At 61.6% G+C, this 57,671-nt stretch carries 46 protein-coding genes and 1 tRNA gene (1 of these 47 running past the window's edge); 29 read left to right on the forward strand and 18 right to left on the reverse strand.

The window, feature by feature from the left end:
- Positions 1-799: 799 nt before the first annotated feature.
- A complete protein-coding gene (locus WH87_RS14455) occupies positions 800-1,582 on the reverse strand; it encodes a DUF3108 domain-containing protein (RefSeq protein WP_046140857.1) in 783 nt (260 codons plus the stop codon).
- 239 nt (positions 1,583-1,821) lie between these two features.
- Between WH87_RS14455 and rpmB the strand changes: the two genes are divergently transcribed.
- Positions 1,822-2,109, forward strand: coding sequence for a 50S ribosomal protein L28 (gene rpmB, locus WH87_RS14460; protein ID WP_046140856.1), 288 nt, complete (start codon positions 1,822-1,824; stop codon positions 2,107-2,109).
- 133 nt (positions 2,110-2,242) lie between these two features.
- Entirely contained in the window at positions 2,243-2,929 is a 687-nt protein-coding gene (locus WH87_RS14465) for a queuosine precursor transporter (protein ID WP_046140855.1), read from the forward strand.
- Between the two features lie 3 nt (positions 2,930-2,932).
- On the opposite strand, the gene WH87_RS14470 is transcribed toward WH87_RS14465, so the two are convergent.
- The 4 genes from WH87_RS14470 to WH87_RS14485 all read right to left on the reverse strand — a co-directional run bounded on the left by WH87_RS14470 (position 2,933) and on the right by WH87_RS14485 (position 7,503).
- Positions 2,933-3,928 carry an esterase-like activity of phytase family protein gene (locus tag WH87_RS14470; RefSeq protein WP_046140854.1) on the reverse strand — a complete coding sequence of 332 codons (996 nt, stop codon included), beginning with the start codon at positions 3,926-3,928 and terminating at the stop codon, positions 2,933-2,935.
- Positions 3,928-5,814: a cobaltochelatase subunit CobT gene (cobT, locus tag WH87_RS14475; protein ID WP_046140853.1), complete on the reverse strand. Its 1,887-nt coding sequence runs from the start codon at positions 5,812-5,814 to the stop codon at positions 3,928-3,930. Before cobT ends, WH87_RS14470 begins: the two co-directional genes overlap by 1 nt.
- A gap of 150 nt (positions 5,815-5,964) precedes the next feature.
- The gene (gene cobS, locus WH87_RS14480) at positions 5,965-6,948 is read right to left on the reverse strand and encodes a cobaltochelatase subunit CobS (protein ID WP_046140852.1); all 984 of its coding nucleotides are present in this window, start codon (positions 6,946-6,948) and stop codon (positions 5,965-5,967) included.
- Positions 6,949-7,047: 99 nt separating this feature from the next.
- Positions 7,048-7,503: a J domain-containing protein gene (locus WH87_RS14485; RefSeq protein WP_052726675.1), complete on the reverse strand. Its 456-nt coding sequence runs from the start codon at positions 7,501-7,503 to the stop codon at positions 7,048-7,050.
- A gap of 218 nt (positions 7,504-7,721) precedes the next feature.
- Between WH87_RS14485 and WH87_RS14490 the strand changes: the two genes are divergently transcribed.
- Positions 7,722-7,997, forward strand: coding sequence for a BolA family protein (locus WH87_RS14490; RefSeq protein ID WP_046140850.1), 276 nt, complete (start codon positions 7,722-7,724; stop codon positions 7,995-7,997).
- A 67-nt stretch (positions 7,998-8,064) separates the two neighbouring features.
- Here WH87_RS14490 and aroB read toward each other — a convergent pair whose 3' ends face one another.
- Together aroB and WH87_RS14500 are read right to left on the reverse strand one after the other, a co-directional pair.
- Entirely contained in the window at positions 8,065-9,180 is a 1,116-nt protein-coding gene (gene aroB / locus WH87_RS14495) for a 3-dehydroquinate synthase (RefSeq protein WP_046140849.1), read from the reverse strand.
- Between the two features lie 4 nt (positions 9,181-9,184).
- The gene (locus tag WH87_RS14500; RefSeq protein ID WP_046140848.1) at positions 9,185-9,769 is read right to left on the reverse strand and encodes a shikimate kinase; all 585 of its coding nucleotides are present in this window, start codon (positions 9,767-9,769) and stop codon (positions 9,185-9,187) included.
- Between the two features lie 155 nt (positions 9,770-9,924).
- Here WH87_RS14500 and WH87_RS14505 point away from each other — a divergent pair, with 155 nt between their 5' ends.
- The 5 genes from WH87_RS14505 (at position 9,925) to WH87_RS14525 (ending at position 14,103) form a co-directional block, all read left to right on the forward strand.
- On the forward strand, positions 9,925-10,131 hold the full coding sequence (locus WH87_RS14505) for a hypothetical protein (RefSeq protein ID WP_046140847.1): 207 nt from the start codon (positions 9,925-9,927) through the stop codon (positions 10,129-10,131).
- Positions 10,128-11,030 carry a site-specific tyrosine recombinase XerD gene (gene xerD, locus WH87_RS14510; RefSeq protein WP_046140846.1) on the forward strand — a complete coding sequence of 301 codons (903 nt, stop codon included), beginning with the start codon at positions 10,128-10,130 and terminating at the stop codon, positions 11,028-11,030. The genes WH87_RS14505 and xerD overlap by 4 nt, the downstream gene beginning before the upstream one ends.
- 173 nt (positions 11,031-11,203) lie before the next feature.
- On the forward strand, positions 11,204-12,157 hold the full coding sequence (locus WH87_RS14515; protein WP_046140845.1) for an acetyl-CoA carboxylase carboxyltransferase subunit alpha: 954 nt from the start codon (positions 11,204-11,206) through the stop codon (positions 12,155-12,157).
- A gap of 222 nt (positions 12,158-12,379) precedes the next feature.
- Positions 12,380-13,402, forward strand: a complete 1,023-nt coding sequence (locus WH87_RS20350; RefSeq protein WP_197410820.1) for a L,D-transpeptidase family protein — start codon at positions 12,380-12,382, stop codon at positions 13,400-13,402.
- A gap of 53 nt (positions 13,403-13,455) precedes the next feature.
- On the forward strand, positions 13,456-14,103 hold the full coding sequence (locus WH87_RS14525; protein WP_046140844.1) for a hypothetical protein: 648 nt from the start codon (positions 13,456-13,458) through the stop codon (positions 14,101-14,103).
- Positions 14,104-14,434: 331 nt separating this feature from the next.
- On the opposite strand, the gene secA is transcribed toward WH87_RS14525, so the two are convergent.
- Positions 14,435-17,149 carry a preprotein translocase subunit SecA gene (secA, locus tag WH87_RS14530; protein ID WP_046140843.1) on the reverse strand — a complete coding sequence of 905 codons (2,715 nt, stop codon included), beginning with the start codon at positions 17,147-17,149 and terminating at the stop codon, positions 14,435-14,437.
- A 378-nt stretch (positions 17,150-17,527) separates the two neighbouring features.
- Between secA and WH87_RS14535 the strand changes: the two genes are divergently transcribed.
- The 4 genes from WH87_RS14535 to mutT all read left to right on the forward strand — a co-directional run bounded on the left by WH87_RS14535 (position 17,528) and on the right by mutT (position 21,004).
- Positions 17,528-18,463, forward strand: coding sequence for a peptidylprolyl isomerase (locus tag WH87_RS14535; protein WP_046140842.1), 936 nt, complete (start codon positions 17,528-17,530; stop codon positions 18,461-18,463).
- A gap of 153 nt (positions 18,464-18,616) precedes the next feature.
- Positions 18,617-19,849, forward strand: a complete 1,233-nt coding sequence (argJ, locus tag WH87_RS14540) for a bifunctional glutamate N-acetyltransferase/amino-acid acetyltransferase ArgJ (protein ID WP_046140841.1) — start codon at positions 18,617-18,619, stop codon at positions 19,847-19,849.
- 1 nt (position 19,850) lies between these two features.
- Entirely contained in the window at positions 19,851-20,600 is a 750-nt protein-coding gene (locus WH87_RS14545) for a GNAT family N-acetyltransferase (protein WP_046140840.1), read from the forward strand.
- A complete protein-coding gene (gene mutT / locus WH87_RS14550; RefSeq protein ID WP_046140839.1) occupies positions 20,597-21,004 on the forward strand; it encodes an 8-oxo-dGTP diphosphatase MutT in 408 nt (135 codons plus the stop codon). Before WH87_RS14545 ends, mutT begins: the two co-directional genes overlap by 4 nt.
- 241 nt (positions 21,005-21,245) lie before the next feature.
- On the opposite strand, the gene WH87_RS14555 is transcribed toward mutT, so the two are convergent.
- From WH87_RS14555 to WH87_RS14575, 5 genes are all read right to left on the reverse strand, one after another.
- Positions 21,246-22,670: a M48 family metalloprotease gene (locus WH87_RS14555; protein WP_245622437.1), complete on the reverse strand. Its 1,425-nt coding sequence runs from the start codon at positions 22,668-22,670 to the stop codon at positions 21,246-21,248.
- Between the two features lie 50 nt (positions 22,671-22,720).
- The gene (locus tag WH87_RS14560) at positions 22,721-23,530 is read right to left on the reverse strand and encodes a thermonuclease family protein (RefSeq protein WP_156458247.1); all 810 of its coding nucleotides are present in this window, start codon (positions 23,528-23,530) and stop codon (positions 22,721-22,723) included.
- A 148-nt stretch (positions 23,531-23,678) separates the two neighbouring features.
- Positions 23,679-24,590, reverse strand: coding sequence for an ABC transporter substrate-binding protein (locus WH87_RS14565; RefSeq protein ID WP_046140837.1), 912 nt, complete (start codon positions 24,588-24,590; stop codon positions 23,679-23,681).
- Positions 24,591-24,626: 36 nt separating this feature from the next.
- Entirely contained in the window at positions 24,627-25,487 is an 861-nt protein-coding gene (locus WH87_RS14570) for a helix-turn-helix domain-containing protein (protein WP_052726673.1), read from the reverse strand.
- A 98-nt stretch (positions 25,488-25,585) separates the two neighbouring features.
- Positions 25,586-26,593, reverse strand: coding sequence for a LacI family DNA-binding transcriptional regulator (locus WH87_RS14575; RefSeq protein WP_046140836.1), 1,008 nt, complete (start codon positions 26,591-26,593; stop codon positions 25,586-25,588).
- A gap of 219 nt (positions 26,594-26,812) precedes the next feature.
- Between WH87_RS14575 and WH87_RS14580 the strand changes: the two genes are divergently transcribed.
- The 8 genes from WH87_RS14580 (at position 26,813) to WH87_RS14615 (ending at position 42,356) form a co-directional block, all read left to right on the forward strand.
- Positions 26,813-28,135, forward strand: a complete 1,323-nt coding sequence (locus WH87_RS14580; RefSeq protein ID WP_046140835.1) for an alpha-L-fucosidase — start codon at positions 26,813-26,815, stop codon at positions 28,133-28,135.
- Positions 28,136-28,145: 10 nt separating this feature from the next.
- Positions 28,146-28,931 carry a DUF4037 domain-containing protein gene (locus tag WH87_RS14585; protein ID WP_046140834.1) on the forward strand — a complete coding sequence of 262 codons (786 nt, stop codon included), beginning with the start codon at positions 28,146-28,148 and terminating at the stop codon, positions 28,929-28,931.
- A 117-nt stretch (positions 28,932-29,048) separates the two neighbouring features.
- Positions 29,049-30,266, forward strand: a complete 1,218-nt coding sequence (locus WH87_RS14590) for an ABC transporter substrate-binding protein (protein WP_046140833.1) — start codon at positions 29,049-29,051, stop codon at positions 30,264-30,266.
- Positions 30,267-30,351: 85 nt separating this feature from the next.
- Complete coding sequence (locus WH87_RS14595) at positions 30,352-31,287, forward strand: carbohydrate ABC transporter permease (RefSeq protein ID WP_082092713.1); 936 nt, start codon at positions 30,352-30,354, stop codon at positions 31,285-31,287.
- Positions 31,277-32,137: a carbohydrate ABC transporter permease gene (locus WH87_RS14600; protein ID WP_046140832.1), complete on the forward strand. Its 861-nt coding sequence runs from the start codon at positions 31,277-31,279 to the stop codon at positions 32,135-32,137. Before WH87_RS14595 ends, WH87_RS14600 begins: the two co-directional genes overlap by 11 nt.
- Before the next feature lie 38 nt (positions 32,138-32,175).
- Positions 32,176-33,240 (forward strand): ABC transporter ATP-binding protein, encoded by a 1,065-nt coding sequence (locus tag WH87_RS14605; RefSeq protein ID WP_046140831.1) that lies wholly within the window; start codon positions 32,176-32,178, stop codon positions 33,238-33,240.
- A gap of 387 nt (positions 33,241-33,627) precedes the next feature.
- A complete protein-coding gene (locus WH87_RS14610) occupies positions 33,628-42,129 on the forward strand; it encodes a GH36-type glycosyl hydrolase domain-containing protein (protein ID WP_046140830.1) in 8,502 nt (2,833 codons plus the stop codon).
- 150 nt (positions 42,130-42,279) lie between these two features.
- A tRNA-Arg gene (locus tag WH87_RS14615) sits at positions 42,280-42,356 on the forward strand.
- Between the two features lie 66 nt (positions 42,357-42,422).
- On the opposite strand, the gene WH87_RS14620 is transcribed toward WH87_RS14615, so the two are convergent.
- Together WH87_RS14620 and WH87_RS14625 are read right to left on the reverse strand one after the other, a co-directional pair.
- A complete protein-coding gene (locus tag WH87_RS14620; RefSeq protein WP_046140887.1) occupies positions 42,423-45,521 on the reverse strand; it encodes an efflux RND transporter permease subunit in 3,099 nt (1,032 codons plus the stop codon).
- A gap of 35 nt (positions 45,522-45,556) precedes the next feature.
- Positions 45,557-46,870 (reverse strand): efflux RND transporter periplasmic adaptor subunit, encoded by a 1,314-nt coding sequence (locus tag WH87_RS14625; RefSeq protein ID WP_197410822.1) that lies wholly within the window; start codon positions 46,868-46,870, stop codon positions 45,557-45,559.
- 316 nt (positions 46,871-47,186) lie between these two features.
- Between WH87_RS14625 and WH87_RS14630 the strand changes: the two genes are divergently transcribed.
- Both WH87_RS14630 and WH87_RS14635 read left to right on the forward strand, forming a co-directional pair.
- Entirely contained in the window at positions 47,187-47,675 is a 489-nt protein-coding gene (locus WH87_RS14630; RefSeq protein ID WP_052726671.1) for a CAP domain-containing protein, read from the forward strand.
- Entirely contained in the window at positions 47,668-47,913 is a 246-nt protein-coding gene (locus WH87_RS14635) for a sulfurtransferase TusA family protein (protein ID WP_245622430.1), read from the forward strand. The genes WH87_RS14630 and WH87_RS14635 overlap by 8 nt, the downstream gene beginning before the upstream one ends.
- Here WH87_RS14635 and WH87_RS14640 read toward each other — a convergent pair.
- The gene (locus WH87_RS14640) at positions 47,910-49,058 is read right to left on the reverse strand and encodes a D-alanyl-D-alanine carboxypeptidase family protein (protein WP_052726670.1); all 1,149 of its coding nucleotides are present in this window, start codon (positions 49,056-49,058) and stop codon (positions 47,910-47,912) included. The two genes, WH87_RS14635 and WH87_RS14640, sit on opposite strands and share 4 nt — an antisense overlap.
- 186 nt (positions 49,059-49,244) lie before the next feature.
- Between WH87_RS14640 and WH87_RS14645 the strand changes: the two genes are divergently transcribed.
- On the forward strand, positions 49,245-49,817 hold the full coding sequence (locus WH87_RS14645) for a DJ-1/PfpI family protein (protein ID WP_046140828.1): 573 nt from the start codon (positions 49,245-49,247) through the stop codon (positions 49,815-49,817).
- Between the two features lie 88 nt (positions 49,818-49,905).
- Here the strand turns inward: WH87_RS14645 and WH87_RS14650 are convergent, their stop codons facing one another.
- Positions 49,906-52,362 (reverse strand): beta-glucosidase, encoded by a 2,457-nt coding sequence (locus WH87_RS14650; RefSeq protein ID WP_046140827.1) that lies wholly within the window; start codon positions 52,360-52,362, stop codon positions 49,906-49,908.
- A 191-nt stretch (positions 52,363-52,553) separates the two neighbouring features.
- On the opposite strand from WH87_RS14650, the gene WH87_RS14655 reads away from it, so the two are divergent.
- Positions 52,554-52,970 (forward strand): winged helix-turn-helix transcriptional regulator, encoded by a 417-nt coding sequence (locus WH87_RS14655; RefSeq protein WP_046140826.1) that lies wholly within the window; start codon positions 52,554-52,556, stop codon positions 52,968-52,970.
- 9 nt (positions 52,971-52,979) lie between these two features.
- Here the strand turns inward: WH87_RS14655 and gluQRS are convergent, their stop codons facing one another.
- Positions 52,980-53,837, reverse strand: coding sequence for a tRNA glutamyl-Q(34) synthetase GluQRS (gluQRS, locus tag WH87_RS14660; RefSeq protein ID WP_046140825.1), 858 nt, complete (start codon positions 53,835-53,837; stop codon positions 52,980-52,982).
- Between gluQRS and WH87_RS14665 the strand changes: the two genes are divergently transcribed.
- The 5 genes from WH87_RS14665 to WH87_RS14685 all read left to right on the forward strand — a co-directional run.
- The gene (locus WH87_RS14665; RefSeq protein ID WP_281175295.1) at positions 53,818-54,510 is read left to right on the forward strand and encodes a DNA-3-methyladenine glycosylase family protein; all 693 of its coding nucleotides are present in this window, start codon (positions 53,818-53,820) and stop codon (positions 54,508-54,510) included. The genes gluQRS and WH87_RS14665 overlap by 20 nt on opposite strands.
- A gap of 12 nt (positions 54,511-54,522) precedes the next feature.
- Positions 54,523-55,608, forward strand: coding sequence for a helix-turn-helix transcriptional regulator (locus WH87_RS14670; RefSeq protein ID WP_046140824.1), 1,086 nt, complete (start codon positions 54,523-54,525; stop codon positions 55,606-55,608).
- Positions 55,609-55,732: 124 nt separating this feature from the next.
- Positions 55,733-56,539: an outer membrane protein gene (locus WH87_RS14675; RefSeq protein ID WP_046140823.1), complete on the forward strand. Its 807-nt coding sequence runs from the start codon at positions 55,733-55,735 to the stop codon at positions 56,537-56,539.
- A gap of 107 nt (positions 56,540-56,646) precedes the next feature.
- Positions 56,647-57,309 carry an alpha/beta hydrolase gene (locus WH87_RS14680; RefSeq protein ID WP_052726669.1) on the forward strand — a complete coding sequence of 221 codons (663 nt, stop codon included), beginning with the start codon at positions 56,647-56,649 and terminating at the stop codon, positions 57,307-57,309.
- A 90-nt stretch (positions 57,310-57,399) separates the two neighbouring features.
- A protein-coding gene (locus WH87_RS14685) for an HNH endonuclease (protein WP_046140822.1) crosses the window boundary here: on the forward strand, positions 57,400-57,671 show its start. 286 nt of this gene lie beyond the right edge of the window; 272 of the gene's 558 nt are visible here — the first part of the coding sequence; the start codon lies at positions 57,400-57,402; its stop codon lies off the right edge, out of view.

Raw genomic sequence — 57,671 nt, forward strand, 5'->3', positions numbered from 1 at the left:
CTATCCCCCTTATCCTCCCCCACCCCACCATCCCGCATACTCCACCCATCCCCTCACCATGCGCGGTCATGACGAGTGATGAGTGTGGGGAATGTCGGGGAGCACGGGGTCGCCCAGGCTTGCGTACGGCTGCTGACCACCGGTCCGGGACTGTCGCATTGCTGCCAAGGCAGTCAATGCAACGGCCCAGCCTGAAAGGGTGACCGCTCGATGCGGGTACGAAAAAACCCGACACAGTGGCGAGGCCTTGGTTTCACCATTCCACTACCCAATCGAGACCCAGGTCTCGCCATTGTCGCATGTTCATCCCCGCCCGCTCGCCGGACGGTGCTTTTGCACGCCGTCCCATCCTGGGACACTTCACCCCATAGGGACCGGCGCGGCCTTACACCTGAACCAAACCGAGAACGAACAGAGGTCGAATCGGGCGAGTTGGGCAAATGCGGGTTTGTTCACCGCTACATCTGGTAGGTGCCGGACCCGTGCCAACCATTTGCCGCAACCCCACCGTGAACAGCGGGGAAAATGCTCCAAATCCGTTCAGCATCCCTACCAAACCTTTAATTTCGCAGAGAATCGGCCAAACCTTCCCGAGACATTAACGCGTCATTCCGGCGCTCGGGCCCCGCCTTCAGAGCTTGCTGCCCGCTCCACCGGCCTTTCCGCAGCGCAAATTGAGGATAAACCCGTTGACCGTCCCACAATGGGAAGAGGCGCTGTGTGCGGCTAAACCACGTCGAGCAAACAAAAACGCCCCCGGCGAGGGCCGGAGGCGTTTGATAAACCGATAAGACTGGCGTCAGTACTTCATGCCGGTCAGCACCATGGAGAGATCGCCCATATTGGTGGTCAGCATCACGCGGTATGGAATGAAATAGCCCGTCTCGCCCAGCGGCGCGTACCACAACAGGATGCGGCTGCTATCGGCCAGATAGTTGGTGATTTCGGACGTGGTGAAGTGGCCCGAAATCGGCGTGTATTTGACGCTGCACAGCACCACCGGACCCTGATAGCCGGTGCGCGGCGAGGTCGCCTTGTCCTCACCGGCAAAACTCATGGCGATATTGAAGCGCTCGACGCCGGTGAAGACGTTGACCTTGCGCTGGCACATCGACTTGTCGAACGAGCCGCCCTTGATGACGAAGGCGGAGAGGAAATCGCTCACCCCGCTCAGGTGGACGCGCTCAACCGGCACGCGATCGTAGTTGTCGAGGATCGGCGGCTCGACCTTGAACGAGGACACCGACTTGCCGGCGAACTCCACATCGACGCGGAATGACTCGCCATTGGCCTTGGTGCGGAGGTTGAATTTCTCGGACGACAGCCCCGTCGCCGTCGAGCCACCCGATGAGCTGGCGCTCGCCGTGCCGCTGGCCACCAGCGTACCGAGCCCCGCCACATTGGCGGACAAATCAAGATTATAGCGCGATCCCGTATCGGTGAGATCGACATTCATCGACGCGATATTGATACCGCCCAGCGTCAACACGTAGCGGGCATTGGCATCGACCTCTGCCGCCTGGACGGAAAAGCTCGCAAGAAAGGCGAGGGCGGCAATTGGCGCAATTCGGAACTGGTTCAACGTCTTCGTCTCACGGGAGGGCGCTACGGGCCGGACAAACGCCCGCTCCGAATCAGCTATTGGAATGAAAATGCCGTGCCCTTATGGCCCATGCAAGGCGCTCGCGGCCGTTTGAGGGCCAGTTTACCTTGACGCCGCCGCCCCTTTTCTCTAAAGACCGGCCAAGATTTCACAACAATCGAGGCCCGTCGCGGAGTTAGCCGCAACGCAGGACCTTTACACAAATAGGATATCTCTAAATGGCACGTCGCTGTGAATTGACTGGCAAGGGCGTAATGGTTGGCAACAACGTTTCGCACGCTCTCAACCGTACCCGTCGCCGGTTCCTCCCGAACCTGATCAACGTGACCCTGATCTCGGACGCTCTCAACCGCCCCGTCAAGCTGCGCATCAGTGCTGCAGCTCTGCGCACCGTTGAGCACCGCGGTGGTCTCGATGCCTTCCTGATCAAGCAGAGCGACACCGATCTGTCGCCGCTCGCACAGGGCATCAAGAAGGAAATCCGCGCCGCTCTCGCAGCTGCCTAAGCGGTCCGACGCCTGACGAATTTCAGCCGCGTGGAGTTCATCTCCACGCGGTTTTGTTTTGCGCTATACTGCGCAGATAAGCTCCCCGCCCCGGTCTTTTGCCGGATCAGCGGACACATAGAGGTGCATTCTGATGCTTGCTCGCTTGCTGGCGGCTATTGCTGCCATGGTCGTGGTCGTTGCCGCGTCCAATATTCTGGTTCTCTACCCGCTTGAGGCCCATCTAGGCACGGTCAATCTGGCCGACCTGTTGACCTGGGGCGCCTTCACCTTCCCCTTCGCCTTCCTCATCACCGACCTGACCAACCGCTACGATGGCCCGCGCAATGCGCGGCTGGTCGTGCTGGTGGGCTTTTTGGTGGGTCTGGCGGTGTCGTTCTATCTCAGCGCCAATCCGCTCCCCTGGAACGCTGGAGGCGATCCAGCCACCACCCAGCGCATCGCCATGGCCTCGGCCACGGCCTTTCTGGTCGGCCAGCTGCTCGATATCGCGGTGTTCTCGCGCCTCCGCGCCACCAAGGCCTGGTATCTGCCACCGCTGCTTGGTTCGCTCTTCGGCTCGATGATCGACACGGCAATTTTCTTCACTGTTGCCTTCTCGCCCGCGCTTGCCGGTATTGATGCCCTGTTTGGCCTTCAGGACGGCTCCCTGGGCTTCCCCGCTCCTTGGCTGGGCGTTGGGCCCGAAGTGCCGCTGTGGACCTCGCTGGCGTCTGGAGACTTCATGGTGAAATTCCTCGCCGCGCTGCTCCTGCTGGCGCCCTATCGGATATTGATGGGCAAGATCCGCCCCCTGCCGCCGCTCGGCGCACGGGCCTGACGCTCACTCCGGCAGCGCAAACTCCAACAGCAGGTTGCGCTGCCAATCCATGAAGTTGTCGTCCGAGCCGATCAGGATGCGCGTCTCGCCATCGGGCGCGGTGTGCACGGCCAGCGATTCCATATTGTCCACCTGCCCGCCCGATGCCGCCAGCAGCAATTCGCCCTGCAGAACACCCCCCGGCAGCACATCAGCCGCCCGCACCCGCCGCAGCGTCATCGAAAAGGTCAGGAACGACACACCCCGCTCCAGCACCAACAGGTCCCCGTTGGGCAGAAATGCGCAATCGGTCGGCACCAGCCCGCTTGAGCCGACATAGGACAAGGGCCCGGTATCGCCCTGCCCCAGCATCCAGCCCCGGTGGTTGCCCGCCTTATCCAGCGCATTTTCGGTGATCAGCACGGTCGATCCCGCAACCGGGGAGGCTGGCGGCGCGATGCACACCGATTCCAGCGATTCATTGGTGCGCAGAGCGCTGAGCCATTCCGGCAGCGGCACTTCCCGCGCAGGCCCCCCCGGCACTCCATTGATCAAGGCATAGTCCGAGACGCGCGTCAGATGCTCAAAGCTGACCCGGACCGCCACCGGCACGCCATCGCGGAACACGGTCTCGACCGATTCGGCGTCGCGGGCATATTGGCGGGGCAGCGGTTGACCCTTGGAGTTCTGCATCGGCTCGATGGTGACGCCGATGAAGCCCATTAGCGTGGACACATCGTCATAGGCCAACTGCCCCGAGACGAAATGGCCCCGATCGCTGACAAACACCATGCGCTGATTTGGGCCGGTTGGGGCGAGGCCAGACAGGCCCCCAAACGTATCGAGGGGGCTCGACATGGCAATGCCGCCCCGCCAGATCAACTTATCCACGCGCTGCCCGATCGCGCTATTCTTGAAGCTCGTGATCGGCACAGCGGTGACGCTGGCCTCAACGGCTTGGACCTTAATGGCCTGTCCCGCCAGCAGCGCCGCAAGTGCGACGACAACCAGCAGACGCATCAGCGGCCGCGCCGACGGGCTTGGGAGGGCAGTTCTTCGTCAAACAAAGCGGCCAATTCGTCGGTCAAAGCGCCGGCCAGTTCCTCGGCATCCAGCAGCGTCACGGCGCGACGGTAGTACCGCGTCACGTCATGGCCAATGCCGACGGCCACCAGCTGGATCGGCGAGCGGGTTTCGATCTCTTCAATCACCTGGCGGAGATGGGCTTCAAGATAATTGCCAGCGTTCACCGATTGCGTCGAATCATCGACCGGTGCGCCATCGGAGATCACCATCAGGATGCGGCGGCTCTCGGGACGACCCATCAGGCGCTTGCGCGCCCATTCGAGCGCCTCGCCGTCGATATTCTCCTTGAGCAGACCTTCGCGCATCATCAGGCCAAGGTTCCGGCGCGCATGGCGCCATGGCTCGTCGGCCGCCTTGTAGATGATGTGGCGCACGTCGTTGACGCGACCGGGATTGGCCGGGCGGCCGGCTTCGAGCCAAGCCTCACGCGACTTGCCGCCCTTCCAGGCGCGCGTGGTGAAGCCCAGGATCTCAACCTTGACGCCGCAACGCTCCAGCGTACGCGCCAGGATATCGCCGCAGATCGCCGCAATTGTGATCGGGCGACCGCGCATCGACCCGGAATTGTCGATCAGCAGGGTGACGATGGTGTCACGGAAATCGGTGTCGTTCTCGACCTTGAAAGACAAAGCCTGCATCGGATCGGTGACGACACGCGTCAGACGCGCCGTATCGAGCAGACCCTCTTCGAGATCGAACTGCCAGGAGCGATTCTGCTTGGCCATCAGGCGGCGCTGCAGCTTGTTGGCCAAGCGCGCCACGGCGCCGGCAAGGTTTTCCAGCTGCTTGTCGAGCAGGGCCCGGAGCTGGTCGAGCTCATCGGGTGGGCAAAGCTCGGCCGCCTTGACGATCTCGTCGAACTTGGTGGTGAACACCTTGTACTGGAACTGGTTGGACAGGCGCTCGCCGCCATCCTTGGCGGGCGGTGGCATGGGCGCGTCTTCGCCGGCCTCGGAGGCCGCGTCTTCGTCGCTGTCGGCCATGTCCGATTCGATGCCGTCGACATCGCCGGTTTCTTCCGACTCGCCAGCCTGCTCGTCCTGCTCGCTCTCGGCCTGCTCGTTCTCGCCTTCGCCCTGTTCAGGAGCCTTGTCAGAGCTGTCGCCGCCTTCGGGCTCCTGATCGTCGCCATCTTCTTCGTCGGAAGAATCAGGATCCTCGAGCTCGCTTTCCGGCACCAGGTTCAAATCGCGCAACAGCGCCTTGGCCGCCTTGGAAAAGGCGTCCTGGTTTTCATAAAGGTCGAGCAGTTCGTCGAGCGACTTGCCACCCTTGTCTTCGATTTCCTTGCGCCACAGATCAACCAGCGCGTGCCCCGAGGGCGGCACCGGCACACCGGCGAGCTTTTCGCGCAGCAACAGGCCCAGGGCTTCAGCGATAGGGGCATCGCCCTTGTCACTCACCTCGGCAAAATTGGCGCGGAACAGCCGATCTTCCAGCATCTCGCTGATATTGCCGACCATGCCGGGCATGCGCACGCAGCCCAACGCTTCGACACGGGCCTGCTCGAGCGCATCGAAGGCAGCGCGAGCGATGGGATCCATCGGGCTGCGCTTGCGGTGCGTTTCAGGATCATGGCTGGCCAGGCGCATGGCCATTGCGTCGCCCTGCCCGCGGGCAATGGCGATATCGCGGCGCGTCGGCAGGCGCGGCAGATTGGCCAGACGCGCCTTGTCGCTGGTCAGCAACGGGCGATCCGCCGTGAAGCTCACCTCAAGTTCGGCCTTGGCGCCAATGGCGCGCACCGTTGCACCCATGGCGGTTTTGAACGCCTGGGTCTGGTCTGGCTTATTGGCTTTGCTGCGCGGTGGTTGTGCCATGAAACTGCTCGTCGGTTGGGGGAATGGCCCCCTCACCCGCCGCTAAGCGGCGACCTCCCCCCCAAGGGAGAGGTGAGAAACGCCGAACCCCCTGCACCTCTCCCTTGGGGGAGAGGTCGGCCCAAAGGGCCGGATGAGGGAGCCGTTTACTTAGAGCGAGACAGCCAGATTGGCCGACGACTCGGGCAGATCTTCGCCGAAGACGCGCTGGTAGAACTCGGCAACCACAGGGCGCTCAAGTTCATCGCACTTGTTCAGGAACGTCAGCCGGAAGGCAAAGCCGACATCGCCACCGAAAATCTGCGCGTTTTCCGCCCAGGTGATCACAGCGCGCGGGCTCATCACGGTGCTGAGATCACCGTTGATGAAAGCCGAACGGGTGAGATCGGCCAGACGCACCATGTTGGAAACGAGCTTTTTGCCCTTCTCGGTCTCGCCATAGAACTTGTTCTTGGCCAGAACGATGCCGACTTCCTTATCGTGCGGCAGGTAGTTCAGCGTGGTGACCAGGCTCCAGCGGTCCATCTGACCCTGGTTGATCTGCTGAGTGCCGTGATAGAGGCCCGACGTATCGCCCAGGCCAATGGTATTGGTGGTCGAGAACAGACGGAATGCCGGATGCGGGACGATCACGCGGTTCTGGTCGAGCAGGGTCAGCCGACCCGCGACTTCGAGCACGCGCTGGATCACGAACATCACGTCCGGACGACCAGCGTCGTATTCGTCAAACACCAGCGCGACATTGTTCTGCACAGCCCATGGCAGGATGCCGTCACGGAATTCGGTGATCTGCTTGCCGTCCTTGAGCACGATCGCGTCCTTGCCGACGAGATCGATACGAGACACGTGGCTATCAAGGTTCACGCGAACCAGTGGCCAGTTGAGGCGTGCCGCAACCTGCTCGATATGGGTCGACTTGCCGGTGCCGTGATAGCCCTGCACCATGACACGGCGATTGAAGGCAAAACCGGCGAGGATCGCCAGCGTCGTGTTGCGATCGAACAGGTAATCCGGGTCGATCGGCGGCACGTGGCTATTGGCTTCCTTGTAGCCCATCACCTTCATGTCGGTATCGATGCCGAACAGCTCCCGAGCCGAATATTCGGTGTCGGGCAGATTGGTGTACTCAGTCATGACAAAGCTCTTGGCAGGAAATCGAGGCGAAACAGGCGGGAAAGTCGGCCGCTCTATAGCAGCATTATGACGCGCGCGGTAGTCACCGGAGCGTCGCAACTACTTTGCGACGAACCCCATTTTCTTGAGATGGCTATAGGCCGCGATGATGGTGCGCAAACGGTCTTCCGAGGACTTGTCGCCACCATTGGCATCGGGGTGATGCAGCTTGACCAGCGACTTGTAGGCGGCCTTGATCTCGTCGGACTTGGCGTGGCCCAGAATGCCCAGCGTTTCGAGCGCGCGGCGATCCTGCTCGTGCAGCGGCTTGACGCGCTCCGAGGCAGGCTTTTGCGACTGCCGATGGCGATACTTGGCGAACACCCCAAACGGATCGCCATAACGGTCGCCCGGCTGCATCCCGGCAGCCCGTGCGGTGCGCGATGCCTTTACTCCGGGATTGCCCGTGGCAAAGCTCGAGCGGCTTTCGGCCTTTGGTGGCGCATGAAGCGCCTCGTCCAGCTGCTCCTTGTCCATATCGGCAAAGAAGTTGAACGAGGTGTTGTAGTGGCGCACATGCTCAAGGCAGAAGTGGTGATACTGCCCCTCGCCGCGCGCGCCTTTTGGCGCCTTGTACTCACCAGCCTTCTCGCAACCCTCCCAGTCACAAGGGTGCTCTGCCGGCGCAGGCTTTTCATCCTTGCGGGGCTTGATGCGAATGGAATCAAAGATCTTGGACGACAGTTTCGTTCTCGCCTAGTTAAGTGCCAACACCAGATGGAAGGCCCGCCGCCATGAGCGTCAAAGACACCCTGACTGCAAAGCTTGCCGACAAATTTGCCCCCGTTTTCCTCGATGTGATCGATGAATCGAACCAGCATTTCGGTCACGCCGGATGGCGGGAGGGTGGTGAAACCCATTTTCGTGTCAGAATCGCGACCCGTCATTTTGACGGGATGAGCCGCGTGGCGCAACACCGCGCTGTCATGGACGCGCTGGACGCCGAACTCAAGGGCCCAGTACACGCGCTTGCGATCGATGTCCTTCCGGTTGGCGGGCCACATCAATAGCTCGCCAGCATTGGCAGTTCCGATATCTCGCTGTCCGGTCTAACCGGGCAGCGCCAAAAGTCTCAAATCAAATGCTGCGCATTGCGTCGAGATAATCCGACACGGCCTTGGCGTCGACATTCTTCTCGATGAACGCCTTGCCTATACCATGAGTGAGAATGAAGGTCAGCGCTCCACGGCTCACTTTCTTGTCCTGAGCGATGGCGGCCATCAAGACCCCGGTGGAGCCAACCGTTCCAGGGATCTCTGCCAAGGTGGTGGGCAGGCCCGATTTCTTCAAGTGCGCCGCAATCCGGCCGGTGTCCTGGCTCGGGGCCAGACCGAGCCGCGCCGAAAAGCCATGCGCCAGAACCATACCGATGGCGACACCCTCGCCGTGCAGCAGGCGATCCGAATAGCCGGTGTCTTTCTCCAAGGCATGCCCAAAGGTATGCCCAAGATTGAGCAGCGCCCGCACGCCCAACTCTTTTTCGTCCTCGATGACGACGCGTGCCTTGTGAGCGCAACAACGGGCAATGGCCTCGCCCCGCGCTGGGCCACCGGCAAAAATCTCGGCCTGGTGCTCTTCGAGCCAGAAGAAAAACTCTTCGTCATCGATCAGGCCATATTTGACCACCTCGGCGTAACCGGCCGCGAACTGGCGCGGGCTCAGCGTATCGAGTGTCGACAAATCGGCCAGCACCAGACGGGGCTGATGGAACGCGCCGATCAAATTCTTGCCATGCGGGGAATTGATCCCCGTCTTGCCGCCCACCGAGCTGTCGACCTGCGCCAAAAGCGACGTCGGCATCTGCACGAAATCCATCCCGCGTCGCGCGATGGCAGCTGCAAAACCAGCAAGGTCGCCGATCACACCGCCACCCAGCGCGATGATCAGGTCACCGCGCTCCAGCCGCGCCGCCAGAATGCCCTCGACGGCCTCGCCGAGTAGCGCCCAGGATTTGGTGCTCTCGCCAGCCGGCAACACGATCTCGGTATGCCCGAGCCCTGCCGCGTCCAGCGACGCGATCAGTCGAGGCAGCTGAGCTGCCGCAACATTGTCATCGGTAATGATGCCGTAGCGGCGCCCCGGGAAGCGCTCAGCGAGAATCGCCCCCGCATCACCGATCAGGCGGTCGCCGATCAAAATGTCATAGGCACGATCGCCAAGGGCGACGTGTACGGTGTGAGCAATGGAGGCCATCAGGTCAGTCCTGGCGCTTGAGATAGGTGAGAACCGCGTCGATCACATCGCCTGCCACCACGTCCTGCGGCACATCGCGAGAGGCAACGGTAACGTCAGCCTCGGCATAGATGGGGTAGCGTTCTTCGATCAGCTTTTGCAGCGTGGCGCGCGGATTGGCCGTCTTGAGCAGGGGCCGGTTGGAGCGGCGCGACACGCGCTCGAACAGAATATCGATCTCGGCCTTAAGCCAGACCGAAATGGCTTCCTCCTTGACCAGCGCCCGCGTCTCGAGATTGACGAATGCCCCGCCGCCGGTGGCCAGAACGATGCCCTCGTCCTTGAGCACCCGGGCAATGACGCGGGTTTCCCCGGCGCGAAACTCAGGCTCGCCGCGCTGCTCGAAGATTTCGGGGATGGTCATATGGGCCGCCCGCTCGATCTCTTCGTCGCTATCGAGAAAATGGCGGTTGAGTCGGGTAGCGATACGCCGACCCACGGTGGTTTTTCCGGCACCCATCATGCCGACCAGCACCAATGGCCTGCCGGCGAGCCGCTCGGCAAGTTCCTCGGCGCGTGCCTGTCGCGATGCCGCGTCGGGACGGTTCAAACAATGGCTCCTTGATCCTGTCGCTATCAAGCCGTCCTCGCCGCACCTGTCAAGAACTTGCGCGCCAAAGCGGGGGTAAACCGCTATGCCTACGGAAATGAAACCATTTACGATCAAATTGTCAGCAACCTGAACCGACAAGAGGCCGGAACACCATGCCGACCCTGATCCGACTCATCATCACGCTGCTTTTTCTGGCAGGCTTGGTCTATGCCGGGATGTTCGCGCTGGTGGTCTATGTCCAGCCCACTCAAAAAGAGCAAACCATCCGCATTCCGGCGCGCGAATTGCTTGGTGGCGGGGCGCCCGCACTGCCCGGACAGGCCCCAACCGAACCCGATGCAGAGCCAGCGGCACGATGAGCCATTTGATCGGTGCGTTTTTGGAAATGATGAGCGCCGAGCGCGGCGCCGCCAAAAACACCATCGACGCCTATCGGCGCGACCTCTCGGATTACGCCGGTTTTGTCGTGGGCAAACACAAGACGCTGCTCGATGTCGAGCGCGATGTCGTCACGTCATACCTCGACCAGCTTCGCCGCGATGGCCTGTCGGCCGCATCAAGTGCCCGCCGCCTCTCGGCAATCCGCCAGTTTCACCGCTTTTTGTGTGCCGACAATCTGCGCGGTGACGACCCGACGCGCATCATAGCCAGCCCCAAAAGCCGCCGCGCCTTGCCCAAGGTTCTGTCCATTGCCGAAGTGGATAAGATGCTGTCACTGGCCGAAAAAGAGGCCAATGCCGCTGCCGAACCCGAGCAGCAGGCTCTGGCGCTGCGGCTCTATCTGCTGCTGGAACTGCTCTATGCCACCGGCATGCGCGTCAGTGAGCTGGTAAGCCTGAAGCGGGCTGCGGTGATGCGCGATGCCAGCTTTATCACCGTCACCGGCAAGGGCAACAAGGAGCGCATTGTCCCACTCAACGACCGCGCTCGCGATGGCATCAAGGTCTATCTCAAAACCCTCGAACCCGGGCCATTTCTGTTTCCCGCTGCGGGGGCCGAGGGCTATCTGGCGCGACAGGTGTTCGCCCGCGATCTCAAGGGGTTGGCGGCACGCGCCGGGATCAGCGCCTCCCGAGTAACGCCGCACGTGTTGCGCCACGCCTTTGCCAGCCATCTGCTGGCTGGGGGCGCCGATCTGCGCGTGGTGCAGATGCTGCTCGGGCACGCCGATATTTCGACAACGCAGATTTATACCCATGTGCTCGACGAGAAATTGCGTAGCCTGGTGGAAGCCCACCACCCCCTTGGGGATGGTTAGCAGACCGACCCAATCGGCTAACAGACTGTTAGCATCCACACCCGTGTGCTGTTCGATTGTGCCAAAGCCTTGACTTGGCATTGCGCCGTCGCCACTTTCCGGCCACTTTAGGGCGCAACAGCAGCGACCATAGAAAAGGGTCGTGGCAACATGACCCCTAACGGGCAGGTGGAATGCAGTCTTATCTCGATTTTGAAAAGCCGGTCGCCGACCTTGAAGGCAAGATTGCCGAGCTCAAGTCGCTGGCAGCTACCGATCAGGCCGTCTCCATCGACGAAGAAGTCAATCGACTGTCGAGCCGCGCCGAAGAGGCGCTGGTCGAAGTCTACAAGCGGCTGACGCCCTGGCAAAAGACGCAGGTCGCTCGCCATCCGCAGCGCCCGCACTTCTCCGACTACGTCCGCACCCTGATCACCGAGTGGACCCCACTGGCCGGTGACCGCAAATTCTCCGAAGACGCTGCCATCCAGGCCGGCTTCGGTCGCATCAATGGCCAGCCTGTCGCCATCCTTGGCCAGGAAAAGGGCAATTCCACCGAATCGCGCCTCAAGCACAATTTCGGCATGGCGCGCCCCGAAGGCTATCGCAAGGCCGTCCGCATCATGGACATGGCCGACCGCTTCAACATTCCGCTGATCTCGTTCGTCGACACCGCTGGCGCCTATCCCGGCATCGGCGCTGAAGAGCGCGGCCAGGCCGAAGCCATCGCACGCTCGACCGAGAAGTGCCTTGAGCTGGGCGTGCCCAACATTGCCATCGTCATCGGCGAAGGTGGTTCGGGCGGCGCCATTGCCATTGCCGTCGCCAACCGCGTCCTGATGCTCGAACACGCAATCTATTCGGTCATCTCGCCAGAAGCAGGCGCATCGATCCTGTTCCGCGACGCTGCCCGGGCGCAGGACATGGCCACGGCCCAGAAAATCACCGCACAGGACCTCTTCGGCTTCGGCGTCACCGATGGCATCATCCCAGAGCCAACCGGCGGCGCGCATCGCCATCCCGACGTGGTCATGGCCGCAACCGGCGCCGCAATCACCAGCTTCCTGGCTGATTTCGCCGGCAAGTCTCGCCTCGAAGTGCGTGAGCACCGCCGGGAGAAGTTCCTGGCGATCGGAACGACGCTCTAAGCGCCGTCTCGTCAGGCAGATCCAAATCATAGCCATCCCCGCTTCGGCGGGGATGTTTGTTTGTGGGCCCCGCCCACTGCCGAAAGCTGTTGTTCTGTTCAATTTTACAGAACTTCCGGCACTATTGGGGGCATGGTAAGGGTTCGTTCACCAGCATTCATAATGCTGCGGTAACCAGACCCTCATAAGGGTGACGCACTTTCTGTTTTTGGGCAGCCGATCTTGACCGCCACTCTCCTTCGCAAATTCTGTTCAGCGCTGATCTTGCTCTGGGTGGCCTTTGGGCTTGCCGCATGCGGGGGCTTCGTCAAAGCCGGCGACAATCGCCACAACCAACCTCTGGCTAGCGGGACGGTGTCGGCCCTGCGTGCCATGGGATCTTCGCCCGGCGAAGCCATGGTCATCCGCATCTTCAAGGAAGAAAAGACCCTTGAGGTCTGGAAGCGCACCAGCGCCGGCCAGTACAAGATGTTCAAGACCTACGAGATCTGCGCCTTTTCCGGCAATCTCGGCCCCAAGATCAAGGAAGGCGACCGGCAGAGCCCCGAGGGTTTCTATACGATCACGCCCGGCCTGATGAACCCGAAGTCCAATTACTACCTGGCCTTCAACACCGGCTTTCCCAACAAGTTCGACCGCTCTTGGGGGCGCACCGGCTCTGATCTGATGGTGCATGGCGATTGCTCGTCACGCGGATGCTACGCCATGACCGATGAGGGCATTGCCGAGATTTACGCGCTGGCCCGCGAAACCTTCCAAGGCGGCAACAAGAGCTTCCAGCTGCAGATTTTTCCGTTCCGCATGACCCCCGCCAAGATGGCGAGCAATGCCTCGAGCGAACACCTCAATTTCTGGAAGAACATCAAGCAGGGCAATGACCTGTTCGAAGTGACCAAGTCGCCACCCGCCTGGGACGTGTGCGAACGCCGCTATATCTTTAATCCATCCGGGAGCGGCCCGCTGGATGCCATGGGCGCCTGCCCGGCCGTGGTGCAGAACGCTGCCGTGGTTGCCAAGCAGCAGGCTGACGAAGCCGCCTTCACCAAGACGCTGGCAGCCGAAGAGAAAAAAGTCGCCGACGCCGCTGCGGTCAAGGCACGTGGCGAAGCGATCAATGGTGCGGTCAACGGCGCTGTCTCAGGCCTGTTTGGCGGATTGTTCGGGGGGAACAAAGATGCTGACGTCGTGGCCGTAATGAGCGGCAAAACGGCGCCAATTCCACTGCCACGTTTGGCACGGCCATAGCGCCGCCCTCATCGGGGCCCAGAGCTTGGGCCCCTGCAACGGAGACGACCACCTTGGAAGCTGACCTGGCAGAGCCGGTGGCACCGAAAACCGATATCGACGCACACAAGCCGGCGCGGCGTGGCCCGCCTTGGGCGCAGATCCTGAGCTTTGTCGTGGGGCTGGTGGGCGTGGCCGCACTGGGCGCAACCGGCTGGGTCTATGCCGAGACGCAGCGCGAGATCCGGCGCATGTCCACCGACATCGCGCAGATCAGGTTGAGCCTTGAGCTCTATGGCCGCCAGCAATCGCCCGGCGCGGCCAGCGCCACCGACACCAGCAGCGCGAGCAGCCTGCAGGACCTGTCCAATCGGCTCGGCATTCTCGAAGAAAGCTGGCGCAGCGGCAAGGCATCCTCAGGAGCGACTAGCCTGCCTGCGGTGCCCACGACCCCAACCGCATCAGCAAATGCCGCTGGCGGGGACTGCCTACCCTCTGGCACGCGCATCCTCGTGTCGGCGGGCGACAGCTACCCCATTTGCGGCCAGCCCGTCTCGGTTAGCATCGGCGCCGTTGATAATGGCTTCATGAACTTGTCCGACGGCACCACCATCGCAGCCGGTGGCACCATCGCGCTGGTTGGCAGCTCCTGCATGCTCACCGCCATCTCTGCGGGCGACCAGGGCATGACGGGATATGCCGAAATTCGGGTGAGCTGCTGATCGGGGCTTGGCTCGGCGTTTAGTCGGTAGGCACGTCGTCAACGCTCGGTCCAAGGGGGATTCCCGCTTTCGCGGGAATGACGCCGTGGGTGCGAATGCACTTTGTCCCTCCGACCACAGTTCCCTCTCCCATCGCTCGTCACCCTCGGGCTTGAGCCGGGGATGCATCCAGAGATGCTGGGGTGAGCCACCTTGCGGCCATGGCGGCACCTCGGGATGGACCCCGGCTCAAGGCCGGGGTGACGCTGTGGGGAGGCGGCCACCACTCCCCCAAAACGAAAAAGGCCCGGACATCTGTCCGGGCCTTCTCAATTTCACACCTTGCTCGGCGTTAGAACGCGCCGTGGCAGTGCTTGAATTTCTTGCCGGAGCCGCAAGGGCATGGCGCGTTGCGGGAGACGCCTTCGAGCAGCTTGGGGTCGATTGGGCGGAGCGATGGATCGCTGCCAACGGCACCCAGCGAGTCAGCGATGGTGTCGTGGCCGTCCGCATCGTTCTCACCGGTCAGCGGATCGATGTGGGTTTCCTGCAGACGGCTGAAGTCAGGCTCCTGTGGCTCGGGCTGACGGATCGTCAGCTCGATATGGCTCAGCTGACGCGTCACCAGTTCGCGCAGGCTCGTTAGCAGGGTCTGGAACAGCTCATAGGCTTCCTGCTTGTATTCGTTCAGCGGGTCGCGCTGGGCGATACCGCGCCAGCCGACAACCTTGCTGAGGTGATCGAGCGTCACCAGGTGCTCGCGCCACAGGCTATCGATGGACTGCAGCAGGATGGACTTTTCCACCTGACGCATGATCTGCGGCGAGTACTTCTCGGCCTTGGCATCAGCCTGCTCGTTGGCCGCGGTCAGAAGGCGCTCGGTGACGATCTCGCCATCGATGCCTTCTTCGGCGATCCAATCGGCAACTGGCGCATCGACATTGAGCATGCTGCGCGCTTCAAGCTGCAGTAGTTCTGCGTCCCACTGTTCTGGATAGGAGCGCGGAGGAATAGCCTTGGCGACGACGGCGTCGACCACGTCCTGGCGCATGTCTTTGACGGTCTCGCTGACGTCTTCAGCGTCCATCATTTCCAGACGCTGTTCGAAGATCACCTTGCGCTGATCGTTCATCACGTCGTCGTACTTCAGGATATTCTTGCGGATATCGAAGTTGCGGGCTTCAACCTTGCCCTGCGCACGCTCGATGGCCTTGGTGACCCAAGGATGGGTGATGCTCTCGCCCTGCTCGAGACCGAGCTTGCCGAGCATGGAATCCATGCTGTCGACCGGGAAGATCCGCATCAGATCGTCCTGCAGCGACAGGAAGAAGGCCGAATGGCCCGGATCGCCCTGACGACCGGAACGACCGCGCAGCTGGTTGTCGATACGGCGGGATTCGTGACGCTCGGTGCCGATGACCATCAGGCCACCTGCGGCCAGGGCCTGCGCCTTGTGCTCGGCAATGGTCTTTTTGATCTCGGCGATCTTGGCTTCGCGCTCTGCGCCTTCCAGACCAACGGTTTCCTTCTCGATGCGCATTTCGAGATTGCCGCCGAGCTGAATGTCGGTACCGCGGCCAGCCATGTTGGTCGCAATGGTGATCGCGCCGGGCAGACCAGCATCGGCCACGATGAAGGCTTCCTGCTCGTGGTGACGTGCGTTCAGCACGTTCATCTGCCCGACATTCTTGCCACGCAGGATATCAGCCAGCATTTCCGACTTTTCGATCGAGGTGGTGCCCACCAGCACGGGCTGGCCGCGCTCCTGACACTGCTTGATCATGTCAGCAATGGCGTCGAACTTTTCTGCCGCAGTGCGGAAGATGGCGTCTTCGTCGTCAATACGCTGCACCGGCACGTTGGTCGGCACGGTGACGACGTCGAGCTTGTAGATGTCGGCAAATTCTTCGGCTTCCGTCAAAGCCGTACCGGTCATGCCGGCGAGCTTTTCGTAGAGACGGAAATAGTTCTGGAAGGTGATCGAAGCCAGCGTCTGGTTTTCAGGCTGGATCTTGACGTGTTCCTTGGCTTCGAGGGCCTGGTGCAGGCCTTCCGAATAGCGGCGGCCCGGCATCATGCGGCCGGAGAACTCGTCGATGATGACCACTTCGTCATTGCGGACGATGTAGTCCTTGTCCTTGCGGAACATCTTGTGGGCGCGCAGGGCCGAATTGGCATGGTGCACCAGCGCGACGTTTTCCACGTCATACATCGAGGCGGACTTGAGCAGACCATCTTCAGCCAGCTTGGCTTCCAGGCGCTCGATACCGGCATCGGTAAAGGTGGCCGAACGCTGCTTCTCGTCGATCTCGAAGTCACCGTCCTCAAGGATATACATCAGCTTGTCGATGGTGGTGTAGAGATCGCTCCGGTCTTCGGACGGGCCCGAAATGATCAGCGGGGTTCGTGCTTCGTCGATCAGGATGGAGTCAACTTCGTCGACGATGCCGAAGGCATGGCCGCGCTGCACCATCTGCTCGCGCGTATATTTCATGTTGTCGCGCAGATAATCGAAGCCGAACTCGTTGTTCGTGCCGTAGGTAATATCGGCAGCGTAGGCGGCCTTGCGCTCCACATCGGTCAGGCCATGGACAATGATGCCATAGCTGAGACCGAGGAAATTGTAGATCTGACCCATCCAGGCCGCGTCGCGACGCGCCAGGTAGTCGTTGACGGTCACGACGTGAACGCCCTTGCCGGTCAGCGCATTGAGATAGACGGCCAGCGTCGCCACCAGCGTCTTGCCTTCACCGGTGCGCATTTCAGCGATGGAGCGATCGTTCAGCACCATACCGCCGATCAGCTGCACATCGAAGTGGCGCATGCCGAGCACGCGCTTGCTGGCTTCGCGGACCGTGGCGAAAGCCGGCACGATCAAATCATCGAGATCGGCGCCCTTTTCGATCTGCGCCTTGAATTCGGCAGTACGGGCGCGCAGCTGCTCGTCGCTGAGCTTTTCCAGCTCTGGCTCGAGCGCATTGATCGCGGCGACCTTGCCGTGGAACCGCTTAACGTGCCGATCAGACGGAGAACCGAAAATCCGTCGTGCGAGCGCACCAAATGCCATAAGTCAGTCCTTTTATTGCCCGTCGCGGAGGCCCGGAAAGAGGCGGAGCAAGCTCGGCTCTATCATTGTCGGCGCAACAGGAAAGCCTTTCCGGCTTTGAATTTGGATCGTCCCACCGGGCGGCGGGAAAAGCGGCTGAGATGTAAGAGCGGACCCTTGTCTTGTCAACGTCGCCAAAATCGGCCAAACCTCGACGGCCCTCCCGTCAAACCGGGCAAAACCGGGGCTCTTGGACCGATTGCCACTCACGAAATACGGCGTGGCACATTTTGGCCCTCTTGCCGTGGGAGGGCAGGCAAGACATCTGGTTTGATACCACCTGCCGACCATCAACGAGCCAGGGCGCGCTGCCAAGCCCGGCCAAGGAGACCTGATCCCATGTCGTTTTCTACCCTGCGCCTCGCCTGCACCGCGAGCGTCCTGGCCCTCGTGATGGCCGCCAATGCCGTTGCCCCCGCCATGGCGCAGGACGCGGCGCCAGCTGCAGCAGCAACCTCGTCGCCTGAAGCGCCAACGCCCGAAACCGTGGTCGCCACCGTCGGCGGCGAGACCATTACCGAAGCCGATCTGGGCTTTGCTGCTGAAGACCTGACTCAGGAACTCAGCCAGATGCCACCAGCCGAGCGCAAGCCGTTCCTGCTGCGCGTGCTGATCGACATGAAGGTCATGGCCAAGGCCGGCGAAGCATCCGGCATGGCCGACACCCCCTTGTTCCAGCAGCGCCTCGACTATCTCCGTGACCGCGCCCTGCGTCGCGCCTACTTCGCCGACACAATTGCCAAGTCGGTGACCGAGGAAGCTGTGCGCGCGGACTACGACAAGTTCGTTGCTGACTTCAAACCAGCCGAAGAAATCCGTGCCAGCCACATTCTGGTGCCCACCGAAGACGAAGCCAAGGCAATCAAGGCCGAGCTCGATGGCGGTGCAGACTTTGCAACCCTCGCCAAGGAAAAGTCGATCGATCCAGGCGCAGCCAATGGCGGCGACCTCGGCTTTTTCGGCAAGGGCATGATGGTGGCGCCATTTGAAACCGCCGCTTACGCTCTGACCGAAATCGGCCAGATCTCCGAGCCCGTGCAGTCCCAGTTCGGCTGGCACATCATCAAGCTTGAGGAAAAGCGTGAATCCAAGCCGCCAACCTTTGAGCAGGTCGCACCCCAGCTGCAGCAGCAGCTGCTGATGACCACGTTTGACACCACCGTTGCCAAGCTGATGGAAGGCGTTGCGATCGACATTCCAGATCCCGCGCTCAAGGCCGCTGTCGACGCCCAGACCAAGACCGACGCAGAGGCCGAGCAGGTTCCTGCGCAATAATTGCCTTTCGGTTCGGGGGCTTGATGCCCCCGGACCACTTTTGTTTGCATAGCGCCAGCCAAGAGCGCGCCAAGCCCCGCCAGCGTCTTGCGAACGCCTTATCTTTGGGGCACACCAAAAGCCGATATTCGTCCTTCGATAAGGCTCGGCACTATGGCTATTCCGGTTTCTCCCCTCGCTCCCAAATCCTATCCGGACCTGCCGGCCATAGCCGGGGTGCGCTTTGCCACCGCCGAGGCTGGCATCAAGTACAAGAACCGCACCGACGTGCTGCTGATGGCCTTCGACGAGGGCACGGTTGCTGCCGGCGTGGTCACCAAATCCAAATGCTCGTCGGCCGCCGTCGACTGGTGCAAGGCCAACCTGCCGGGCGGCGTGGCACGTGGCCTCGTGGTCAATTCGGGCAATGCCAATGCCTTTACCGGCGCCAAGGGCCAGAAATCGGTCGAGCTGACCGCCGACTTTGCCGCTAAAGCACTGGGCTGCGCCCCATCGGAAATCTTCCTCGCCTCGACCGGCGTGATCGGCGAGCCGCTCGATGCGTCCAAGTTTGCCGGCGTGCTCGACACCATGGCCACCCGTCTGGTCGACACCCCATGGATGGACCCAGCCAAGGCCATCATGACCACCGACACCTTCCCCAAGCTGAGCGGCGCGATTTTCGACATCGACGGCACGGAAGTCAAAATCAACGGCATCGCCAAAGGCTCGGGCATGATTGCCCCCGACATGGCCACTATGCTGAGCTTTGTCGTCACCGACATGCCGATTGCGGCGCCCGTGCTGCAGGCGCTTTTGGCCAAGCACACTCAGACCAGCTTCAACGCCATCACTGTCGATAGCGACACCTCGACTTCGGACACGCTGCTGGCTTTTGCCACCGGCAAGGCTGATGTCGACGCCATCGAAAGCCTTGATGACCCGCGCGCCGAAACCTTTGGCGAGGCGCTGCGCGACGTGCTGTTCGACCTGGCCATTCAGGTGGTGCGTGACGGCGAAGGCGCAACCAAGCAGGTTTCCATTCACGTCGAAGGCGCGGTTGATGACGCCAGCGCCTTCCGCATAGGCAAGGCCATTGCCGACTCGCCGCTGGTCAAGACCGCCATTGCCGGCGAAGACGCCAATTGGGGTCGCGTAGTGATGGCCGTGGGCAAGGCGGGCGAACCGGCCGACCGCGATAAACTGGCGATCCGCTTCGGCGACCTTTTGGTCGCCAAGGACGGCGAGCGCGCCGCCGTTTACGACGAAGCCGCCACCTCGGCCTATATGAAGGGCGAGGACCTGGAGCTGACGGTGAGCCTGGGGCTCGGCGAGGGCAAGGCCACGGTTTATACCTGCGACCTCACCCATGGTTACATCACCATCAATGGCGACTACCGGAGCTGACATGACGCTTCCTACGGTCGACGCCTTCGAGCGGGCCGGGCTGAAGGCCTGGCCCGGCATTGAAGAAAAATGGGACGGTTCGTGGATCCGGCGCGCGGCAGGTGGCTACACCAAGCGCGCCAATTCCGTTCAGTGCTTTGATCCCGATGATTTCGAAGACGCCGACCTGCGCGTGATTTCGGCCAGCACCTGGATGGTGATCCGCAAACTCCGCCCCGTGTTCCGAATTACCCCGCTGTCCAGTCCCGAGCTCAATGCCACGCTGGATGAATCCGGTTGGGCAGAGATCGATCAGAGCCATTTGTTTGCCATGGAGCTTGGTGATCACGAAGCGGATAAAGAGGCCGAATACCTGCCGGTGCTGGACCCCAAATTTCTCGCAGCTGCGCAAAAGCTTGGCGGCTATGACGAGGCCACGGTCACGGGGCTGAAAAACCTGCTCGGCGCGCTCAAAGTGCCCGCTGCAGGTATCGTGCTGGCGCGCGACGGCGAAGCTGTCGCCACCTCCATCATGGCCCTTGCAGACGGCATCGTCATCACCGGCAACGTCGTCACCGATAGCACCCGTCGTCGGCAGGGCCTTGGCTCGGCGATGATGCGGTCGGGCCTCGCATGGGCCAAACGCGAGGGCGCCAAAGTCGCCGCACTCAATGTGCAGGCCGACAATGAGGGGGCCATCGCGCTCTATAACGGGCTCGGTTACGCCCACCAGTATGACTACAGCTACCGCGTTCCGGGCAGTCCAAAATGAGTGAAAATAAACTCCTGCTCGTCGTCGCCTGTGCGCTCGTCGATGCCGACCGCCGCGTACTGATCGCCCAGCGCCCTGAGGGCAAAGCCATGGCCGGGCTCTGGGAATTTCCGGGCGGCAAGATCGAACCCGGCGAAACTCCGGAAGCGGCTCTGATCCGCGAGCTGGAAGAAGAGCTGGGCATCTCCACCAAGGAAGCCTGCCTCGCCCCGATCTCGTTCGCCAGCCACCCCTATGCCCATGGGCACTTGTTGATGCCGCTCTACGCCTGCCGCAAATGGCAGGGCGAGCCTGTCGCCCGCGAACACACAGCCCTCAAATGGGTGCGCCCGCAGGCGCTGCGGGACTATCCCATGCCGCCTGCCGACGAACCGCTGATCGCGGCACTGTGTGATCTGCTCTAGCGACATCAAGCGCCGGGCGTGAGGCGCGACTTCTCCGCCCACCGCGCGGCCGTCACCCTCGGGCTTGACCCGAGGGTTATACACTTTGCGATGGGGAAAGACCCCTCGGGTCAAGCCCGAGGGTGACGATCGAGGATAGTCGAGAGTGATGATGCCGGTTGCACGGCATTCACCCCTCATCGGGCGCTGCGCGCCACCTTCTCCCCGAGGGGAGAAGGGAAGGCGTGATCACGGCAGCATTCTATTGCAGCGCGACCACCTTGTACTTCTGGCCCGGCACGATGGGGTCGCCTGGGTAGAGGTCGTTGATGATGTAGAACAACTCGGTGCCGCGGTTGAGGCCTGCCATCTGGCGGGCCAGCGAGTCTGCGGTTTCCCCTGCCTTGGCCGTGACGATGCGGACGGCGACCTTGCGGATTTGCGACAGATCGGACGCGTCGGTCCGACGGAAGCTCTTGAGCGTGGCTTCGGCGCCCTGGGCAAAGCGGGTGCTATCGGCCTTGGCGGCGAAGATGAAGCGATAAACCTGTCCATCGACGCGCATCACCGAGACGCGGAAGAACCATTGATCAGTCTGGGCGACGCCCGAGGCCATCTCGATGCCGTTATAGGTCTGGGTGGTGACGCTCTGGCTCTTGAGGCCAGCGATCCAGCCGGACTTGAGATAATCGGCGAGGCCCACGCTTGGCTGCACATCGGCGCTATCAAAGCGCACGGCTTCGCCATCGCCCGCGACGCCGACAACGGCGCTCTGCGAGTTTTGCAGCGTGTAGCCCTGGGGCACGGTGAAGGTGAATTTGCTGCTCGACTGGATGAAGCGACGACCAATGATCGAGCCCTGTGCCGGGCTGTCGCCAAAGGTGAGGCCGGAGATCGAGGCCAGATAGCCAGCCCGGTCGGTTTCGCCAACGCTGGCCTGACCGAACATGGAGCGCGCGGTTTCAAGCGCCTTCTGCACACGGGCCGGGGTCGATGGATGGCTCGACAGGAACCCTTCCCCACCATTGGCGCCGGCCGAGAAGGTTGCGAACCGGCTCATGACGCCGAGGAAACGTGCGGCGGCCGTGGGGTCATAGCCCGCCTTTCCGGCAAACTTGATGCCTTCGCGGTCCGCTTCCAGCTCCTGGTTCTGCCCGAAGGCAGCCATGGACTGGCGCGTACGATTGGCCGTGGCATCGGTCGAAGTGTCGCCACCGAAGACGCCAGTGATCACACGATCGACAATCGCCGTGGTGCGGGTGCGGTCGGTGCGGGCGCGCGCATGGCGGAGCGTCACGTGGGCAATCTCGTGCGCCAGAACCGCCGCCAGCTCGCTGGTATCGGAGGCCAGCGCGAGAATGCCGCGCGTCACATAGATATAGCCGCCGGGCAGCGCAAAGGCGTTGACCTCGGAACTATCGAGAATAGTGACCTGGAACTGCGCATTGGGCTGGTTGGCGGCGGCAAGCAGACGGCCGACAATGCGCGCCACCATGATTTCGGCGGGGCGGTCGGAATAGACACCACCATAGGCGGCGATGATGCGCGGATGCTCGCGACGGCCAATAACGGCGTCGTCGGGATCGGTGCCTTCCGGCACCACCGTTGGTGCGGGATTGTCACCGGTCTGGCTGACCACAATCTTGGAACCAGTCAGCGATGTGCACGCCCCCAGCGCCAGCAGCATCGCTGCCAAGAGCCCGGTCCGCAGTCCGTTCGCAATACGCCCCTTGCCCGTCATTGTGTGGCCAAGACCTCAATCTGTTCGGGATGGGTGATTTCAATGCGTGGACCATCCCGGTCATCCACCCATCCTCTGATACGCACCAGCGCCCCTTCAAGGGACACCGGATCAATGTCATCGGCTTTAAAGAGTCGCAATGCCGGCGCCTCGATCACAGCCGTAAAGTCTTCTTTCCAGAAGCGCCCGAAATTGAGATAGACCCGCCCGCTGCGCTGATCAGCCAGCAGGACGCGTCCCTCGATAAGTTCATAATGGCCTGCCCGATCAATGAAGCTTTCGGGCCGGTCCGCCGCACGCACGCTGTAATAGGGATCGCGCCAGATTCCAAGCCCGGCCATGCGCGCCTGGCCCTCTGCCGCGAACAATTGATCGAGACATTTCCTGTTGTCTGGAAAGGAATAGACCCGCGCCAAACCTTTGGCGACCATCTCGCGTTGCGCCCAGATTTCGCCCTCGGCCCCCTCGACGAACACATGGGCTAGGGCACGCTCATAGCGATCAACTTCCTCGCCACCATAACCGAGCCGCACGGGCTTGTTCAGCACCATGGTTTCGAGCGCGATCTTGGCTTCGGGTGCCAATGGCCAGGTTGGGTAACCCTCTCGTCCCAGTGGTAATTTTGGCGCCTGCGTGCCGATCAGGCGCACCACAAGACCGGAGTCCAGCACCACCGTATCGCCATCGGTAACCTGAGTGACGACACCGCCCGTAACCATGCGCAACTGCTCGCAGGCCAGTGCCGCTGCCGAAACCGACGAGAGCGCAGCCAGCGTTGCAAGATGGGCGAGGCCGCGCTTGAGCAAATCATACTCCAGGAAAGACTTTTTTCACCATGCACTCAAATAAGGCAAAAAATCATTACCAGCGCCGAATTTCCCTCCAAGACGAAAACCCCGCCACAACAATCGTCGTGACGGGGCCAAACCACTGTTACATCAGCGATTAAGTCGCTCAGGCGTCGATAAGGGCGTAAACCTTCTCCCATTCACCAGCCAGGAACTTGGCCGAATAAATGCCGCCAAAGTTGGTGCTGCCGCGCGCGACGTGGACCTTGCCAGCCGCAACGGCAGGGATGCGCGACCAGATTGGGTGCTTCTGGACTTCCTCATAGGTGCCTTCGGCGAAGAGCTCGGCATAGAGGATGGCGTCATAATCAGCCAGCATGTCGGGCAAAAGCTCCATGCTGACCGGCCCCTCTTCGATGATCGAAGGGTCGATGGTATGGCCGCCGATATCGGCCAGCACGTCGGCATGGTTGCTGCCCTTGCCGCGGATCATCATGGTCTGATCTTCGGGGAAGAAGTGCAGCGCGATGACCTTGGAGTTGGCTACGGCTTCGGCGTGGCGATCGCGGATGCCGGTGACATAGGTGTCAAAATCCGCCACGGCTTCGCCGGCCTTGCCCTCCATGGCCAGCCATTCCGACACATTGGCCAGATTGGCGCGCCAGCCAATCTTGGCATCGAGCGGCAGCACAGGCGCCAGGGTACGCAGCTTCTGCAGCGGCCAGCCTTCGCTATCACCCCAGTCACTGCACAGGATCAGATCTGGCGCGAGGCCCAGGATTTGTTCGAGATTGGGCGGGGAGCTGAGGAATGGCGCATCGGTCTCGGCGGCAACCCATGGGTTCACCGGCGCGTGGCTGTAGCCGATCACGGGCAGCTTCAGCGCCAATGCGGTTTCCAGATCAATGCGCTCGTCAATGGCAATGACGCGCTGCGGATTGGTGGGCACATCATAGGTGCCGATCCAGTTGGTGATGGTGCGCGTGCCGCTGTCCTGCGCGAAGGCGCGGGCGGTGGGCAGGGTCAACAGCGCTGCACCGGCGCCAAGCGTGAATGTGCGACGATTGAGCCGGATCATTGCGGCCTCCAGATGGGACTAAAAATTGGGCGGACTTTATTCCGCCGCCACTTGGCGTTGGGGCCAGACTGTATCGTCATCGGGCCAATCTGCGCCCAACCGACGGGCGCTGCCCGGCGTATGGCCTGTCGTGCGGCGGAAAGCGGTGACGAAGGCGCTGATATTGCTATAGCCAACCCGCGCCGCCACCTGCGCCAAAGGCCGCCCCTCTTCGAGCAGGGCCATGGCCATGCGCATACGCGCCAGCACCTGCCAGGCGCCAAAACTCATGCCGGTCTCCAGCCGAAACCGCCGGGTGAAACTGCGCAGGCTCATCGAGGCCACTGCACTCCAGTCAGCCACCGGACGATCCTCACCGGGCGCGGCACAGACCGCACGGGTCACTCGCAGCAGACGCTCATCGCGCGGCATGGGCAGCGAGACGGCGATATCGGCATTGTTGGCCAACAGCTCGATGGCAATGCTTTCCATCCGGGTCCGCAGGCTTGAGGGGACATCAGCGGTATCGAGATAGCTGACGATCTCGGCGATAACCGAAGGCATGGCGAGCGGACGCACCGCCTGACAGCGCAGATCGGCGTTGGCAGAGATCAGCGTACACTTGAGCGAGGTGTCGGGCTGGATATGCAGCTCATGGGGCACCATGGCCGGAACCAGCAGCGCCGAACCGGGCAGCAACACATGCAATTGTCCATCGGCGATCACACTGCCAATGCCGCGCACACCCCAGAACAGCTCATGTTCCTCATGGCGGTGCAACGGCCAATGGGTCGTGCCCGCACCGCCGCACAGCAGGGTACGGAGCCGCGCATTCCGCAGCAGATAGGGGCCGAGCAGCGGAATGGCATCAGGCGCGGACAGCGCGGGCGCAAACGGATCGGCAAGGGCGAGCGTCACGGGAATTCAACCGCTACCAGCATGAAAACAAGATAGCGACATTCATATTTGATGCGCTTCTGCGAGGCAAAGGCTTTCTACCGCCCCGGCAAAGCCGCTCAGATCCGCTTGCAGGAATTGCCCGGCACGAATTTTGGCGACAGCACAAAGTCTTCGGCGGGATCAGCGGCACCTTCAGGGCTCATGACGCGGTGCAGAATGCGCCTGGCAATGATGCCGCCGAGTTTGAGCGTGTCCTGAATGACCATAGTGATGCGCGGCGTAATCACGCTGCTCCACTGCACGTCATCGATCATGGCCAGCGAGATGTCATCGGGGCAGTTAAAGCCCAATTCCTGCATGGCCTGCAGCGCGGCGAGGGCCACGGCGTTGTTGGCGCCGATAATGGCCGTGGGGCGCTCGGGCTGAACCAAGAGGCGCATCGCAGCTTCATAGCCCGCGCTGCGGGTGAATTGGCCATCGACGATGAAACTGGGGTTCACCTCGACACCGGCGCTGCTCATCGTTTCCATGAAACCACGCAGGCGTTCCGAAGCGGTGTGCATGTGAGCGGGGCCGGTGATGAAGGCAATGCGGCGGTGACCCAGTTGCAGCAGGTGCTCGGTGAGCATGGCTCCGGCCAGCCGGTTGTCGGAGCCGACGAAATCACGGTCGATGCCGGCGACTTTCTGATCGAAACAGACCGTTGGCATTTTGATGCTTTGTACGAAATCCACATAGGCCTGATCGTGGCCTGAGGGAGCGAGCGCGAGGCCAGCGACCTTGAGGCCGGACAGGTGCTCGACGAGCGCGCGTTCGCGATCGGGTTTGCCCGAGGAGTCTGTGATCAAGACGAAATGATCGTGGTCGATGGCGTAGTTTTCGAGCTCGCGACGAATATCGCCAAAGAACGGGTTACCCACATTGCCGACGACAAAGCCGATCATGCGGCTGCGCCCGCGCGCCAGACTTTGCGCCAGCGGATCAACCACATAGCCAACGGTCTGCACCGCCTCGCGGATGCGCTCCAGCGTCTTCTGGCTGACGCGACCGGGATTGCTCAGGGCCAGCGACACAGTCGACACCGAGACCTCGGCGAGTTTGGCAACATCTCGGATCGTGGCCATTACTGTATCGAACCGCTTCTATGTCTTCTGGCGTCGGCGTCTAACTGCACTAGCCTGTTGGAAAGTCCCAAATAATGAGCATTCGCGCCCCATTCTGCAAGCCAATTCTCGAAATCATCACAGCTCTAAAATCTGGCTTGACTCAAATCCAATCCTAAATCAGTCTCATATCGAACCGGTTCGATTATGAGGATGCGAAACCGGCAGATGGAGGAAAGAATGAGTAGCGCAGTGGGAAACGCTGGCCGCATTGACGGTTCGAGTGGCAAGGCTTGGTTCACCGAAGACCGTTTCGGCATGTTCATTCACTTCGGTCTTTATGCGCAGGCGGCGCGCCATGAATGGGTGCAGCACCGCGAGGAGATTTCCGGCGAGGACTACGCCAAGTATTTCGAAAACTTCAATCCGGACCTTTATGACCCGCGCGAATGGGCGCGTCGCGCTCGTGAGGCCGGGATGAAATATGTGGTGCTGACCGCCAAGCACCATGAAGGGTTCTGCCTTTGGGACAGCAAGGTCACCGACTTCAAGGCGACCAACACGCCCTATGGCAAAGACCTGCTTAAGCCCTATGTCGAGGCGTTCCGCGCCGAGGGGCTCAAGGTCGGTTTCTACTATTCGGTGATCGACTGGCATCACGACCAGTTCCCCATCGATGCGATCCATCCGCAGCGCAACCATCCCGATGCGATCGAGATCAACAAATCCCGCGACGTGCGCAAATATGCCCAATATATGCGCGACCAGGTCACAGAACTGCTGACCGGATTTGGCGAAATCGCAGTCATCTGGTTCGACTTCAGCTACCCCAACCGCGAATATCGCGGCATGCCGGGCAAGGGCCGCAACGACTGGGAAAGCGAAGAGCTGATCGGTCTGGTCCGCAAACTGCAGCCCAATATCATCGTTGGCGACCGTCTGGATCTGCCCACCGATGGCAACCACCCCAAGGACCTGGCAACGCCAGAGCAGTACACGCCGCGTATCGCGCCGACCTCGGAAGGCAAGCCAGTGCGCTGGGAAGTCTGCCACACCTTCAGCGGCTCATGGGGCTACCACCGCGACGAAACCACCTGGAAAGATCCCGGCCAGCTGATCAACCTGTTGATCGACACGGTCTCGCTCGGCGGCAACCTGTTGATGAATGTCGGGCCAACTGGACGAGGAACGTTTGACTCGCGCGCCGATGACGCTTTGGGCGTTTATCGCGACTGGATGGCCGTCAATCAGCGCGCCATCTATGGGGCGGGTGCATCGAGCTTTGTCGCTCCCAACGGCACCAAGTTCACGCAGCGGGGCAATCGGCTTTACCTGCATGTGCAGACCTGGCCATTCCGTCACATCCATATCGAAGGGCTGGGCGGCAAGGTGAAATACGCCCAGTTCCTGCATGACGCCAGCGAGATCCACTGGCTCGATCCGGAGGCTGACGTCGACTCCAATATCGGCGTCGCCGTGGGCGACGGCATCCTCACGCTTGAGCTGCCGGTGATCAAGCCAAACGTCGTCGTGCCGGTCATCGAGTTGTTCCTCAAAGACTGATCGGTGAGCGATGAGCATAGAGGAAGACCTGTTTGCCAGCATGACCCCCGTCATCGCCAATCTGGCCGAGGACGGGAACGGTGCGGTGTCGCTCGGCGGTTCGCGCGCCAAGCAACGCTCGGACGCGCAATCGGACTTCGATTTCCGCGTCTATAGCGACCGCTACAAGGGTCCGGTTTTGCAGCAGACCAGTGCCTGGCGTCAGTTCGACGCCACACTGCAAAGCTGGGAAGCCAAGGGCCTGCGCCTCGACGGTGTTTGGGCGCGAAGCTATGCGGGCGTGCAGGCCGACCTCGATGCTTGGATTGCCGGCAAGGGGCAGACCAAGACCTATGAGTGGACGATCTGGGGCTATCACCTGCCTACCGACCTCGCCCACCAGCAGATCATCGTCGACCCAAACGGCATTTTGGCACGCTGGAAAGAGCAGCTGGCGATCTATCCCGACGCCTTGCGCAGCTCGCTGATCGATCAGCATCTCGAAGTGCTGCGCTACTGGGCGAACGACTATCACTACGCCAGCAAAGTGACGCGGCGCGACCTGGTGTTTCTGGTCGGGCTCACCGGCAAACTGGCGAACGCAATCCTTCAGGTCGTGTTCGCCGTCAACCGAACCTACTACCCCGGCGACGGCTGGAACCTGGCGATTGCCAAGGATCTGGCACGCCTGCCACCCGACTTCATCGCCCGCATGACCGCCATTCTTGAACCCGGTCATGACGGTGAAAGCTGGCAGCGACAGCGCCATGCGCTGATCGCCGTGATCGCCGATCTGGAGGTCCTGACAGCCGAATAATCCGTGCCGACCACGGCGCCATGTTGAGGAGCATGAAGCCGGGAACGCAGGGAGCAGACGAGTATCTCGTGCCTACGCAGACATCGACACCATCATAGTCACTGAGGAGGAACTATCGTGAAACTGTCTCTTATTCTGGCGACCGCCGCTTTGGTGGGAACCTCTGCCTTTGCCATTCAGGTGCAGGCGCAGGACGCCCCCGTGGAACTGAAATGGCAGATGTGGGGCGACCAGCAGGATCAGGCGCTTTGGCAAAGCCTGGCCGATCTGGTCACCGTGGAATATCCCAATATCAAGGTGACGCCGCAGATCTCGGGCTGGACCGATTATTGGACACGCCTGCCCGTGCTCGCCTCCTCGGGCGAAATTGCCGACATCGTCGCCATGCAATCCATGCGCATGCCGAGCTTTTATTCCATTCTCGAACCGCTCGACAGCTACTTCGCCTCGGACTCCTTTGACACCAAGGTGTTCGAGTCCTCCATTATCAGCGGACTCTCCCACGACGGCACTGTCTATGGTCTGCCCTATGACGTTGGCCCGTGGCTGGTGTTCTACAACCGCGACAAGTTCAAGGCTGCTGGCCTTGCCGAGCCAGCGCTGGACTGGACCTTTGCCGACTTCAAGGCCGCCGCCGAAAAGCTGACGGTTGATGGCAATTATGGCTATGCCACGCAGGCCTTCGACTACATTTCGGGCCCTGTGGCGCTGGGGGCCGAATACTTTAATGACGGCAACCAGTTCGACGTGACCAATGCCGGTTACGCCGATGCCGTGGGCAAATATGTTGACCTCACTGCTGTCGACAAGACCTCGCCGGTTTTTGCCTCGGGCGCAGGTGCGGTTCAGGCCAGCGGTCGCTTCGCTTCGGGTAATGCGGCCATGTATATCGATGGTCCATGGTCGATGATCTCGGCAGCGCAGGGCGCTGACTTCGAGATGGGCATTGCCCCACTGCCACGCGGCGACGGGGAATCCCGCTTCATCACCGCAGGCTCGGGCTTTGGCGTTGCCGCTGCCGGCAAGCACAAGGAAGAGGCCTATAAGGCGCTCAAGGTTTTGACCGGTCCAAAGGCCGCTGAAATCCTCGCCTCTGCCGGTCGCGCTCTGCCCGGTCGTCTCGCTGAACAGCACTTCTGGTATGATGTGGCGGCCAAGGACGTGAAGGGCACCCGCGAAACGCTGGAATACTCGTTCGCGCACTCGACCCCGTTCCGCCTCAACGAAAACTGGAATGAGTTCGAAAACCTCATCACCCAGTACATGCCGCTGGCCCTCAATGGCGACAAAACCACCGCCGAGGTGCTCTCTGATATCCAGAGCCAGCTCCCCTAACCCCCTGCTGTGCCTGGCCGGTCCATCCGGCCAGGCGTCCACCTGACATTCAGACAAGCTGAGTGTCGCCAGAAGGGAATGTCTGATGGCAGTCGTAGAGCGAACTGTAGGCACCAAAAATACGGTGACCAAGAGGCGGAAAAGCCGCCTTGGGGCGGGCGAGGGACGAACGGCGTTCTTCTTCCTCTTGCCCAGCCTGATTGGCGTCACGCTGTTTCTGGTCGTGCCGATCATCGCATCGGTGGTGCTGAGCTTCACCAACTGGAAGCTCTTGGGCCAACCCCAGTTCGTCGGCTTTGCCAACTATATCAGGCTCTTCACCGCCGACCCCCAATTCTGGCCGGTTGTGCGCAATACGCTGTTCTTCACCTTCGAATATCTGGTGTTGAACATCGTTATTTCATTGGGGCTGGCTGTGTGGATATCCAGCCTCAAGAGGGGACAGCGATGGTTCCGGGTGATCTTTTTCCTCCCAACCTTCACGCCGGGCATCGCTGTCGCCATCGTCTGGATGCTGATCTTTGCGCCCGATGGGTTCTTCGACTTCATCATGCGCTCGCTCGCCATCCATATCCCCAGTGTTCTGACCGATCAGAACCTGGCCATGCAGGCCGTCATCGTCGTCTCGCTGTGGGCGGGCGTCGGCTACAATACGGTGCTGTTCAACGCCGCGCTGGACATGGTGCCCGCCAACTATCTTGAAGCCGCCCGCATCGATGGCGCTTCGGCCTGGGACCGGTTCTGGAAAATCCGCCTGCCGCTGATTTCGCCGACGCTGTTCTTTGGCACGGTGATGACCGCGATCACGTCGCTGCAGGTCTTCGACCAGATCTACGTGATGACGCGCGGCGGCCCCGGCACCGCGACGGCAACGCTGGGCTATTCGATCTTCCAGAAGGGCTTTCAGAATTTCCAGATGGGCTACGCCTCGGCGATCGCCTGGGTCATGTTCGCCATGATCATGGTGCTCACCGCCTTCCAGTTCTGGCTCCAGCGCAAGTGGGTGCACTATGACAACTAAGGCCAAGGCAAAAGCCAATGAACGGCGCACGCTGGCGCTCGACATTCTCAACCACGGCGCGCTGACGCTGGTCGCGCTGCTGTTCCTGTTTCCATTCTTCTGGATGTTGACCAATGCGGTGCGCAGCAATGCCGAAGTGCTGGCCATTCCGGTGCGCATCCTGCCCAATGTCTATGAATGGGGCAATTTCGCTCAAGCCTGGACGCAGCTGCCCTTTGGGCGCTTCTTCCTCAACAGCGTGATCGTCTCGGTCAGCGTCACGGTGATCACCGTGTTCGTGTCGAGCCTGTCGGGTTACGCCTTTGCGCGGCTGAAATTTCCCGGCCGCGATCAATTGCTGATGGCCTATCTCGCAACACTGATGGTGCCGGGCATCATGCTGATCATCCCGCTCTATCTGATCGTCAACGCGATGGGCATGGTCAACACCTTCCAGGGTGTCATCCTGCCGGTGGCGTTTGGCACCTTCGGCTCGTTCCTGCTGCGCCAGTTTTTCCTCTCCATCCCACTGGAGCTGGAAGAGGCGGCGCGCATCGATGGGGCGTCGCGCCTGCGCATTCTGGTCAGCATCATCATCCCGCTGTCCATGCCGGCGATTGGCCTGTTGTCGCTGTTCACCTTCATTGCCCAGTGGAACAATTTCCTCTGGCCGCTGATCGTCATGACCGGGCAGGACAATGCGACGCTGCCCGTGGGCCTGACACTGTTCCAGACCCAGCAGCGCACCGAATGGAACTTCATCATGGCGGGCGCAGCCCTCTCGATGATCCCGGGCATTATCCTGGCCATCGTGCTGCAAAAGCTCATCTACAACAGCATTTCGCTGAACGCCGGCATGGGCGGACGCTAGGCGACCACCCGACAAAAGAACTCGCAGGGGAATTCGAAATGGCCAATGTAACAATCACCGATGTCGTCAAGAACTACGGCAGTCTCGAAGTGCTGCACGGCGTTTCGGCCTCGGTTGCCGATGGCGAATTTGTCGTGCTTGTCGGCCCGTCCGGCTGCGGCAAGTCCACACTGCTGCGCATGATCGCGGGGCTCGAAAGCATCAGCGACGGCGAGATTGAGATCGGCGACCGCGTTGTCAACGATCTCGAACCCAAGGAACGCGACATCGCCATGGTGTTCCAGAGCTATGCGCTCTACCCGCACATGACAGTGCGGGCCAATATGGCGTTCTCCCTCAAACTGGCGCGGCGCAGCAAGGAAGAGATCGACCAGATGGTCAATCGCGCCGCCGAGATTCTTGATCTGTCGGCGCTGCTCGACCGCTATCCGCGCCAGCTTTCCGGTGGGCAGCGCCAGCGCGTCGCCATGGGCCGCGCCATTGTGCGAAATCCGGCGGTGTTCCTCTTCGACGAACCGCTCAGCAATCTCGATGCCAAGCTGCGCGTGCAGATGCGCGGCGAGATCAAGGCGCTGCACCAGCGGCTCGGCGCGACGATGATCTATGTGACGCACGACCAGATGGAAGCCATGACCATGGGCGACCGGATCGTGGTGATGCGCGCCGGGGTGATCGAACAGATGGGCACGCCGCTCGAAATCTACGACACGCCTGCCAATAGTTTTGTCGCCTCGTTCATTGGCTCACCCTCGATGAACCTGATCGACGGGATCGTACAAAATCGAGACGGCGCATCGGTGCTGGAAACCCCAGACGGCACCACCTGGCCGCTGCCTGCCAACGCGCGCGTGACGGCCGGCGCGGCGGTTCAACTCGGCATTCGGCCCGAGCACATCCACCTCGACCCGGCAGGACTTGTGGCGGAACCGGTTATCATCGAGCCAACGGGTGCAGATACCCATGTGCAAATGCGCGTTGGCCAGCAGGTGTTGACCGGTGTGTTCCGCGACCGGCCTGACATTGCACTGGGCGACACGTTCCATGTTCGCCCCGACACCAGCCGTGCTCATCTCTTCGACAAGGCTTCCGGCCAGCGCCTCTGACGCCAGCAGCAAGGATAAAACTTCGGGAGTGCTTTGGGCCTTTGCCTCCACTGTGGCAGAGGCCATACGCGTCGCGAAGCGATCCTTCTGGAACACCTAAAGGCCCACTGATCACCATCATTTGTGGGCTCCGGTGCAATATTTCCACAATCGAGGCCAAGAGTATGTAGGATGCTCGGAGCTGACCGCCGACGCCCCTGCGACCATGTCGCCGCAGGCAATATTGCCTCCGCATTCCGCTCGTGCCGCACTGCTCTGAGTTCTCCTTTGCACATTTCGCAACGGTGAGAGCGCCGCCCATATTCTACGCCATTGTCCCAGGGAGCATTCCCCAACCGGCGTACCCGCTCGCAGTTTTCAGCGAGACGATCCGCCAGGAAGACATTCATGATCTCGATCCTGCGCCACACCTGGGGGCATCGCCGGTCATCTATGGTCTGGAGCGACCGGGCGCCGGTGCGAGAGGAATTGTTCGGCGTCGAAAGACTTGAACAGCACGCCGAGAGCCTGGCTGCAGCGCAGCAGGTCACGGCAGTGCCAATCCGCGTAATGTCGCTGCACACCCGGCTGAATGATAATGCATCAGTGCTGCTGGCCGCCTATCGTGCCAGCGCCGCCGAACTTGAAGGCGGGCAATATGTGGTGCCGGCGGCCGAATGGGTGCTCGACAATTACCACCTGATCGAAGAGCAGATCCGCGAAATCCGGGACGATCTGCCGCCTGGCTATTATCGCCAATTGCCCAAACTGGCCGAGGGCCCCTTTGCCGGATATCCGCGCGTCCTCGGTCTAGCCTGGGCCTATGTTGCGCATACCGATAGTCATTTCGATCCCGAGACATTGGTCCGCTTTATCGCCGCCTACCAGCGGGTTCAGCCGCTGACCATTGGCGAGTTGTGGGCCGTGGCCATCACCCTGCGTATCGTGTTGATCGAGAACCTGCGCCGCCTGGCCGACCAGATCAGCAGCGGGCGCGTCAAACGCGCAGACGCCGATGAACTGGCCAACCAGCTGCTGGTCTCTGGCAATGCCCGCTCGGCTCTGGACAATGACATTGCCCTGCGCGCCGCAGGGCCACTGTCGGAAGTTTTTGCGGCCCAGCTGGCCAAACGCCTGCGCGACCGCGATCCACGAACCACCCCTGCCCTGGGCTGGCTGGAGGAGCGACTGGCCGCACAGGGAACGTCGGTGGAAACCGTAGTGCAACACGCCCAGCAGCGGCAGGGCGCCTCCAATGTCAGCGTGCGCAATGTCATCACCAGCATGCGGGTGATTTCCGATATCGATTGGGCCGATCTGTTCGAGCAGGTGAGCCTCGTCGATGCCCGTTTGCGCGCCCATAGTGCCTTCGGCGAAATGGACTTCGCGACCCGCAATCTCTACCGCAGCGCCATTGAACAGTTGGCGCGAGGCTCCGACTTCACCGAGCTTGAAGTGGCCGACAAGGCGCTGGAAGCAGCTGAGCAGATCGGCGATGAACGTGATGCCGAGCGCATGGCTGATCCGGGCTATTACCTGATCGCCGAGGGCCGGGCAGAGCTGGAGCGCGTGCTGGATTTTCGCGCTCCCCCTCGCCTCCGCTTTAGCCGATTTAATAGTCGGCTCGGCATAGGTGGCTATATCGGGTTTATTCTGGCCCTCACGGTCCTGTTGTTGGCACTGGCGGTCTGGGCTCTGACCGCAACCGGCGGCACGGCCGGCTGGCTACTGGCCTTTGCGATCATCGCCTTGCTGCCGATGACCGAGGTGGCAACTGCCCTGATCAATCGCGGGGTGGCCTGGAGTTTTGGCGCGACAACATTACCGGCGCTGGAATTGACCAGTGGCGTGCCCCCCTCGCTGCGAACGCTGATCGCCGTTCCGACCTTGCTGACGACTGAAGCGGACCTGATCGAACAGATCGAACAGCTGGAAGTGCATCACCTTGCCGGGGCCAGCGGTGATCTGGTGTTTGCACTGCTACTGGACGGCGTCGACGCGGACGAGGAGACGCTCGAAGGCGACGCCGAGCTGTTGGCCACGGCAGCAGCGGCCATTGCCAGATTGAACGAACGCTACGGCCCGGGTCCAGCTGGCGACCGCTTTTTGGTGCTACACAGAAAGCGCCTGTTCAACGGCAGTGAAAACAAGTGGATGGGCTGGGAGCGTAAGCGCGGCAAGCTACATGAGCTCAACCGGCTGCTGCGCGGAGCAACCGACACCAGCTTCGTACCCATCACCGGGGCAGCGCCACATGTGCCGGTGGATGTGCGCTATGTCATCACACTCGATGCCGACACTCGGCTGCCCCGTGAGGCGGCGCTGCGGCTGATCGGTAAGATGGCGCATCCGCTCAACCATCCGCGTTTCGATGCTGCCGACAAGCAGGTGATCAAGGGCCATGGCATCCTGCAGCCGCGCGTTACGCCATCGCTGCCGCAAGGCAATGATGGCTCGCTCTATCAACGCGCCTATTCGGGGCCGGGCGGCATGGACCCCTACGCGGCGGCCGTTTCCGATGTCTACCAGGACCTTTTTGGCGAGGGCTCGTTCACCGGCAAGGGCATCTATGATGTCGATGCGTTTGAAAAGGCACTGGCGGGACGTGTGCCGGAAAATACCCTGCTGAGCCATGACCTGTTCGAGGGCATTTTCGCGCGATCGGGCCTCGCCTCCGATGTCGAGCTGGTTGAGGGAGCGCCATCGCGCTACGACGTGGCCGTCAAGCGGCAGCATCGCTGGACGCGCGGCGACTGGCAATTACTGCCCTGGCTGTTCAAACGACAGGATGGCGTGCTGACCGTTTCAGCCGTCGGGCGCGGCAAGATGCTCGACAACCTGCGCCGGTCCCTGTTGGCGCCGCTTGCGCTGCTGGCGATGGGGCTCAGCTGGCTGCTCCCGGAGCGGCCAAACCTTTTGGGCGTGTTCATCGTCATCGGCGTTATCGCGCTGCCGGCCTTTCTGCCCTCCTTGCTGTCCGTGTTTCACCGGCGCACGGGCGTTCTCCTCACCAACCATTTCAAATCGGTCGCCGCCGACCTGCGCATTGCCGCCGTCCAGACGTTCCTTACCACTACGTTTTTGCCCGACCAGGCATGGCGCATGGGCGATGCCATTGTCCGCACGCTGGTACGGCTGTTTGTCACCCACCGAAATCTGTTGGAATGGACCACCGCTGCCCAATCCATGGGCAGCCCACGGCTCGGCCTGTTCGGCTTTTATCGCAGCATGGCTGCCGGCACCCTCCTTGGCCTCGCGATCTGCGCTGGCGCGCTAGCCATGGCGCCTGCTGCCTGGACGCTGATCTTGCCATTTGCAGTACTGTGGATTTTGGCCCCTGTCGTCGCGCTCCTGGCCAGCCAGCCACAAGCCCTGCCGGAACGCCTTGCCCTGTCGGATACGGATGCGGATGCGTTGCGGCTGATCGCACGTCGGACCTGGCGGTTCTTCGAGACCTTTGTGACCGCCAACGATCACATGTTGCCGCCGGACAATTTTCAGGAAAATCCCCGCCCCGTTGTGGCGCATCGCACCTCGCCCACCAATATCGGGCTCTATATGCTGTCGGCGGTTGCGGCGCGTGACTTTGGCTGGGCCGGCACCAGCGAAACGATCGAGCGCCTTGAGGCGACATTTGCCTCGATCCGCCGTCTGACCAAATTCCGGGGGCACCTCGTTAACTGGTATGACACGCAGGATCTGCGAGCGTTGGATCCGATCTATGTGTCATCCGTCGATAGCGGCAATCTGGCTGGACACCTGATCGCCCTCGCCAATGCCTGTGAAGAATGGAGCGCGGCTCCATTGGCATTTGATCATCGTCCCGCGCTGGCCGATACATTGCATCTGGCGCGGATCGCATTGATGGGCCTGCCTTCGGCAGAGGGGCCTGCCGCATCTCCCCTAACAACGGCATTTGACGAAATGGAAGCCGAACTCACGGCCACGCGCACCATCCAGGCCGCAACGCCTTCCCTCAGGCGCATGGCCGAAAAAGTGGCCAAGGCGGCGCACGACCTTGTGCCCCTGGTGGGGCAGGATAGTTCGCTCGATCTGATTTTCTGGTGTGAGGCCCTGCGGCGAACCGCGTTCGAGCACGAGCGCGACCTGTCGCAGGCAGGCGCCCCGGCGGCAGAGCTGAGCGAACGACTGCAGGCATTGGCCGACACGGCGCGCCAGATGGCGTTGGACATGGATTTTGCCTGGTTGCTCGATCCCGAGCGTAAGCTGCTGTCGATAGGCTATTCGCTCGTCGACAATCGCCTGGACCCTAGTTGCTACGACCTGCTGGCGTCAGAAGCGCGTCTGGCAAGCCTGTTTGCCGTCGCCAAGGGTGACGTTCCCACCCAGCACTGGTTCCGCCTGGGCCGCGCCGCCACGCCACTGGGCAATGGCTCGGCGCTGATCTCGTGGTCTGGCTCGATGTTCGAATATCTGATGCCATCGCTGGTCATGCGGGAGCCGATCGGCAGTCTGCTCGAAGAAACCAGCCGGCTCGTGGTGGAGCGCCAGCAGGACTATGGCCGCTCGCTCGGCGTGCCATGGGGCATCTCAGAATCCGCCTACAACGCCCGCGACATGGAGCTCACCTACCAGTATTCCAATTTCGGCGTCCCCGGCCTGGGCCTCAAGCGGGGCCTCTCGGACAACGTGGTCATTGCCCCCTACGCGACAGGCCTGGCCACCATGGTCGATCCGCCCGGCGCGCTGCGTAATTATGGGCGTCTTGCCACGCTGGGGGGCAGCGGCCGCTACGGTTTTTTCGAAGCCCTCGACTTCACGCGATCACGGGTGCCCGAGGACAAGGACGTCGCCGTCGTCCGCAACTTCATGGCTCATCACCAGGGCATGACCATCGTCGCCATTGCCAACACCCTGCGGGATGGCCAGATGCGGGAGCGGTTCCACCGCGAACCTATGATCCGGGCCAGCGAGTTACTGCTGCAGGAGCGGGTACCGCGCGATATCGTCACCACCCATCCCCGCGCCGAAGAAGTCAAAGCCTCACCAGCAGAAGCCATCGGGGAAGCCCCCGCCGTGCGCCGCATCCACGCGCCTTCGGGCGGCCAGCCCATTACCCATCTGCTCTCCAATGGGCGCTATGCCGTCATGCTGACCGCTGCCGGCTCGGGCTATAGCCGCTGGCGCGATATCGCCATCACCCGATGGCGGGAAGACGCCACCCGTGATGACTGGGGCTCATACATCATTGTCCGGGACACCCAGAACGGAAACGTATGGTCGGCGGGCACTCAGCCCATCAAGAACGACGCCGACCATGACGAGGTCATTTTTGGCGAAGATCACGTCGAGTTCACCCGCCGCTATGGCTCGCTGACCACCACGACCGATGTGCTGGTTTCGGGCGAAGATGATGGTGAAGTGCGCCGGGTTACCCTGACCAATACCGGCCGCCGCCCCCGCGAGATCGAGCTGACGTCATACGCCGAAGTCGTGCTTACCACGCCGGCGACCGACAATGCCCACCCCGCCTTTGCCAAGATGTTTGTCCAGACCGAGCACCTGCCCGAATTCGATGCGATCATCGCCACGCGCCGTCCGCGCTCTGCGTCCGACCCGCAAGTCTGGGCGGCCCATTTCGCGGTTGTGGAAGGCGAACTCGCCGCTGACCCGCAATATGAAACCGATCGGGCGAAGTTTATCGGCAATGCGCGGGCGCTGGGCGATGCAGCGGTGTTGCGGCTGGGCCGGCCATTGTCCAACACCGTCGGCACGGTGCTCGATCCGATTTTCTCGCTGCGTCGTCGCCTCAAGGTGTCACCCGGCAAGGTCTCGCGCGTCGCATTCTGGACCATAGTCGCAGCATCGCGCGCCGAATTGCTGGACCTGCTCGACAAGCACCACGACCGCAGCGCCTTCGAACGCGCCAAGACCCTGGCCTGGACCCAGGCGCAGGTGGAATTGCGCCACCTCGACGTTGACGCGCAGGAGGCAGCGGATTTCCAGCGGCTCGCCGCGCCGATCCTTTACGCCGACAAGCGCTTCCGCCCCTCCTCCGAGATCATCGGCAAGGGCGCGGGCCCGCAGTCTGGCCTGTGGCCCATGTCCATCTCGGGCGACCTGCCGATCGTTCTGCTTCGCATCGAAGATGTCGAGGACATTGCGCAGGTGCGCCAATTGCTCCGCGCCCAAGAATATTGGCGGATGAAACGGCTGGGCGTCGACCTCGTCATCATCAACGAGCGCGGCTCTTCCTATGTTCAGGATCTGCAGATCGCCATCGAGACTGCCGTGCGCAGCAGCCAGCTGCGGCCGAATTTCGGTGAGCCGCTCGGCAAGGGTGCGGTCTATACGCTGCGTGCCGATTTAATGAGCGTCGAGGCGCGTGCCCTGCTCCGGTCGGTAGCGCGTGTCGTGCTCAACGCCCACAACGGCTCGATCAGCCACCAGCTCGACCTGATGCCGATTGTAGCGGCCCCGCCTTTGCTGGCGCGTGCCCATCGGATCAATGACCCGGTTATCCTGACGACACCCGCCCTGGAATTCTTCAACGGCCTGGGCGGTTTTGATGCTGATGGCACTGAATATGTTACCGTCCTCAACGCCGGGCAGAGCACACCCGCCCCTTGGATCAACGTCATTGCCAATCCCGATTTCGGCTTTCAGGTGTCCGCTGAAGGCAGCGGCTATAGCTGGGCCGCCAACAGCCGCGAGAACCAGCTGACGCAATGGTCGAATGACCCCGTGACCGATCCGACGGGCGAAGCGTTCTATATTCGGGACGAAGACACGGCCGATCTCTGGAGCCCCACGGCCCAGCCGATCCGCGATGGCGGCACCTATATCGCCCGCCATGGGTTCGGCTATAGCCGGTTCGAGCACAGCGCCAACGGCATCGCCAGCACTCTGCTGCAATATGTGCCGCTCGGCGATCCGATCAAGATCTCGCGGCTCACCCTGACCAATCTGTCGGGCAAACCGCGGCGCCTGTCGGTGACGAGCTACGCGGAATGGGTGCTAGGCACGGCGCGTGGCGCCTCAGCGCCGTTCATTGCCACGGAAATGGACACTACAAGCGGCGCAGTTTTCGCTCACAACCCCTGGAGTCCGGCCTTTTCAGACCGGATCGCCTTTTCCGACCTTGGTGGGCACCACACCGGCTGGACCGCCGATCGCACTGAATTTATCGGACGCCATGGCAGCCTGGCCGCGCCTGCAGCCTTGCTCGGCCGCACCCGCTTGTCAGCCAGTAGCGGCACGGGACTGGATCCCTGCGCAGCACTCCAGCGGGTCGTCGAGCTCGGCATCGGGGAAACCATCGAGATCGTCTCGTTCATCGGCCAGAGTGGATCGCCTGAAGCTGTTCGGGATTTGATCACCCGCTATCGCAGCGCCGATCTCGATCAGGTTCTGGCTGACGTAACCAACCATTGGAGCGGCTTGCTGGGCGCTATTCAGGTCAAGACGCCTGATCGCGCCATGGACATCATGCTCAATGGCTGGCTGCTCTATCAAACGCTTGCCTGTCGCGTCTGGGCCCGCTCGGCCTTTTATCAGGCGAGTGGCGCATACGGCTTCCGCGACCAGCTGCAGGACGGCATGGCCCTGACCTTTGCTATCCCCGAGGAAACGCGGCGGCATCTGCTACGAGCGGCGGCCCGCCAGTTTCCGGAAGGAGACGTGCAGCACTGGTGGCTACCGCAATCTGGCCAAGGCGTGCGTACACGTATTTCCGATGATCGCGTCTGGCTGGCTTTTGCCACCGCCACCTATATCGCCGCCTCGGGCGATGCCGCCATCCTGGATGAAACCGTGCCGTTTCTCGAAGGCCCGCGCCTGCTCCCGGAAGAGCACGATGCATTCTTCCAGCCGATGCTTGCGGACGAGAGCGCAAGCCTTTTCGAGCACTGCGCAGGTGGGCTCGACCAATGCCTTGAACTGACCGGCAAACACGGCCTGCCCCTGATGGGCACCGGCGACTGGAACGATGGCATGAGCAGGGTTGGCGAAGGTGGCAAGGGCGAGAGCGTCTGGCTGGCCTGGCTGTTGATCCGCACCATCACGCTATTCCTGCCCTTGGCAGAAGCCCGCGCCCCAGAACGCGCAAAACGCTGGCGTGCCCATATGGGCCGCGTTCGGGCCGCGATCGAACGTCACGCCTGGGATGGCGAATGGTACCGCCGCGCCACCTTTGACGATGGCACCTGGCTTGGCTCCAGGCTGAGCGAGGAATGCCAGATCGACTCCATTGCCCAATCCTGGGCGGTACTGTCGGGCGTTGCAGATCCCGCTCGAGCCGCCACCGCCATGGCATCATTACAAAGCCATCTGGTTCGACCGCATGAAGGCTTGGCGCTGCTCTTCACCCCGCCCTTTGACAAGACACCGCACGATCCCGGCTATATCAAGGGCTATCCTCCGGGCCTACGCGAGAATGGCGGACAGTATAGCCACGCCGCCATGTGGGCGATCATGGCCTTTGCCAAGCTGGGCCAGGGCGACAAGTCGCACCACCTCTTCGGCTTGCTCAATCCTATCAACCACGCGCATACGCCCGAACAGGTCAACCGCTACAAGGTGGAACCCTATGTGATCGCCGCCGATGTCTATTCGGTAGCGCCCCATGTCGGTCGCGGCGGCTGGACCTGGTATACCGGCTCTGCCGGGTGGATGCATCGTGCTGGACTCGAAGCCATCCTCGGAATTACCCGCGAAGGGAACAACCTGATCATCGCGCCCTGCCTGCCCTCGACCTGGCCTGGGTTTGAAGCCACAGTCAACTTGAGCGGCACGCAGTACGATTTCCGCGTGATCAACACTGCCGCAGATGCGGGCACGCAAATTGAGCGTGTCATTGTCGACGGCACTGAGCGTCACCCAATGCCAAGTCCGCTGCGGTTCCCCCTCGACGGCGGCTCCCATCGGGTGGAAATCCACTACGGGAAATAATTCCCCCTCATCGCGCCGCTCTGCTCCAAAGGGCGGAGTGCGCCTCTCTGCCTCTACGACGAATAGACTGGAGAGATATTCCGCGCCCCGAGCACACAGGCCCGCAAGTGGGGTTCCCCCAGAGGATGGCTTTTGCTATCGAAGTGCCGTGGTCCCGTAGCTCAGCTGGATAGAGCACCGGATTCCTAATCCGGGGGTCGTGGGTTCGAATCCCGCCGGGGTCACCACATCATTTTAGCGCGCCAGACCTGCCCCGAACTGCCGGGAACCCTCCACCCGTGAGTGAAGGCCGCTCACGCGGAGCGGCCTCTGATGCGGTCGACAAGACCGACGACCAGCATGAAGAAACTGGGGACGAAGAAAATCCCCAGGGCTGTCGCAGCGATCATGCCGCCCAGCACGGCGATACCGATGGCGTTCTGCGCGCCCGAGCCGGCGCCGGTGGCTGTGGCGAGCGGCGTAACGCCAAGAATGAACGCCAGCGATGTCATGATGATCGGCCGCAAGCGCAGGCGCGCCGCTTCCATGACTGCATCGCGCAGCGTTCTGCCCTGATCGCGCAGGTCCTTGGCAAACTCGACGATGAGGATGGCGTTTTTGGCCGCCAGCCCCATTGTAGCGAGCAGGCCCACCTTGAAGTAGACGTCATTGGTCTGACCGAACAGATAGGCCGCCAGCAGCGCGCCAAGAATGCCCACTGGAACGGCCAGCATCACCGAGAACGGGATGGTCCAGCTTTCGTAGAGCGCCGCCAGACACAGGAACACCACGAGCAGCGACACCGCATAGAGGATGAATGCCTGTGAGCCAGAGAGACGCTCCTGATAGGACTGGCCGGACCAGGCGGCAGTGAAACCGCCATCGAGCTGGGCGACCAGCCGCTCCATTTCGTCCATCGCCTCACCCGAACTCACGCCTTCAACCGGGGAGCCCGAGATCGAAATCGACCCGGTGCCGTTAAAGCGCGACAAGCCGCGGGCCCCTTCGGTCCATACCGTGTCCGAAAAAGCGCTGAACGGCACCATTTCGCCCTTGGCATTGCGGGCATACCATTTGCCGATATCTTCAGGCTGCATGCGATAGGGCGCATCACCCTGCACATAGACCGGCTTGATCTCATTGCCCATGACGAAATCGTTCACATAGGACCCTGCGAAAGCAATCTGCAGGATGGCGTTGGCTGCGGTGACATCCACCCCAAGCGCGCGAGCCTTTTCCTGATCGATCTCGACCTTGAGCTGGCTTTCCTTGCGTCCCGCATTGCCGCTCACATTGGTGACATAGGCATTGCCGGTCGCCAACTCGGCCAATTGGTTGCTGGCCTCGCTCAAAGCATCTCGCCCTGCATTGGCGGTATCCATCAATTGCAGTGAGAACCCGCTCGAATTGCCCAGACCCTGAATGGCAGGCGGCGCCACAGCAAACACCTGCGCATCGCGGATCTGCTGGAAATAGAGACGCGCGCGGTTGGCCACGGCTTGCGACTTTTGATCCGGATGCGTGCGGTCGTGGAAATCCTTGAGGCGCACATAGGCCATGGCCGAGTTTTCCCCGCCACCACCAAAGCCAAAGCCCAGCGTGGTAAAGACGCTTTCCACGCTCTCGGTCTCATAGGTCATGTAATAGTGCTCGACCATTTCGATCACCGCCTGAGTGCGCGCCGAATTGGCGCCATTGGGCAGGCTAATCATGGTCATCAGCACGCCCTGATCTTCCTCGGGCAGGAAGGACGAGGGCAACTGGTTGAAGGTCCACCAGGCGCCACCGCACAGTGCGGCAAACAGCGCCAACACCAGCAGCGGCACCCGGATCAACAGGCCCACGGTTTTGACATAGCCGCGCGTAAAGCCGCCAAAGCCCCAGTTAAACCAGCCAAAAAGCCGAGATTTCTTGGTGTGGGGCTTGAGCATGATCGCGCAGAGCGCCGGTGTCAGGATGATGGCGACCGCCGCTGACAGCGCCATCGCCGAGACGATCGTGACCGAGAACTGGCGATAGATAACGCCCGTCGCGCCTGCAAAGAATGCCATGGGCACGAACACCGCCGACAGCACGAGCGCGATGCCGATCAGCGCACCGGTGATCTCGCCCATGGATTTTTCGGTGGCTTCGCGGGCGGAAAGCCCCTCTTCCTCCATAATGCGCTCGACGTTTTCAACGACGACGATGGCGTCGTCGACGAGCAAACCGATGGCCAGCACCACGGCGAACATAGTCAGCGTGTTGATCGAGTACCCCAATATCGCCAGCACACCGAAAGTGCCCGCCAACACCACTGGGACGGCGATCATCGGGATCAGCGTGGCGCGCCAGTTCTGCAGAAAGATCAGCAGCACCACAAACACCAGGATGATGGCTTCGATCAGTGTTTCGATCACCTTTTCGATCGACAGTTCGACGAAGGGCGTCGTCTCGTAGGCGTATTCAATTTCCACCCCATCGGGCAGCGCAGGGCCGATGCCGTCGAGCGCGGCATGCACCGCATTGGCGGTATTGATGGCATTGGCGCCACTGGCCAGCTGCACCCCGAAACCGGCAGCGGGATAGCTGTTGTAGCGCGAATTCACGCCATAAGATTGCAGCCCGATTTCCACCCGCGCCACTTCGCCCAGCCGCACCAGAGAGCCGTCATCGCCCGATTTGAGAATGATCGCCTGGAATTCCTCGACGCTTTGCAGCCGCGATTGTGCGGTGATGGTGGCGCGCAATTGCTGGCCTTCGACCACCGGCGTTGAGCCGATCGAGCCAATGGAAACCTGCACGTTTTGTGATTGCACGGCCGCGCGCACGTCGGCCGGGGTCAGCCCATAGGCAGCCAGGCTCACCGGATCGAGCCAGATACGCATGGCATAGCCCGAACCGAAGGATTGCAACGACCCCACACCTTGGGCTCGCTCGATACGGGGCTCCACCACGCTGGACATGATGTCGGCCAGCTCATTGGTGGAATACTTGCCATCCTTAGAGACAATGGCACCGATCATCAGAATGCTGTCGCCCGAACGGAAAACCCGCAGGCCGGCCGAACGCACGGACTCGGGCAGGCGGCTTTCCACCTGGGCAAGGTTGTTCTGCACCTGGACCTGGGCGGTGTCGGGATTGACGCTATTGTCAAAGGTCAGCGTGACGCTGCCCGAACCGGTCGAGGAATTGGCGCTCATATAGGTGAGCCCATCCAGCCCCGTCATGGCGGACTCGATAACCGTGGTCACCGAGTTTTCGACGGCATCGGCGCTGGCGCCGGCATAGGTGGCGCTGATGCGCACCGTGGTCGGAGCGATCTCAGGATATTGGGAAACCGGCAGGGTCGAAATCCCCACCACGCCACCCAACATCGTTACAATAGCCAGCACGATGGCAAAGACCGGACGAGCAATAAAGAAGCTGGCCAGCGAGCGGCGAACCGGCGGCAGATGATCGGTCAAGCTCACGGGCGATTTCCCCCTGCGGCCGGACGGGCAGCAGCCGCGCCGCCCTCAGTGCCAGCAGCAGGGCCTGCGCCCTCGCGACCTGCGCCTGCGCCTCGGTCACCGCCTCCAGCGCCTCCGGGTCGGCCTACCCGCTCGGGGGTGGACCCTGGTGGAAGCAACGTCTGGGCAATTACGCCATTGGGACCAATTTCAACCGGAACCGGCGCGATGGGTGAGTTGTCGGAAATTTTCTGGATGCCATCAACGATCAGCCGATCACCGGGATTGATGCCCGCGGTGACGACCCAGTTGTGGTCGAGGCTGCGATTGGTTTCGATGACGCGCAAATCGGCCTTGTCGTCGTCGGTCACAAAAAACGCCGTCGCCAGGCCGCGGGAATCGCGCATCACCGCCCGTTGCGGCACCAGATAAACGCTCTGTTCACCCGCCAGCTTAACGTCGGCTCGCACAAACATGCCCGGCATCAGCAAGCGATCAGGATTGGGGATCACAGCCCGCAGGTTGAACGTGCCGGTGCTCTCGCTCACCACCACATCGGCCAGATCGACATAACCCGTCCGCTCATAGGTCGAACCATCTTCGAGCAGCACGGTCACTTCTGGGCGCTGGCTGGCGCCCCCATTACTGCCGTTCTCCAGTGCATTGGCGCGGCGCAGCGACAGCAGGTTGCGACTGGTATCGACCAGGGTCACATAGACCGGATCGAGCTGGCGGATGGTGGCGATGGCTGTTTGCGGGGAGATTACGTCGCCCACGTTGACGCTGGTGGTGCCAATAACGCCACCGACCGGGGCCAGAATTCGGGTTTGGTTGAGGGCAATTTCGGCCGAACGCAGGTTGGCCTGCTGCACCTCCATATCCGCCTGTGCCAGCAACAAGGCCGTGCGCGCCGTGTCGCGTGCCACCTGGGTGATGCTGCCGGCAAGCGCATCATTGCGGGTCACAGCCTGCTGGGCAGTCACCAGGCTCGCCTCGGCCTTGCTCAAATTGGCCCGGGCAATGGCGACCGCTGCCTGTTGCGTACCGTCCACCAAAGTCAGCAGGACGGCGCCCGGCTCGATCAGCGCCCCTTCCTCAAACTCGATGCTGGCGACGGTGCCGCTCAACTGGGAACTGACATTGGCCGTCGAGGAAGCCGAAATGCGCCCCGACAGATGCTGCACCAGCGGAATATTCTCGGGCGTCGGCTCAATATAGCCAACGGCGGTGGGGCCGGTCGGCGCGCCGCCGCGACCCATTTGGGCCTGAGCCAACGTAGTAAGGGAGAGCAGCGCAATTGCCGCGAGAGTGTAACGAGACCGTGCCGACATGCAGTCCCTCCGTGCAGGCTTCCAAAAATATAAGCCGAACAGATGCCTACACTCAGCCAGAGGCACAAGTTTCCATTTGGTAAGGTTGCGCACACGCATGGCGATAGGGACTTAAGCCCGATCGAACATGCCGACAGCTATAGGGCTCGCGATCAACGGCCCATCGGGTGCGCACAGGTCGCACACACATTTGCGGCCTCGACACGTTTCGTTAAGGCTATTGCAGGTCCTGCGGGCGTATGGAGGGCAAGACCATGATTTGGCCTTGCTGCCCTCCTAACCGCATTTGAACTAATTTTTAGCTCAGGATCGTCCTATGACCGCTTTGCGCCACACCAAGCTGGCCATTCTGCCGCTCGCCGCCGTTTTGGCGGGCCTTGCCATTTCAGCCTGCTCGATGGGCGGAGGCGGCTCTGCTGGCGGGCTCGCGCTGGCACCGGGCCTCTCCGCGCGCATGGACCAGCCGGGCGCACAGCTCGATCAGGCACAGGCCATCGACATCATCAACGCCTATCGCGCCACCAATGGCCTGCCAGCGCTGAGCCTTGATGCATCACTGAGCGGCACCGCGCAGGTGCTGGCCAACCAGTACGCCCAGACCGGCACGCCACCAAAGACGCCGCAGGGTCTGACGGCGATGAAGCTGAGCGCTGGCTACGCCACCTTCGCCGAGACGTTCTCGGGCTGGCGCAACAATCCGGCCGACGCTGCGGGCCTGCGCGCCAACGCCACCCGTGCGGGTGTCGCCGTGTCGTTTAACGGCGCGTCGAGCTATGGCATCCACTGGGTGCTGGTACTTGGCTGATTTCGAAACCATCGACGCACGCGGGCTGAAATGCCCGCTGCCGGTGCTGAAAATGGAAAAGCGCCTGGCGGCCCTGCCCGCCAGCGCAAAACTCTGCGTCTTGGCGACCGACCCGATGGCGAAGATCGATATCCCGCTCTACTGCAGGCAGAACGGGCATGAGTGCATCGTCAACAGCGAAGGCGACGTACTGAGCTTTGCCATTACCAAAGCTGCGAGCGGTTCGGCTCCAGCCTAAAAGGCGGGACGCGGACGGGGAAACGGCGCAGCGCTGCTGGCTGCCTGAACAGCACCCCTGAGATCACCACCGACGCTGACATCGCTCACGGCGACCGGGAACACCGGATTGTGCAGCGGACGTGGGCGCGGCAGGGTGACGCCGGCAGCAATCCGACCAAGATCGGTCGCGACATAACGGGTCGGCGGAATCGTATCATTGAGATAGCTGGCCTGACCCTTCATACCCATTGGGAAGGCAGCTTCCTGCGCGGCAACATAAGCCTTGGCGTCCTTGCCGCAGATCTGCGCGCGCATGTCGACAGGAGGAGAGCCAGGGTTGTTGGCCAGCGTCAGAATGGTCTGGCCGGTTGGCTTGGCCGAACCCGCCAGGCCCTTCAGCACCAGCTCGGCCGAACGCTCATTGCGCTCGCGGGCAGAGGAACCGCCCAGCACTACCGCCAGCAGCTTGCGGCCATTGCGCTCGACGGTGGTGACGACATTGAGGCCCGATGCGCAGACGAAGCCGGTCTTCATGCCGGTGGTGCCGGCAAATGAAGTCAGCAACGCATTCTGGGATTCCAGCGATGCCTTGCCCAGCTGCACCACTTCCGTGCCAAAGATCGGCATGTATTGCGGGAAATTCTGCCGGATATAGAGCGAGAGTACGGCCAGATCGCGCGCCGAGGCATACTGCCCCGGATCGTGCAGGCCGTTTGGATTGGTGAAATGCGTTGCGGTCAGCCCCATGCGGGCGGCCACATCGTTCATCTTGGCAACAAATCCCGCTTCACTGCCACCCACCGTTTCGGCGATCGCCATCGAGGTGTCATTGGCCGATTTAACCAGCATGACATAGAGCGCATCCTTAAGGCTCAAAGCCCCGCCGACCTTGAGGCCCGAATTGGACGGTGCCTGCGAAACGGCCTTCTTGGAATGGATCACCGGCGTATCGAGCGTCACCGTCCCCTTGGCGATCTCCTCAAATGTCACATAGGCCGTCATCAGCTTGGTCAACGACGCCGGGTGCCAAGGCTGGCCCGCATCCTGCGCATAGAGCACGTCGAACGTGTCCATATCCACCAGCAGCATCGGCGTGGCGCGCGCCGGCGCGAGCGAAATGGCGGCGAACAGAACAAGGAGAGCGAGGCGGCGAGCGAGCTGCAAGGGGAGAATGCTCCATTGCGAGAAAACGTCTGAAAGCGGGCCCCTCTTACCAGCCCCCTCCCCTTATCTCAAGGAAACGGCGGCCGCGGTGACGGGGTTTTGAAGCGTGTGGCCGTTTCGCTACTGACACCTTATGGCAAGGATGAGGCGCAAGCTAAACCCATCTGCCCATTAGAGACTTCGATCATGACCACTATCGTCACCATCCTCACCGACGGCTATGCAGACTGGGAAACCGCGCTGCTCAACGCCGCAGCGCGCCAATATCTCAAGGTAGAAACCCTGTTTGCGACGCCGGGGGGCACCCAGGTAATTTCATCTGGTGGCCTGCGCGTGACGCCCGATATGGCCGTGGAAGACATCGACCCCGCAGCAATCGACGCCATCGTGGTCAATGGAGGCACCATCTGGAGCACGCCCGATGCCCCCGATATCACCAGCACACTGCGTGCGGTGAGCGAGGCGGGCAAAGTTGTCGCGGGCATCTGCGATGGCACGCTGACGCTGGCGCGGGCTGGCCTGCTCGACACGGTCAAGCACACCTCAAACCACCCCGGCAATCTGCCACCCACCGGTTACAAGGGTGAGGCGCTCTATCAGGATCAGCCGCAGGCCGTGGTTGATGGCAAAATCGTCACCGCACCAGGATCGGCGCCCGCGACCTTTATGGGCGGCGTTCTCGAAACGCTGGGCCTGCGCACGCCCGATGTGGCGCACTATATCGGCCTCTACGGCGCCGAGCATAAGACGTCGGCCTGATCGACGGCTGCGCTCGGATTTACTGTGAGCGTCACCCTCGGGCCTGACCCGAGGGTGACGATTGGGGTGCAATGCACCCCAATCGCCACTAGACCGGCAGCATCAGCGTGGTCTTGCGCGTCAGCTGCGCGCTCAACGGCAGATCGGCGGACGAAAGCCCGGCACGCAGGGTAAAGCTGCCGTCTTCCACCAGCCAATGCCGAGCCCTTTCGCGATAGAAAGCAAAGGCGCGGGCGTCGAGTTTGACGGTCACATCAGCGGTCTCGCCTGCGTCCAGCGAAACTTTCGCGAAGGCCTTGAGTTCCTTGGCCGGGCGCGGATCGGACGACGCGTCGTCGGACACATAGAACTGCACCACTGTCGAGCCCGCACGCTGGCCGGTATTGGTGACAGTGACACCCACCGCCACATCGCCATCAGCCTCAAAACCCGCGTCATGCACCACCATGTCGGACAGGGCAAAGCTGGTATAACCAAGCCCGAACCCGAACGGGAACAACGGGGTGAGACCCAGCCGGTCATAGTGCCGATAGCCGACGAAAATGCTCTCCTCGTAGCGCACCTTGCCCTCAAAGCCGGGATAGACCTCGTGGTCCTGACTATGGGCGGGATTGTCGGCCCAGCGCACCGGAAAGGTCTGTGGCAGGCGACCCGATGGTTCCTGTACGCCGCTCAGCACATCGGCGATGGCATTGCCCGCCTCCTGTCCCGGGTACCAAGCCTGGATCAACGCTGCGACCGAGCCGATCCATGGCATTTCCACCGGACCACCGGTTTGCAGCACGACGATGGTGTTCGGATTGGCGTTGGCAATAGCGGCGACCAGCTCGTTCTGTCGCCCGGGCAATTCGATCGAAGGGAGATCGCTGCCCTCAGTGTCCCACTCGCCGTTGCGCCCCACAAAAACGATTGCCGTATCGGCATCGCGCGCGGCGCGAACGGCCTCTGTAATATCCTTGTCGCCCAGTGGCAAACCGATGCCAGCGGCAAAGGCGGCAAGGCCCAGGGAGCCAAAATCCTTGGTGACGAACTCGATCACCACCTGATGGGCACGCCCCGCCTCCAGCTGTGCGACACCCACGACTTCATCGCACCCTTCCTCAAAAAAAGTATGCCCCTTGGTCCAATTGGTTGCCGCGTCGGCGATCAGCTTGCCATCGACGAACACCTTGGCAAAGCCCGCCGCGTAAATGCCGACGCGATGCGCACCGCTGTGTTCAGGCGTAAACGTGCCGCTGATACGGGCGGAAAAATGCAAGGGGTCGACTTTGCCGCCACCGACATGCCCGATCCAGAAGGCTTGCGCGTCATCCTGAATTTCGGTGTGCACCGGCGCGCCCGAAAGGGTCTCATTGGCGAAATACTCGGCAGTGAACGGCCCACGCAGCACTGGCTCGAAGCGATGGTTGGTACAACCGGGTGCGTAGCGCAGGCGATCTTCACCCACCGCCTTGAGCAGCCCTTCCCAGGGCGAGACGCGATAATGCGCGTTGAGCTGGGCGCTGCCACCACCCATAATCTGCGCGATCTTGGCATTGGGCCCGATGACCGCGATGGACCCATCCCCCTTGAGCGGCAGCACGCCCTTGTTCTTGAGCAACACCGCCGCTTCCGCGCCGGCCCGGCGGATCAATGCCCGGTGTTCGGGGCGATCATTGGCATGCTCCTCGAAGGGTCGGTGATCGTCGAGCGAGCCCGCACGCTCCATCAGCCGCAGCATGGCGATGACGCGCTTGCGCAGGGTGGCTTGGGTGACGGCGCCAGAGCGAACCGCATCGACCAGCTTCTGGCCACGATCACGCGGCGGACCGGGCATTTCGAGGTCGAGGCCCGCATTGACCGTTTCCACCGTCGAGTGCGAGCCAAACCAGTCGGACATGACGATACCGTCATAGCCCCACTCATCGCGGAGCACGGTGGTGAGCAGCCAGTTGTGCTCAGAGGTAAAGGTGCCGTTGAGGCGATTATAGGAGCTCATCACGCCCCAGGTCTGGGCTTTCTTGACGGCCCATTCGAAGGGGATGAGATAGATTTCGCGGAGCGCGCGTTCGTCGATCTGGCTCGACATTGTGGTGCGCTCGATCTCGGATTCATTGCCGACGAAATGCTTGATCGTGGCGCCAACACCCTGGCTTTGAAGGCCGGAAATATAGGCTACCGCCAGATCGGCCGACAGGATCGGGTCTTCCGAATAGCACTCGAAATTGCGCCCATTGGTGACCGAGCGATGAATGTTGACGGTGGGCGCCAGCAGCATATGCGCGCTCTTGGACTTGACCTCCTCGGCCAGCGCCACGCCGATGTCCTGCAGGAGATCAACATTCCAGGTGGCGCCCAGCGCAATACCAGCCGGAAAGCACGCCGATCTAACGCCACCGATCAACGACCCACCGCCACGCGCCCCGTTGGGACCATCGCTGACCCGCAGCTTGCCTATACCCAACCGTGCAATGGCGGGCAGCGACCAGAAGTCTTCACCCGACAGGATTGAGACCTGTTCTTCCAGTGTCATCTGGTCGGCAAGCTGTTCGATCCGATCGCTCATGGGGCCCGTCCTTGTTTGCGGCGCATTGCATCCCAATGAGGCGTCGCGCACCCCACACTGTCAACTGGCTCCGAAGGGCGATGCAGCGAACCCATGCGATGGCGCAGACCCGATATGACATCTGCGCCCTAGGCACATAAGAGAACCACGTCTATATTAGTGCCTCAGTTCTTCTTGAAGGCAGCACATCCATGTCCCTGCATGACACCTCGAAATCGTCCAATTGCAATGCCATGTCCGATGTCCTCAATCGCATTGGCGATAAGTGGAGCGTCATGGTTGTGGGCATGCTGGGTCGCAATGGCACATTGCGCTTCAACGAGCTCAAGCGCCTGATCAACGGCGTGTCCCAGCGCATGCTGACGCTGACGCTGCGCAATCTCGAGCGCGACGGCCTGGTCACCCGCACCATCTATCCCGAAGTGCCGCCCCGCGTGGAATATGGCCTGACCGAACTGGGCAAGACCCTGCAGGTGCCGATTTCGGGCCTCTGGGACTGGTCGGCTGAACACCATGGCTCGATCATTGATGCCCGCGCCATTTACGATGCCCGCGAAAGCACCGTCGCCGCCGCCGAACCGCGTAAGGTTGCCTATGCCGGGGACTGATATCTCCGACTAGAACCCCAGATGCTGGCGCACATCCTGTGGCGTCCACCCCAAAGCCCTGAGATCGACAAGGCTCTGCGAGCCTTTGGACTTGCTGAGCTTCTTGCCGGTATCGTCGAGGATGAGCTTGTGGAAGGTGTAGATCGGCGTAGGCAGGCCGAGCAGCATTTGCAGCAACACGTGGAAATCGGTCGCCGCCTCCATGTCCCGCCCGCGCGTCACGTGGGTCATGCCCTGCTCGGCATCATCGACCACGACACTGAGATGATAGCTGGTGGGCGTACCCTTTCGCTGCAGCACCACATCGCCCCATTTTTCGGGCCTGGCGAAGCGGATTTGCGGGCGGTCGGTCACCAGCGGTCCGGCAACCGAAAAACTGAGCATGCCTGCCAATGCCATGGCCCGCTCGGTATCGAGCCGGAACTGCACGGGATCACCGCGCTCCAGTCGCTCAATCTGGATGCCGCGATCAAGATGCTTGCAGGTGCCGGGATAAAACGGCGCGCCATCGGGGTCACTCTCGGTCGCTGCCGCGGCAATCTCGGCGCGCGAACAAAAGCACGGGTACAACAGCCCGGCGTTGCGCAGTTGATTAGCTGCATCGGCATAGATGTCGAACCGCTCGGACTGCACAAGGACCGGCTCCGGCCAATCCAGACCGAGCCAATGCAGATCATCGATGATCGCAGCGGCAAATTCGGGTTTACAGCGTTCGGGGTCAGTGTCTTCCATGCGCAGCAACGCCGTGCCGCCAAGAAGCGACGCGGCCTGCCAGGTGTAAAGCGCCGAATAGGCGTGCCCGATATGCAGCGGCCCATTGGGGCTGGGGGCAAAACGCAGGAGCGGTGTGGATGAAGTCTTTGGCAATGTGTGTTTCCAGATGAGCCTTGTTGCGCCCTCACCGCGCCTTGATAGCGTGGCCGCCGTCGCCAGTCACCTTGAAGTGCTGGTCGGCATTGATCCACGACTGGCGTCGGTGTGGGACTTTGCCGGGGAGGTGTCGCCCCGCATCAGCGAACCCGGCTTTCCCGGCATCGCCAAAGTCATCTGTGGCCAACAGCTTTCCGTTGCCAGCGCCCGCGCCATCTGGGGGCGCTATGAGCAAATCCCTGGCGCGCTCGATCCCGTGCAATATCTTTCGCTCGACGAAGCCACTGTCAGAGGCTGCGGGTTTTCCCTTGGCAAATTCCGCACCGTGCGCGTCATCGCTGAAGCCATGGTCGCCGGGACACTGAATTTCGAGCACCTCGAAACCCTGCCCGCCCTAGAGGCCGTACAATACCTCATCGCCCATAAAGGCATCGGTCCCTGGACGGCGGAGGTCTATTTGATGTTCTGCGCCGGGCACCCTGATGTATTCCCCGCAGGCGACCTGGCCATCCTCAAAGCCGTGCATCACGGGCTCAATCTTGACGCGCGGCCCACTATTCGTGAAATGTACGAAATAGCTCAAATCTGGTCACCACATCGATCGGCGGCGGCACTTCTCTTCTGGCGTTATTTTGCCGTTTCGCGCGACCGCGATGGGATATTGCTTTGAAGGATTGAACGCATGAGCGTTCTGGATCGTATCTATGAAGCGGCTTTCGTGCCCGAACTCTGGCCCAAGGTTCTCGGAGAGATCGCCGAGACCGCTGCCGCGAACTCGGGGGCCATCCTGATCATCGACGACCGGCTGCCCCCCCTGTTCACCGCGACCCCCAACGTCCTCGATACACTCGAGAGTTTTTCCCAAACTCCCTTCTGGTACAAAAATCCGCCAGCCCACCGGCTACGCAAGCTCAAATATCCAGGCTTTATCGAGCGCGCCGACTTCTTCCGTGACGATGAGCGAAACTCGGGCAATCCCTATCACGCCAATATGGAAAAGATCGGCGCAGACTGGCAGATCGCCACCATCATCGACATGCCTGAAGGCGAAATGGCGCTGTTCACATTTGAGCGCAACCGGGGCCTTCCGGACTTCAGCAAGGCCGAACTGGCCAATCTCGACGTCCTGCGGCCCCATCTGGCCCGCGCAGGGGTGATAGCCACAAGGCTGCAATTGCAGCGCGCTGAAGCCAACGTGGCCGCGATGAACGCTATGGGTGTGCCCGCCTGCGTGGTGACAGCTTCCGGGGTGGTGATGTCCACCAATGCGCTGTTTGACCAGCTTAGCCACGTGCTGCGCCCTGCCGCATTCGGGCGCCTTTCAGCCAAGGACCGTCACGCCGATAAACTATTGCAGGCCGCGATGCCTACGCCCGGTTATACGCAGACCCCACCAACACGTTCTTTCCCGATGCACCTCGATGACGGCGCTCGCGCGATCGTGGTGCACGTTATCCCTCTCTACCGCGCCGCCACTGACATCTTCAACCAGGGCGCCGCCATGGTCGCGGTAACAGGCTATTCCGTGGACGGCAATCTGCCACCGGACGCCGTTTTGCGCGGACTGTTCGACCTGACCGTTGCCGAAGCGGCCATCGCCACCGATCTGACCGCCGGAAAAACATTGACCGATATAGCCGGCCAGCGCGGCGTCGCCGTATCCACCGTGCGCACCCATTTGGCACAGGTTTTCCGCAAGACGGGCACTAGCCAGCAAGGGCAACTGATTGCGCTGCTCAAGGGTATCAGCGGCTATCCAGCGCCCTGACTTTAAACGGTGTGGCTCGCAAACCACAATCGGGCATCGCATCTATCACGTCTCCATCATATGAAGGATGTGCGCGTCACGCGCTTGCCAGAACCTGCTCCCCAGGCAAATCGGGAGAAGAAATGTGCGACTGAAGTTTCTGGGGCTGGTGGGTGGATTGGTGAGCGTTCTGGCGTTGGGTGGGAGCGCCGTAGCGCAGGAAAACACCGACTGGTCCGGCTTTTACGCCGGCATTTTTGGTGGTTATGGCCTTGATAGCGACGGCTCGTCGGGTAGTTCCATCGGGCCTGCCAGTATTACTATCGGCGGGACCGCGCTCGACGGTTCCCTTGCGTCATCCACTGGCCGAATTGACGGTGTCTTCGGCGGGGCCACCGCAGGTTACAATTATCAACACAATAACCTTGTCTTCGGTGTGGAGGGCAATGTCGGTCTCGGTCAACTCGGCAAGACCAACAGCTCCGATCTGTCGGCCAGCTTTACGGACGCCGGCAACACCGTTTCACTCAATTCGACCGAACGGACGGAGTATGACATCAACTGGTACAGCAGCCTGGTTGGTCGGCTCGGGCTGGCTCATGGCAACTGGCTCTTCACTCTCAAGGGCGGCATAGTGCTGGCCGATGCATCCATTGAGGCTACATCCCGCCTGACCATTGAAGACCCCAACAACGTAATCGGCATTCAACCCGGCATTGATCTCCCCGGCAGCTCGAATGCGTCACAGGTTCTGGTTGGGACGACCTTCGGCTTTGGCGCCGAAACCATGATCGCTGACAATGTCTCGATCGGCGCAGAATATGCCTATGTCGCCTTGCCCGATCTGTCAGCGCCTGCGCCTGGCGTTGGCGGGTTGCTCGGTGGCGGCGGTGGCTCGACCTTTGGCGCCGGCATTCACCAGATCAAGGCCAGCCTCAATTATCATTTCTGACTGAACTTAGCCCGGGGATCGACCTCCACCCCGGGCCCTTTCTTTGGCAATGCGGAACAAGTGTGCTAGCTCGCAGGTCCTCCACAATCTGCTGAGGTGCAGCTCAAGTGTCGATCAAACTCTCCGGCCCCATGCTCCCGCCCAAATCGGGCAAGCCTCCAACGCAAGCCGTGGTGCTGCTGCATGGTTATGGCAGCGATGGCAATGACCTGATCGGGCTGGCACCCTATTGGCAGGGCACACTGCCAGATGCGCTGTTTGTGGCGCCAGATGGGCCAACACAGTGCGATGGTTTTGCCTCCGGCTATCAGTGGTTCGAGATCGATTTTGCGGGTGACCGGCTGGCCAGCCGCCAGACCGGCGTTGTCAATGCGCGCCCGATCCTCACCCAGTTCCTGAGCGACATGTGGGCGCAAACCGGCATCACACCTGAGAACACGATCCTTGCCGGCTTCAGCCAGGGCGCGATGATGGCGTTGCATGTGGGGCTGTCGCTGGATACGCCGCTGATGGGCATTATCGCTTTTTCAGGGGCATTGCTGCCGCCGGAAAACTTCGACGCACCCGATCACAAAAAGACCCCGGTGTGTCTCGTGCATGGCGACATGGACGATGTGGTTGCCCCAGAGCTCAGCGCCGAGGCCCACGACGTGCTTACAAAAGCCGGCTACGACGTGAAATATCATGTCAGTACAGGCACTTCGCACAGCATTGCCGCAGATGGCCTGACTTTTGCGACAGATTTCATCGCCGGATTGATCACGAAATAAAGACGTAGCGCCCCGCTTCACAGCCCTGACACAAAGGGCTTAGTATAAAGGCGCTATGGACTTACTCGATTCCCGATCCGGGAGACTCTAGTGACCATCCACGTGTCGCCTGAGGCCTGTCCCGCACTTGTGCTGAACGCCGATTTCCGGCCTCTCAGCTATTACCCGCTCTCGCTCTGGTCTTGGCAGGACGCGATCAAGGCTGTGTGCCTGGACCGCGTCAATATCGTGTCGCTCTACGACACGGTGATCCACTCGCCCAGCTTCGAGATGCGCCTGCCCAGCGTGGTGTCGCTCAAGGACTACATCAAGCCCGCGCGACACCCTGCATTCACACGCTTTAACGTGTTCCTGCGGGACCA

Origin of the sequence: Devosia epidermidihirudinis (assembly GCF_000971295.1) — a bacterium.
Lineage (GTDB): Bacteria > Pseudomonadota > Alphaproteobacteria > Rhizobiales > Devosiaceae > Devosia > Devosia epidermidihirudinis.

Excerpts from the sequence above, each read along its gene's own strand:
- rpmB (WP_046140856.1), top strand. The coding sequence starts at position 1,822 with ATGGCACGTCGCTGTGAATTGACTGGCAAGGGCGTAATGGTTGGCAAC.
- WH87_RS14465 (WP_046140855.1), top strand. The coding sequence starts at position 2,243 with ATGCTTGCTCGCTTGCTGGCGGCTATTGCTGCCATGGTCGTGGTCGTT.
- WH87_RS14470 (WP_046140854.1), bottom strand. The coding sequence starts at position 3,928 with ATGCGTCTGCTGGTTGTCGTCGCACTTGCGGCGCTGCTGGCGGGACAG.
- cobT (WP_046140853.1), bottom strand. The coding sequence starts at position 5,814 with ATGGCACAACCACCGCGCAGCAAAGCCAATAAGCCAGACCAGACCCAG.
- cobS (WP_046140852.1), bottom strand. The coding sequence starts at position 6,948 with ATGACTGAGTACACCAATCTGCCCGACACCGAATATTCGGCTCGGGAG.
- WH87_RS14490 (WP_046140850.1), top strand. The coding sequence starts at position 7,722 with ATGAGCGTCAAAGACACCCTGACTGCAAAGCTTGCCGACAAATTTGCC.
- aroB (WP_046140849.1), bottom strand. The coding sequence starts at position 9,180 with ATGGCCTCCATTGCTCACACCGTACACGTCGCCCTTGGCGATCGTGCC.
- WH87_RS14505 (WP_046140847.1), top strand. The coding sequence starts at position 9,925 with ATGCCGACCCTGATCCGACTCATCATCACGCTGCTTTTTCTGGCAGGC.
- xerD (WP_046140846.1), top strand. The coding sequence starts at position 10,128 with ATGAGCCATTTGATCGGTGCGTTTTTGGAAATGATGAGCGCCGAGCGC.
- WH87_RS14515 (WP_046140845.1), top strand. The coding sequence starts at position 11,204 with ATGCAGTCTTATCTCGATTTTGAAAAGCCGGTCGCCGACCTTGAAGGC.
- secA (WP_046140843.1), bottom strand. The coding sequence starts at position 17,149 with ATGGCATTTGGTGCGCTCGCACGACGGATTTTCGGTTCTCCGTCTGAT.
- WH87_RS14535 (WP_046140842.1), top strand. The coding sequence starts at position 17,528 with ATGTCGTTTTCTACCCTGCGCCTCGCCTGCACCGCGAGCGTCCTGGCC.
- argJ (WP_046140841.1), top strand. The coding sequence starts at position 18,617 with ATGGCTATTCCGGTTTCTCCCCTCGCTCCCAAATCCTATCCGGACCTG.
- WH87_RS14545 (WP_046140840.1), top strand. The coding sequence starts at position 19,851 with ATGACGCTTCCTACGGTCGACGCCTTCGAGCGGGCCGGGCTGAAGGCC.
- mutT (WP_046140839.1), top strand. The coding sequence starts at position 20,597 with ATGAGTGAAAATAAACTCCTGCTCGTCGTCGCCTGTGCGCTCGTCGAT.
- WH87_RS14555 (WP_245622437.1), bottom strand. The coding sequence starts at position 22,670 with ATGCTGCTGGCGCTGGGGGCGTGCACATCGCTGACTGGTTCCAAGATT.
- WH87_RS14565 (WP_046140837.1), bottom strand. The coding sequence starts at position 24,590 with ATGATCCGGCTCAATCGTCGCACATTCACGCTTGGCGCCGGTGCAGCG.
- WH87_RS14575 (WP_046140836.1), bottom strand. The coding sequence starts at position 26,593 with ATGGCCACGATCCGAGATGTTGCCAAACTCGCCGAGGTCTCGGTGTCG.
- WH87_RS14580 (WP_046140835.1), top strand. The coding sequence starts at position 26,813 with ATGAGTAGCGCAGTGGGAAACGCTGGCCGCATTGACGGTTCGAGTGGC.
- WH87_RS14585 (WP_046140834.1), top strand. The coding sequence starts at position 28,146 with ATGAGCATAGAGGAAGACCTGTTTGCCAGCATGACCCCCGTCATCGCC.
- WH87_RS14595 (WP_082092713.1), top strand. The coding sequence starts at position 30,352 with ATGGCAGTCGTAGAGCGAACTGTAGGCACCAAAAATACGGTGACCAAG.
- WH87_RS14600 (WP_046140832.1), top strand. The coding sequence starts at position 31,277 with ATGACAACTAAGGCCAAGGCAAAAGCCAATGAACGGCGCACGCTGGCG.
- WH87_RS14605 (WP_046140831.1), top strand. The coding sequence starts at position 32,176 with ATGGCCAATGTAACAATCACCGATGTCGTCAAGAACTACGGCAGTCTC.
- WH87_RS14610 (WP_046140830.1), top strand. The coding sequence starts at position 33,628 with ATGATCTCGATCCTGCGCCACACCTGGGGGCATCGCCGGTCATCTATG.
- WH87_RS14625 (WP_197410822.1), bottom strand. The coding sequence starts at position 46,870 with ATGTCGGCACGGTCTCGTTACACTCTCGCGGCAATTGCGCTGCTCTCC.
- WH87_RS14630 (WP_052726671.1), top strand. The coding sequence starts at position 47,187 with ATGACCGCTTTGCGCCACACCAAGCTGGCCATTCTGCCGCTCGCCGCC.
- WH87_RS14645 (WP_046140828.1), top strand. The coding sequence starts at position 49,245 with ATGACCACTATCGTCACCATCCTCACCGACGGCTATGCAGACTGGGAA.
- WH87_RS14650 (WP_046140827.1), bottom strand. The coding sequence starts at position 52,362 with ATGAGCGATCGGATCGAACAGCTTGCCGACCAGATGACACTGGAAGAA.
- WH87_RS14655 (WP_046140826.1), top strand. The coding sequence starts at position 52,554 with ATGTCCCTGCATGACACCTCGAAATCGTCCAATTGCAATGCCATGTCC.
- WH87_RS14670 (WP_046140824.1), top strand. The coding sequence starts at position 54,523 with ATGAGCGTTCTGGATCGTATCTATGAAGCGGCTTTCGTGCCCGAACTC.